Annotated in this window: 35 protein-coding genes, 3 pseudogenes and 1 riboswitch (2 of these 39 only partly in view); of the genes and pseudogenes, 24 read left to right on the top strand and 14 right to left on the bottom strand. The window is 72.2% G+C overall.

The window, feature by feature from the left end:
• From C4J65_RS02745 to C4J65_RS36475, 3 genes and pseudogenes are all read right to left on the bottom strand, one after another.
• Positions 1-2,863 carry the 5' portion of a M28 family peptidase gene (locus tag C4J65_RS02745; protein ID WP_115740919.1) on the bottom strand. 338 nt of this gene lie to the left of the window's left edge, so only the first 2,863 of its 3,201 coding nucleotides appear in the window; the start codon lies at positions 2,861-2,863; its stop codon lies beyond the left edge, outside the window.
• A gap of 268 nt (positions 2,864-3,131) precedes the next feature.
• Positions 3,132-4,211 carry an XRE family transcriptional regulator gene (locus tag C4J65_RS02750; protein ID WP_240330671.1) on the bottom strand — a complete coding sequence of 360 codons (1,080 nt, stop codon included), beginning with the start codon at positions 4,209-4,211 and terminating at the stop codon, positions 3,132-3,134.
• A gap of 179 nt (positions 4,212-4,390) precedes the next feature.
• Positions 4,391-4,573: pseudogene (locus tag C4J65_RS36475) on the bottom strand (helix-turn-helix transcriptional regulator); the annotation flags it as partial.
• Positions 4,574-4,788: 215 nt separating this feature from the next.
• On the opposite strand from C4J65_RS36475, the gene C4J65_RS02755 reads away from it, so the two are divergent.
• The gene (locus C4J65_RS02755; protein WP_115740920.1) at positions 4,789-5,511 is read left to right on the top strand and encodes a lysophospholipid acyltransferase family protein; all 723 of its coding nucleotides are present in this window, start codon (positions 4,789-4,791) and stop codon (positions 5,509-5,511) included.
• Between the two features lie 71 nt (positions 5,512-5,582).
• Positions 5,583-6,608, top strand: a complete 1,026-nt coding sequence (locus tag C4J65_RS02760) for an NAD(P)-dependent oxidoreductase (protein WP_162832987.1) — start codon at positions 5,583-5,585, stop codon at positions 6,606-6,608.
• Between the two features lie 64 nt (positions 6,609-6,672).
• On the opposite strand, the gene C4J65_RS02765 is transcribed toward C4J65_RS02760, so the two are convergent.
• From C4J65_RS02765 to C4J65_RS02775, 3 genes and pseudogenes are all read right to left on the bottom strand, one after another.
• Positions 6,673-8,286 (bottom strand): alpha/beta hydrolase, encoded by a 1,614-nt coding sequence (locus C4J65_RS02765; protein WP_115740922.1) that lies wholly within the window; start codon positions 8,284-8,286, stop codon positions 6,673-6,675.
• A gap of 160 nt (positions 8,287-8,446) precedes the next feature.
• Positions 8,447-8,614: pseudogene (locus C4J65_RS02770) on the bottom strand (urease accessory protein UreD); the annotation flags it as partial.
• 135 nt (positions 8,615-8,749) lie between these two features.
• Positions 8,750-9,034: a type II toxin-antitoxin system Phd/YefM family antitoxin gene (locus C4J65_RS02775; protein WP_115740923.1), complete on the bottom strand. Its 285-nt coding sequence runs from the start codon at positions 9,032-9,034 to the stop codon at positions 8,750-8,752.
• A gap of 111 nt (positions 9,035-9,145) precedes the next feature.
• Here C4J65_RS02775 and C4J65_RS02780 point away from each other — a divergent pair, with 111 nt between their 5' ends.
• The 3 genes from C4J65_RS02780 to C4J65_RS02795 all read left to right on the top strand — a co-directional run bounded on the left by C4J65_RS02780 (position 9,146) and on the right by C4J65_RS02795 (position 11,212).
• A complete protein-coding gene (locus C4J65_RS02780; protein ID WP_115740924.1) occupies positions 9,146-9,781 on the top strand; it encodes an ATP-dependent Clp protease proteolytic subunit in 636 nt (211 codons plus the stop codon).
• A 7-nt stretch (positions 9,782-9,788) separates the two neighbouring features.
• A complete protein-coding gene (locus C4J65_RS02785; RefSeq protein WP_115740925.1) occupies positions 9,789-10,097 on the top strand; it encodes a hypothetical protein in 309 nt (102 codons plus the stop codon).
• A 542-nt stretch (positions 10,098-10,639) separates the two neighbouring features.
• Positions 10,640-10,703, top strand: a riboswitch (cyclic di-AMP (ydaO/yuaA leader).
• Positions 10,704-10,738: 35 nt separating this feature from the next.
• Positions 10,739-11,212 carry a C40 family peptidase gene (locus C4J65_RS02795; RefSeq protein WP_115740927.1) on the top strand — a complete coding sequence of 158 codons (474 nt, stop codon included), beginning with the start codon at positions 10,739-10,741 and terminating at the stop codon, positions 11,210-11,212.
• On the opposite strand, the gene C4J65_RS02800 is transcribed toward C4J65_RS02795, so the two are convergent.
• The gene (locus C4J65_RS02800) at positions 11,183-11,695 is read right to left on the bottom strand and encodes an ATP-binding protein (protein WP_115740928.1); all 513 of its coding nucleotides are present in this window, start codon (positions 11,693-11,695) and stop codon (positions 11,183-11,185) included. The two genes, C4J65_RS02795 and C4J65_RS02800, sit on opposite strands and share 30 nt — an antisense overlap.
• A 216-nt stretch (positions 11,696-11,911) precedes the next feature.
• On the opposite strand from C4J65_RS02800, the gene C4J65_RS02805 reads away from it, so the two are divergent.
• Positions 11,912-12,772, top strand: coding sequence for a helix-turn-helix transcriptional regulator (locus C4J65_RS02805; RefSeq protein ID WP_115740929.1), 861 nt, complete (start codon positions 11,912-11,914; stop codon positions 12,770-12,772).
• A gap of 21 nt (positions 12,773-12,793) precedes the next feature.
• Entirely contained in the window at positions 12,794-13,024 is a 231-nt protein-coding gene (locus C4J65_RS02810; protein ID WP_115740930.1) for a DUF397 domain-containing protein, read from the top strand.
• Between the two features lie 42 nt (positions 13,025-13,066).
• On the opposite strand, the gene C4J65_RS02815 is transcribed toward C4J65_RS02810, so the two are convergent.
• Entirely contained in the window at positions 13,067-14,194 is a 1,128-nt protein-coding gene (locus C4J65_RS02815; protein ID WP_115740931.1) for an 8-amino-7-oxononanoate synthase, read from the bottom strand.
• Positions 14,195-14,344: 150 nt separating this feature from the next.
• On the opposite strand from C4J65_RS02815, the gene bioB reads away from it, so the two are divergent.
• The 4 genes from bioB to C4J65_RS02835 all read left to right on the top strand — a co-directional run bounded on the left by bioB (position 14,345) and on the right by C4J65_RS02835 (position 18,618).
• Positions 14,345-15,574 (top strand): biotin synthase BioB, encoded by a 1,230-nt coding sequence (bioB, locus tag C4J65_RS02820; RefSeq protein WP_115740932.1) that lies wholly within the window; start codon positions 14,345-14,347, stop codon positions 15,572-15,574.
• Entirely contained in the window at positions 15,567-16,853 is a 1,287-nt protein-coding gene (locus C4J65_RS02825) for an adenosylmethionine--8-amino-7-oxononanoate transaminase (protein ID WP_115740933.1), read from the top strand. The genes bioB and C4J65_RS02825 overlap by 8 nt, the downstream gene beginning before the upstream one ends.
• A gap of 1 nt (position 16,854) precedes the next feature.
• Positions 16,855-17,571, top strand: a complete 717-nt coding sequence (bioD, locus tag C4J65_RS02830) for a dethiobiotin synthase (RefSeq protein ID WP_115740934.1) — start codon at positions 16,855-16,857, stop codon at positions 17,569-17,571.
• 369 nt (positions 17,572-17,940) lie between these two features.
• A complete protein-coding gene (locus C4J65_RS02835; RefSeq protein WP_115740935.1) occupies positions 17,941-18,618 on the top strand; it encodes a class I SAM-dependent methyltransferase in 678 nt (225 codons plus the stop codon).
• A 31-nt stretch (positions 18,619-18,649) separates the two neighbouring features.
• Here the strand turns inward: C4J65_RS02835 and C4J65_RS02840 are convergent, their stop codons facing one another.
• On the bottom strand, positions 18,650-19,024 hold the full coding sequence (locus C4J65_RS02840) for a fic family toxin-antitoxin system, toxin component (RefSeq protein ID WP_115740936.1): 375 nt from the start codon (positions 19,022-19,024) through the stop codon (positions 18,650-18,652).
• Positions 19,025-19,043: 19 nt separating this feature from the next.
• Positions 19,044-19,271, bottom strand: a complete 228-nt coding sequence (locus tag C4J65_RS02845; RefSeq protein ID WP_115740937.1) for a toxin-antitoxin system HicB family antitoxin — start codon at positions 19,269-19,271, stop codon at positions 19,044-19,046.
• A gap of 120 nt (positions 19,272-19,391) precedes the next feature.
• Here C4J65_RS02845 and C4J65_RS02850 point away from each other — a divergent pair, with 120 nt between their 5' ends.
• From C4J65_RS02850 to C4J65_RS02905, 12 genes and pseudogenes are all read left to right on the top strand, one after another.
• Positions 19,392-19,817, top strand: a complete 426-nt coding sequence (locus C4J65_RS02850; RefSeq protein ID WP_115740938.1) for a GNAT family N-acetyltransferase — start codon at positions 19,392-19,394, stop codon at positions 19,815-19,817.
• An 82-nt stretch (positions 19,818-19,899) separates the two neighbouring features.
• Entirely contained in the window at positions 19,900-21,288 is a 1,389-nt protein-coding gene (locus C4J65_RS02855; protein WP_115740939.1) for a hemolysin family protein, read from the top strand.
• Positions 21,285-22,298 carry a hemolysin family protein gene (locus C4J65_RS02860; RefSeq protein WP_115740940.1) on the top strand — a complete coding sequence of 338 codons (1,014 nt, stop codon included), beginning with the start codon at positions 21,285-21,287 and terminating at the stop codon, positions 22,296-22,298. Before C4J65_RS02855 ends, C4J65_RS02860 begins: the two co-directional genes overlap by 4 nt.
• A gap of 94 nt (positions 22,299-22,392) precedes the next feature.
• Positions 22,393-23,175 carry an SGNH/GDSL hydrolase family protein gene (locus C4J65_RS02865; RefSeq protein WP_115740941.1) on the top strand — a complete coding sequence of 261 codons (783 nt, stop codon included), beginning with the start codon at positions 22,393-22,395 and terminating at the stop codon, positions 23,173-23,175.
• 85 nt (positions 23,176-23,260) lie between these two features.
• A complete protein-coding gene (purB, locus tag C4J65_RS02870) occupies positions 23,261-24,703 on the top strand; it encodes an adenylosuccinate lyase (protein ID WP_115740942.1) in 1,443 nt (480 codons plus the stop codon).
• Between the two features lie 786 nt (positions 24,704-25,489).
• Positions 25,490-26,587, top strand: a complete 1,098-nt coding sequence (locus tag C4J65_RS02875; protein ID WP_115740943.1) for a pyridoxal phosphate-dependent aminotransferase — start codon at positions 25,490-25,492, stop codon at positions 26,585-26,587.
• Between the two features lie 28 nt (positions 26,588-26,615).
• Positions 26,616-27,782 carry a cytochrome P450 gene (locus C4J65_RS02880; RefSeq protein WP_115740944.1) on the top strand — a complete coding sequence of 389 codons (1,167 nt, stop codon included), beginning with the start codon at positions 26,616-26,618 and terminating at the stop codon, positions 27,780-27,782.
• Positions 27,783-27,988: 206 nt separating this feature from the next.
• A complete protein-coding gene (locus C4J65_RS02885; RefSeq protein WP_162832988.1) occupies positions 27,989-40,441 on the top strand; it encodes a type I polyketide synthase in 12,453 nt (4,150 codons plus the stop codon).
• 33 nt (positions 40,442-40,474) lie between these two features.
• A complete protein-coding gene (locus C4J65_RS02890) occupies positions 40,475-47,035 on the top strand; it encodes a type I polyketide synthase (RefSeq protein ID WP_115740946.1) in 6,561 nt (2,186 codons plus the stop codon).
• A 16-nt stretch (positions 47,036-47,051) separates the two neighbouring features.
• Positions 47,052-47,762: pseudogene (locus C4J65_RS36480) on the top strand (alpha/beta fold hydrolase); the annotation flags it as partial.
• Between the two features lie 156 nt (positions 47,763-47,918).
• The gene (locus tag C4J65_RS36485; RefSeq protein ID WP_240330615.1) at positions 47,919-49,082 is read left to right on the top strand and encodes an alpha-hydroxy-acid oxidizing protein; all 1,164 of its coding nucleotides are present in this window, start codon (positions 47,919-47,921) and stop codon (positions 49,080-49,082) included.
• Between the two features lie 294 nt (positions 49,083-49,376).
• Complete coding sequence (locus tag C4J65_RS02905) at positions 49,377-50,486, top strand: M20/M25/M40 family metallo-hydrolase (protein ID WP_115740948.1); 1,110 nt, start codon at positions 49,377-49,379, stop codon at positions 50,484-50,486.
• Positions 50,487-50,517: 31 nt separating this feature from the next.
• Here the strand turns inward: C4J65_RS02905 and C4J65_RS02910 are convergent, their stop codons facing one another.
• The 4 genes from C4J65_RS02910 to C4J65_RS02925 all read right to left on the bottom strand — a co-directional run bounded on the left by C4J65_RS02910 (position 50,518) and on the right by C4J65_RS02925 (position 56,818).
• Complete coding sequence (locus C4J65_RS02910) at positions 50,518-51,342, bottom strand: alpha/beta fold hydrolase (protein ID WP_115740949.1); 825 nt, start codon at positions 51,340-51,342, stop codon at positions 50,518-50,520.
• A gap of 170 nt (positions 51,343-51,512) precedes the next feature.
• Entirely contained in the window at positions 51,513-52,121 is a 609-nt protein-coding gene (locus C4J65_RS02915; RefSeq protein WP_115740950.1) for a TIGR00730 family Rossman fold protein, read from the bottom strand.
• Positions 52,122-52,549: 428 nt separating this feature from the next.
• A complete protein-coding gene (locus tag C4J65_RS02920; RefSeq protein WP_162832990.1) occupies positions 52,550-55,342 on the bottom strand; it encodes a BTAD domain-containing putative transcriptional regulator in 2,793 nt (930 codons plus the stop codon).
• Between the two features lie 507 nt (positions 55,343-55,849).
• Entirely contained in the window at positions 55,850-56,818 is a 969-nt protein-coding gene (locus C4J65_RS02925; protein ID WP_115740952.1) for a helix-turn-helix domain-containing protein, read from the bottom strand.
• A 550-nt stretch (positions 56,819-57,368) separates the two neighbouring features.
• Here C4J65_RS02925 and C4J65_RS02930 point away from each other — a divergent pair.
• A protein-coding gene (locus tag C4J65_RS02930) for an ATP-binding protein (RefSeq protein WP_240330366.1) crosses the window boundary here: on the top strand, positions 57,369-57,671 show its start. The gene runs 1,836 nt beyond the window's last position; 303 of the gene's 2,139 nt are visible here — the first part of the coding sequence; its start codon is at positions 57,369-57,371; its stop codon lies beyond the right edge, outside the window.

A 57,671-nucleotide genomic window follows, 5' to 3' on the forward strand; every position in this document is an offset into this window, starting at 1 on the left:
ACAGCCGCACGTTCTGCGCGTCGCCGCCGGTCGTGGCGGTGTTCACGGTGACGGACGCGGAGCTGCCCGGGTCGATGGTGCCCGAGGACGGGTTCGCGGAGATCGAGAAGTCGTCCTGCGGGTTGGGCGCGTCCCCGACGGCGGTCTTCCAGATCGTGTAGGCGATGCCGTCGGCGCTGCGGTTCAGCGCGGTGGCGCTGATGTTGGCGGTGGTGTCGCAGGCGGAGTGGTAGCACGGGTCGTAGGACCGGCCCGCGGTACCGCCCCACTTGGCGGCCTCCGAGGACGACTTGATGGCGGAGGCGCCGGTGGCGTAGCCGGAGGTGGGGATGCCGGCCTGCTGGAAGGAGTAGTCGTCGGAGCGGCCCTGGCCCTCGACGTTCTCCTGCGGGGCGAGGCCGAGGGAGGTCCAGTACTCCCGCATCGGGGCGGACGCCGAGGAGGACAGGTTGTTGATGAAGTAGCCGCCGTTGACGGAGGCGACCATGTCGAAGTTGTAGTAGGCCTTGATCCGGGAGCGGTCGGTCGTGGAGAGGTTCCGGGCGTAGAAGTCGGAGCCGTTCAGGCCCTGCTCCTCGTCGGTCCACCAGGCGAAGCGGACGCGGTTCTCCATGGTCGGGTTCTGCTCGGCCAGGGTCAGCGCCGTCTCGAGGAGCGCGGCGGAGCCGGAGCCGTTGTCGTTGATGCCGGGTCCGGCCGAGACGCCGTCGAGGTGGGCGCCGAACATGTAGACGCTGTTCGCGTCGCCCTTCGGCCACTCGGCGATCAGGTTGTTGCCGACGCCGGCGGAGCAGCCGGAGGTGCAGGTCTGCTCGGTGACGGTGTAGCCGGCCGCCTGGAGCTTGCCCTTCACGTACGCGAGGGAGGCGTCGTACCCGGTGCCGGTGGACCGGCGGTTGCCGCCGTTCTGCGCGGCGATCGAGCCGAACTGCGCCAGGTGGGCCTGCACCTGGGCGACGTCGACGTCGGGCGGCGTGCCCGGGTTGTTCCCGCCGCCCACGGTGAGGGTGTACTGGGCGGTGTGGCTCTTGCTGCCCGCCGTGCCCTTGACCGTGAGCGAGTAGGTACCGGCGGCGGCGCCTGCCGTGGTGGACACGCGCATCGTCGACCTGGAGCCCGAGGTGACCGTCGACGGGCTGAAGGTGACGCTCACGCCGGGCGGGGTGCCGGTGGCGGTCAGCGACACCTGCTGGGCGCTGCCGGTGACGGTGGTGGTGTTGACGGTGGCGTCGACCGCGGAACCGGCCTCGGCGTTGCCGCTCGCCGGGCTGAGGGCCAGCGAGAAGTCGGTCTCCTGCCGGGTGCAGGTGGGGTCGCCGCTCTGGGCCGGGATGTCGATCGCGTTCCAGGCCGCCCTGGTGGCGTCGAACAGGCCGCAGGACGCGTCCAGGTTCTTGGCCGCGGTGAGGGTGGCGGAGCGGTACCGCTTGTAGGTCATGCCGCTGGTCTTGAGCAGCATCCCGCCGTAGAAGATCTTTCCGGCGTTCTGGATGCCGATGCCGGTCACCTGGCTGCCGTCGCAGGTGGGACTGGAGGGCTTGCCGCCACCGGGGTTGGAGCCCTCGGCGAGGAGGTAGAACCAGTGGTTCATCGGCCCGGCGGCCGCGTGCTCCTCGGTCCTCGGGATGGCGGAGGAGTAGCAGTTGGGGTCGTTGTTGACCAGCTGCGGGTTGTACATGTTGCGGATCGGGCCGCGGCCCTGGAGGTTGATCTCCTCGCCGACGGTGTAGTCGGGGGTGTCGTACCCGGAGGGCTGGTTGGCGTAGGCCTCGGTGAGGGCGCCCATGATGTCGCCGGTGGCCTCGCCCAGGCCGCTCTCGTGGTTGGCGCCGCCGGGGGTGAAGCTGTCCAGGCCGTGGCCGTACTCGTGGCCGACCACGTCCATGCCGGCGATCCACTTGTTGGCGCTGTTGTGGCCGATGGTGACCCGGGAGCCGTCCCAGTAGGCGTTGAGCTGATTGAGCCCGACGGAGGTGGGCCAGCTGCCGCCGTTGCCGTTGTGGCCGTTGCGGCCGAGCCAGTCGCGGAGCATGTCCGACTCCTTCTGCGCCGCGTACATGACGTCGACGCAGCCGGTCTCACGGCTGGAGGCGTTGCCGGTGCCCCAGTCGTCGTCCGGTCCGGTGAACAGGCCGCCGTTGTAGTCCGAGCACTGCAGGCCGGGGCGGGTGGTGTCGCGCAGGGCGTACTGGCTGCCGGAGCGGGAGGTGTCGATGGTCAGCGGGTCGGGGCCGTTCCATTCGCTGTGGCCGGTGCCGGCCTTCACGTCGTCGTAGCTGTCGACGACCTTGCCGGTGCGGGCGTCGACGAAGACGTGCAGCTTGCTCGGCGCATGGTCCTTGGTGGTGCCGACGAGCACGGTCTCCCAGGCGAGGGTCTGGACGTCGTCCTTGACGCGGACCACCAGGCGCCTGGAGTCGACCTTGTCGACGTTCGCGAGCCGTTCGCGGCTGATCCTCACCGCCTGCTCGGACTTGATCCGGGCCTCGGTGGGCACGGCTGTCGCGCCCTCGGTGGCGGACCGGACGGCGCGGACCCTGCCCTCGCCGTCGGCGAGGACGACGGCGTCGCCGCCGACCACCGGCAGACCGTTGTAGGTGCGCTCGTAGGCGACGGAGAACAGGTTCTTGTCCCAGGGGGTGACCTGGTGGCGGTCGTACTGCTCGTCGGGGCCGCCGGCGACGAGGGCGTCCAGGCCGCTGCGTACGGCCTGGTCGGCCGCGGCGACGGCCCTCTCGACGGGGCTGGGTTCCGCCGCGGAGGGCGCGGACCGCTCCGACGCCGAGGCGAGGGAGGCCGGTACCACCACCCCTGCGAGTGTCATGGCCAGGACTGTCCCGGCCACCGCGGTCTGTCTGAGCATCGTGGCTCCTTGTGAGAGTGGGGGGCTCCTTGCGGGCCGGCCCGGGCCGTGACATGCCGGACGCGCACCCTGGGGTGCGGGGACGCGTCCATCAGGTGTCATTTGCATGTCATGTCGCGGGCTGGCGGAACCCTCACACCCCGCCACACCGGAATCAACGACTCCGCGAGCTTGGTCCAGACCTGTCAAAATCCGGCAAGTTCGTGTGCGCGGCGCAGAGGTGCCGCGCGCCTCGCTGCCCCGAGCGCCACCGGAGCGCTCCGCCGCCTCACTCCCCCGCGTCCCGCAGCCGCTCCCGGTAGGCCCTGACCTCGGGCAGGTCGGCCCACCGCCCGGTGAGCCGGCTGTGCAGGCCGCGCAGTTCGGCGGTGACCATCGACTCGCGCGAGCGCACCGCCTCCGGCAGGACCTCCGAGGCGAGGGCGACGGCGGCGCCGGGATCGCCCGCACACGCCCAGCTGTCCGCCAGCCGCAGGGTGAGCAGCAGCCGGGCGCCGCGCATCTGGGGCGGCACCTGGGCGCGCGAGCGTGCGGTGGCGTCGACCGCGCGTCGGGCCGCCGCCCGGTCCCCGGTCGCCACGGCGAGGTCCCGCAGGGCGCCGCCGATCGCCGAGTCCACCCGCATCGCGCCTTCGGCCCCGGCCATCCAGGGCGCTTCCAGGTGGTCCTGCGGGCCGAGGCGGGCGAACCCCCGCCGGGCCAGGGAGATGTGCCGCCGGCACGCGGCCGCGTCGCCCGCCAGGGCGTGACCGCGCGCCTGGTAGAGGTCCGACAGGGTGGCCATCCACCGGCGCCGGGCGTCCACCGCCCCGATGCCCTGCGCGTACCCGAGCATCAGGGAAGGGTCCCCGTCGAGCCGGACCAGGGTGCACATGTCGCTGAGCAGGGTCGCGCGGGCCGAGGCGTCCTGGACCGCGTCCGCCCAGCGCAGTCCGTGCCCGAACCAGGCCATGGCGACGCCGATCTGCCCCCGCTCCATCCGCAGCCGGCCGGCGACCTGGGCGTACTGGGCGCCGAGCCGCAACTGCCCGTACGGCAGCCGCCCGGCTGAGTTGACCTCGCCCGCCCAGCGGGCCAGGGCCCGCAGCAGCCCCTCGACGGCCGTCACCCGGCCCTCGTGCCGGAACGCCTCCCGGATCAGGCAGGCCAGCACCGCGGTGAGGCCGTGCAGCACCTCCGCCTCGGCGGCCGCCGCTCCGGTGCCGGAGCCCCACGCCGGGGCCGGACCGCCTGCCGGACCCGGCCCGTGGAGCAGCGCCGGTAACTCATCCGGTTCGGGCACCGCGCACCCCGCGGTGCCGTGCAGCGGGCAGGCCAGCCCCTCGGCGGGCAGCCGCGCGGGCCACATCCGGGAGTCCGGCGCGTCCTGCCCGCGGGGGCGTCCGCGCCGGGCAGCGGCGCGAACAGCGCAGGGTCGGCCGGGAAGCGGCCCGGTCTCCGCGGCACCTCGCGCGGCGCGGCGACGACCGCGGCCAGTTCGCCGCCCGTCTCCAGCACCGCGTCGAGCCGCCGCACCAGCCCCACGGGCGGTTCGCGCAGGCCCGCCTCGAGTTTGCTCACCGCGGAGTGGTGATAGCCCACGCGCAGGCCGAGTTGCAGCTGGGTGAGTCCGGCCGCCCTGCGCAGGGAGCGCAACTGCCGCCCGAACTCGGCCCACGGAGCCCCGGCCGCCCCCGCCGGTCCGGCCGTCCGTGCCGATCCACCGGTCATCCGCCCTCCCCCGGTCGCGCCCCCGCCGCGGGCCGTGCGCCGCCCGGGCTTCGCGCCTCCACTGCTGGACAGCACAGAGGAGGGGCGGTGCCGCGTCAATCGAGTTGACCGAAGAGCGGCCGAACCGGTCCCGGTCGGTTTCGGCGAGGTCGGGCTACGATCGATCAACGGCCGCGGACGACCGGCCGGGAGCCCGGAGAACTGGGAGACACACCGTGTTCTACTACGTGCTCAAGTACGTACTGCTGGGCCCGCTGCTGAGGGTCGTCTTCCGCCCCCGGATCGAAGGGCTCGACCATGTGCCGGGATCGGGGGCGGCCATCGTCGCGGGCAACCACCTCTCCTTCTCGGACCACTTCCTCATGCCCGCGGTGCTCAAGCGCCGCATCACCTTCCTGGCCAAGGCCGAGTACTTCACCGGGCCTGGCCTGAAGGGCAGGCTGACCGCGTTCTTCTTCCGCAGCGCGGGGCAGATCCCCGTGGACCGCTCGGGCAAGGAGGCGGGACAGGCGGCGATCCGCGAGGGGCTCGGGGTGCTGGGCAGGGGCGAGTTGCTCGGCATCTATCCGGAGGGCACCCGCTCGCACGACGGCCGGCTGTACAAGGGCAAGGTCGGCGTGGCGGTGATGGCGCTCAGGGCCGGGGTACCGGTCGTGCCCTGCGCGATGATCGGCACCTTCGAGGCGCAGCCGCCGGGCCGGAAGATCCCGAAGCTGCACCCGGTGGTCATCCGCTTCGGCGAACCCCTCGACTTCTCCCGCTACGCGGGCATGGAGGGCGAGAAGGCCGTGCTGCGCGCCGTCACCGACGAGATCGTCTACGCGATCCTCTCCCTGTCCGGTCAGGAGTACGTCGACCGGTACGCGGCGGACGTGAAGGCCGAGGAGGCCCAGAAGGCGGCGCAGGGCCGGAAGTTCCCCCGGCTGCCGCACCGCTAGCAGGCACGCCCCCCATCTGCCGTCGGCAGAAGGGCGTGCCCGTCGGGCGGCCGGACGCCTACCGTCGCCGTATGACACGTGCAGTGGTGATCGGGGCGACGGGACAGATCGGGCGGGCGTCGGTCGACGCGCTGGCCCGGGACGGCTGGGAGGTGACGGCCGTCTCGCGGGGCGGAGACCGGGACGGGCGGTGGCCCAAGGACGTACAAGTGGTCCGGGCCGACCGGGAGGACGACGCGGCGCTGTCGGCGGCGGTGGGCGAGGGCTGCGACGTCCTGGTGGACGTGGTGGCCTACGGGGAGCGGGAGGCACGGCAGTTGGTCTCGCTCGCCGGGCGGGTCGGCTCGGCGGTGGTGATCTCCAGTGTCTCGGTCTACGAGGACGACAGGGGCCGCAACTTCGACACGCAGGCCGAGCCCGACGGCTTCCCCGAGTACCCGGTGCCGATCACTGAGGCGCAGCGCACCGTCCGCCCGGGGGACGGCTCGTACAGCACCGGCAAGGCGGCGCTGGAGCGGGAACTCCTCGCGGCCGGCGACCGGTTGCCGGTGACACTGCTGCGGGCGGGCGCGATCCACGGCCCGTACTGCCGGACTCCGCGCGAGCTGTACTTCGTCAAGCGCAACCTCGACGGCAGGCGCCGGCGCGTACTCGCGTACGGCGGTGCGAGCCGCTTCCACCCGGCGAGCGTGCGCAACATCGCCGAGCTGATCCGGCTGGCCGCCCCGCGACCGGGCACGCGCGTCCTGAACGCGGTGGATCCGGACGCCCCGACGGTGACGGAGATCGCGGCGGCGATCGACGCGGTGATGGGCGTCCGGACGCGGGACGTGCTGTTGGACGGCCCGCCGGCGGACGGCGTCGGGGACACCCCGTGGAGCGTGCCCGCGCCGGTGGTGTGCGACATGAGCGCGGCCCGGGAGCAACTGGGCTATCGCCCGGTGGTCCGGTACGCCGACGCCCTGCCGGAGACGGTGGCCTTCATCGAGGAGCGGCTGGCCGGGCGGGACTGGCGGGAGGCCTATCCGAAGATGTTCAAGGCGTACGGCGACCTCTTCGACTACGCGGCGGAGGACGCCTTCGCCGCGGAACGGTAGCGGCACAGGAGCAAGGGGGCGACCGGTCGGACCGGTCGCCCCCTTGCCGCTCGCCCCGTGCGGGTTACGGCTTGGGCGTGGCGTGCGGCGCGCAGGTCACGTCGCGGGCGTCCGTCCTGCCGGTGAGCAGGTAGGTGTCGACCCGGTCGTTGACGCACGGGTTGACCAGGCCGGTGACGCCGTGCGAGCCGGCGTCCCGCTCGGTGATCAGGCGGGAGCCCCTGAACCGCTGGTGCAGTTCGACGGCGCCCTCGTACGGGGTGGCCGCGTCGCGCTCGGACTGGACGATCAGCACCGGGGGAAGTCCCTTGCCGGTCTTCACGTTCAGCGGGGTCTGCTGCTTGACCGGCCAGGTGGCGCAGGGCAGGTTCATCCAGGCGTTGGCCCAGGTCATGAACGGGTGGTCGCGGTGGAGCCGGGTGTTGTCCCGGTCCCAGGTGCGCCAGTTGGCGGGCCACTTGGCGTCGGTGCACTCCACGGCCGTGTAGACGGCGTTGCCGTTCTCCGCGGAGGCGTTGCCCGCGGTGTCGGACAGGTCGGGTGCGGCGGCGTCGACGAGCGCCTGGGTGTCACCGGCGACGTACTGGCTGAAGATCTCCGCGGTCGGCGCCCAGGCCGAGTCGTAGTACGGGGCGCTCTGGAAGAAGGAGATCAGCTCGGCCGGTCCGACGACGCCGCCCAGCGGCTCCTTCGCGGCCCTGGCGCGCAGCTTCAGCCACTGGTCCTGGACCTCGGCGCGGGTGTCGCCGAGGTGGTAGGCGGCGTCGTTCTCGGCGACCCAGTCCTGCCAGTCCTTCCAGCGGCTCTCGAAGGCGACGTCCTGGTCCAGGTTGGCCTGGTACCAGATCTTGTCGCGGGACGGGTTGACGACGCTGTCGACGACCATGCGGCGGACGTGGTCCGGGAAGAGGGTGCCGTAGACCGCGCCGAGGTAGGTGCCGTAGGAGACGCCGAGGTAGTTGAGCTTCTTCTCGCCGAGGGCGGCGCGGATGACGTCGAGGTCGCGCGCGGTGTTCGGCGTGGTCATGTGCGGGAGCATCTCGCCGCTGCGCTCGAGGCAGCCCTCGGCGTACTCGCGGGCGAGCTTGCGCTGGGCGAGCTTGTCGGCCTCCGACCCGGGCACGGGGTCGGCCTTGGGCGCCTTGACGAACTCCTGCGGGTCGACGCAGGAGATGGGCGCGGAGTGGCCGACGCCGCGCGGGTCGAAGCCGACGAAGTCGTAGGCCTTGGCGGTGTTGGCCCACACCGCGCTCTTGCTCGTCACGCGGGCCGGGAAGCGCAGGCCGGAGCCGCCGGGGCCGCCGGGGTTGTAGATGAGCGCGCCCTGGCGCTCGCTCCTGGTGCCGGTGTTGCCGATGCGGTCGACGGCGAGCTTGATCTGCTTGCCGTACGGCTTGGCGTAGTCCATCGGCACCGTGACGTAGCCGCACTGGATGGGCTTGGGCAGGTTCCAGTCGGCGGCGCAGTCCTCCCAGTCGATGCCCGCCCGGGCGGCGCGGGCGGCGGCGACGGCGGCACCGCGCGCCTCCCGGTCCCAGCCCCGCCCGTGCCCGTGGCCGTCGGCCGGGGTGGCGCTCGCGGCAGGTGCCGAGACGGCGCCGGCGATCAGCGTGGCGGTGACCAGCGCTCCGGCCGTGCCGAACGCGGTCGCCCTCCGCCGTATGCTGCTCTTCCTCAAGTGGCCCTCCCCGTACGTGTTCTCGCGACAAGTACGGGGATCCTCGCCGCTGTGGGTTTCCTGAGAACAGAGCCAGTACTACTTCTTTGCCAATCCGATAAACGGAGAAGGGCGTTCGATCGGCGGAGCCGTTCGGCCGACCGTCGACGGAGACTGAGTCCAGCGCGGCGGGCCCCGCGAGCGGCATGACGGCCGCACCCTCCTCGAACACGCGCGCAGCCGGTGGCTCGGTGGCGAAGCCGGGCCGTACGACGACCAGCAGTCCGACCGCGCGGTGTCCCGCCAGCCCGGCCGGTCCGTCCCAACCGCCCGGTGCACCGGGCCCGCACGGTCCGAGAAACCGCGGGTGGATCGGGGTGCGGACCAGGGCTACAGCGTTAGGGCCACGTCACCCGGTTTTGACCGATTGATCACCGATGCCACGGGCGCTTCCCGCGTGCCGCCGCCCGGACGCACGGCCGCGTCAGGACGGGTTCGGCCCCCGGTGCTCGGCGGCGATGCCGAAGCGGTGATGCTCGCGGGGTGCCGAGGCGGCGGCCGCGTCGTGGACCGCGGCGACCGAGGTGATCACCTGGGCGTCCGAGGACTCCTGGACCTCCTCCAGCCGCTCCAGGTCGGTGGCGGAGACGAGGGCGACGAGAGGCTTGCCGTGCCGCGTCACGACGACGCGCTCGCCGCCGTACACCACCCGGTTGATCAGGTCGGCCAGCTCGGCCCTGGCTTGCGTCACCGGAATCTCGTAGGCCATGAGCCCAGCTTACGGTTCCGCCCGAATCCACTCCCAGCCAGCGTACATCCTGTACATTTTTTACAGAGACAGCGCAGTCGAAGTCGGTTCTGCCACGAGGAGGGGTTCGTCATGACCCGGCCGTCCGCCCGCCATGTCCTGCCGGAGTTCACCGAGCACGCGAGTACCGGAGCCCGGACGACGGACCCGTACTCCAAGCTGCTCCAGGAGCGGATCGTCTTCCTCGGGACACCGATCGACGAGACCACCGCGAACGACGTGATGGCGCAGTTCATGTACCTGGAGCACCAGGCAGCGGACCGGGACATCGAGCTGTACGTCAACTCGCCCGGCGGCTCCTTCACCGCCATGACCGCGATCTACGACACGATGCGCTACGTCGCCTGCGACGTAGCCACGACCTGCCTCGGGCAGGCCGGTTCGTCCGCCGCGGTGCTGCTGGCGGCGGGCACGCCCGGCAAGCGCGCCGTCCTGCCGGGCGCCCGGGTGGTGCTCCACCAGCCGGCGCTCACCGAACCGGTGCGGGGGCAGGCGAGCGACCTGGCCGTCCACGCGGAGGAACTGGTCCGCGTCCGCGCCCGCCTGGAGGAGATCCTCGTACGGCACACCGGCCGCACTCCCGAGCAGGTGACCGCGGACATCGAACGGGACACGGTCCTGGACGCCCGACAGGCGCTGGAGTACGGGCTGGTGGACCGGATCGTGCCGGGCCGCAGGACCCCGCCCGCCCCGTCCGGCGCCAGGTGATCCGCCCGTGCTGCCACCCGAGTTGCCGCCGCTGCCCGCCCTGACCCGGGCCGAGGCCGAGGTCATCGATCGCTATCTGGACGTCGTCGACCTGCTCGGACGCATCAACCCGGGGCGGGACGGCGACACCTACCGCGGGCTGCGGGCCGCCCAGGCACTGGTCGGCAAGGCGGCGGCGCTGCGTGACGCGCTGGCGCTGATGCACCGGCGGGGCGAGACGGAGGTGCACGCCGCCACCCTGGCCCGGGCGCTGCGCGTACTCGACGGCGAGCGGCGGACGGCGCGGCTCGGCCTCCCGCCCGCTTCCGAGAGTTGAGCACCTCGAACCCAGACCCGTCACATCCAGACCCATCACATCCAGACCCATCACATCCGGACCCATCACATCCGGACCCATCACATCCGGACCCATCACATCCGGACCCATCACATCCGGACGCATCCGGACCGGGACGAAACGGACCAAACGACGTACCCCCTTTCGGCGTAGGAACACCTCCGATTCGCGACCGGTCGAAGTTGCGGCACCCGTGCGCTCCGCCCGTGCCGCACACCACTGCGCCGCTGGTCCCGGGGCCGTCACCGCTCGCGGCGGCACTTCGAACAGGAGGCGTCGACCCGAACGGGCGAGTGGCACGTAACAACACAAAGGGCACGTTCCGTTGGGAATTCCCTTCAGGACGGGACAAGATCCGTGACTGACGACAAGCCCCCGCCGCAGCGGCGGGGCGGTCCGGGCGGACGCCGAGTCCTGCCGCCGTCCGGACGACCGGTCGCAAGGGAAGTGGATCGGCAGGAGTGGAGGACCCGAGCACGACGGGTCGCCGGCACGGCCGCCTCCGCGGGAGGCGCCGGGCTCAGCGGTCCTTGGGGTGAAGCCGCACACCGCGGCCGGGCAACTTCGCCAGCCCGAATCCGACAGGTCATCCTTCACAGGCGGCTGACGAAGGGTTGCGCATGTCCGCGCTCAATCGTGTCCCGTCGCTGATGGCCCGTGCCGGTACGGCCTCGGCTCTCACCCTCGCCGCCGTGGGCGGCTCCGTCGTGGTCCCCGGTGTCGCCTCCGAGGCGGCCGCGGCGAGCCATGCGACGAAAGCCCTCAAGATCGCGGCCTCCAAGAAGGGCGCCCCGTACCGCTGGGGTGCCACGGGTCCTCACCGGTTCGACTGTTCCGGCCTGACCCTGTACTCGTTCAAGAAGGCCGGCAAGAAGCTGCCCCGCACCGCGGCCCAGCAGTACAACAGGACCAGCCGTGTCTCCGTGCGGAACCGCAAGGCCGGAGACCTCGTGTTCTTCCACTCCGGCAGCAGCGTCTACCACGTCGGCATCTACGCCGGGAAGGGCAGGATCTGGCACGCGCCGAAGACCGGCGCCGTGGTGCGCCTGGAGAGGATCTGGACGTCAAGCGTCTGGTACGGCCGGGTCAAGTAGCCCGCCCGCGGGGGTGGTGGCGTTCTGTCCCGCCGTCACCCCCGCGGGCGCGGCCGGTCCGCCCGGGGGCGCCCAGGGCAGTTCGATGGAGACGGTCTTGCCGCCCTCGCGGGTGGGCCTGACCCTCAGCCTGCCGCCGCACTCGGCGGTCAGCCAGCGAATGATCACCATGCCCCGCCCGTTGTCCTGCTGGACGGCGGCGGGCAGACGCTTGGGGAAGCGCGGGTGGCTGTCGGTGACACCGAGACGCAGCCGCTCGTCGCGGTCGAGAACGAGGTCCACCGTGAAGGTGGGCGACTGCCCGAACGTGTGCTGGACCGCGTTGGTCGCCAGTTCGGAGACGATGAGCCGCACCGTGTCCGCCAGATCGGCGTCGCCCGGCAAGCCCCACTCCGCCAGGGTGCCGACCACGTAGGTCCGCGCGGCGGCCACCGAGGCGGGATCGCTCGGCAGAGTGACGGATGCTTCCAGATGGTCTGCCATGGCGACGTCGTCCCTTTCTCACGGGACCGCAGGCCCGACACGGAGCGGATGGTTCGAGTACGGTCCCGGACTGGTGCTTCACCGCCAGACTGCCATCACCAGGCCCATGAAGGGCGGCGATCCACCAAGATATGCATATATCTGTCGCTCGAAGCGGTGAACTCTGCGACGGCAGAGCGTATTTGGGCGGCTCATAAGGAGTAAGGGAGTTGTCCCATGCAGCACGGTCCCGTGGTGCGCCGCCGCAAGCTGGGCGCGGAACTGCGCGCCCTGCGCACGTCGGCGGGCATCACCAGCGGCGAGGCGGCCCGGCTCGTGGGCTGGCACCAGTCGAAGGTCAGCCGGATCGAGACCGGGACGAGCGGGGCCAAACCGGCCGACGTGCGGTTACTGCTGGACGTCTACGGCGTGGCCGACGAGCAGCTGCGGGGGCTGCTGGTGATGCTGGCGCGGTCCGAGGACGCCGGGGGGCGCCACCACTGGTGGCACGCCTACCGCGGGGTGCTGCCCCCGACGTACCGCGACTTCATCAGCCTGGAGTCGCAGGCCAGCGCGATGCGCACGCTGGAGACCACGGTGGTGCCCGGCCTGCTCCAGACGCCGGAGTACGCCCGCGCGGTGACGCGGGCCGCCGTGGACGGGATGCCGGCGGAACGGCTGGACACGCTGGTGGAGGTCCGGCTGGCCCGGCAGGACGTGCTGCGGGGCGAGCCGCCGCTGGAGCTGAGCGCGGTCCTGGACGAGGCGGTGCTGCGCCGGGAGGTGGGCGGGCCCGGGGTGATGGCCCGTCAACTGGCCAGACTGGTCGAGGCGGCGCAGCTCCCCCATGTCCGGCTCCAGGTTCTGCCGTTTGCCGCCGGGGCGCACATCGGTGTCACCGGCCCTTTCGTAATCTTCTCCTTTTCGAGCACTTCTGATCTGGACGTGGTTGTTCTCGACCACTTGACGAGTAGCCTGCACCTCGAACGGAAAGAAGACCTAGAGGCCTATACCGAGGCCTTCAACGCCCTTCTGATCCATGCCCTTTCGCCCGAGGACTCGTTGGACTTCATCGCCGCGACCGCGGCAGGCGCGTAAGGAGGCACCATGTCAGGCTCCATGTCCGAAGATCCCCGGAACATCCCTGTCAGCACCGATATGACCGGTGTGCGGTGGCTGCGCAGCAGCTACAGCACCGGAGCGAACAACTGCGTGGAGACCGCCCGCCCGTCGGCCGGCCCCCGCGCCGGACTGCTCGCCGTGCGCGACTCCAAGAACCCGGCCGGACCCGCCCTGCTCTTCTCCCCCGGGAGCTGGACGGCGTTCACCGCCGGCGTCGGCCGCGGCTGACCGCGCCGGACACCGGACGACGCACGGCCGTGTCCCGCCGACTCATGGCCGCGTTTCGCCGATCACCCGTACAGCGCGCTCGATCTGTTCCCCGGAGAGGTCCCCGCGAGCGGTCAGCCTGAGCCGTGAGATGCCGTCGGGCACGGAAGGAGGGCGGAAGCAGCCCACGGACAGGCCGGCCGCCCGGCAGTCGGCCGCCCACCGCACGGCCTCCTCCGGGGAGGGTGCGCGCACCGAGACGACCGCGGCGTCCGGACGTACCGCGTCCAGACCCGCGGCGGTCAGGCGTGCGTGCAGTTCGGCGGCGACGGCTCTGGCCCGCGCCGCCCGTCCCGGCTCGCGGCCGAGCAGTCTGAGCGCCGCGAGGGCCGCCCCCGCGGCGGCGGGGGCGAGCCCGGTGTCGAAGATGAACGTGCGGGCCGCGTTGACCAGGTGGTCGACGACCCGGGCGGGGCCCAGCACGGCGCCGCCCTGGGCGCCGAGCGACTTGGACAGCGTGACGGTCACGACGACGTCGTCACGGCCCGCCAGTCCCGCCCCCTGCGGGGCACCCCGGCCTCCCTCACCGAGGACGCCGAGACCGTGGGCGTCGTCGACGACCAGTCCGGCGCCGTGTTCCCGGCACGCTTCGGCGAGCGCGCTCAGGGGCGCGGCGTCGCCGTCGACCGAGAAGACCGTGTCGGAGACGGCCACCGCGGGCCCCTCGTGCGTCGCCAGCGCCTTGCGCACGGCGTCCGGGTCGGCGTGCCCCACGACCTGCGTGGTGCCGCGGGCGAGCCGGCAACCGTCGATCAGCGAGGCGTGGTTGCCCGCGTCGGAGACGACGAGGCTGCCGTGCGGTGCCAGCGCGGTGACCGCGGCGAGGTTGGCCGCGTAACCGGAGGAGAAGACGAGCGCGGCCTCGAAACCGCAGAGCTCGGCGAGTTCGCGCTCGAGTTCGGCGTGCAGTGCGGTGGTGCCGGTCACCAGCCGGGAGCCGGTCGCGCCGCCGCCCCAGGTCCGCGCGGCCGAGGCCGCCCCTTCGACGACCTCCGGGTGCCGGGCGAGGCCCAGGTAGTCGTTGCTCGCCAGGTCCAGCAGCGCCGACGCCGCCGGGCGGGGGCGCAGAACCCGCACGAGTCCGGCCTCGCGGCGCGCCCGGTCCTGCTCGTCGATCCAGCCGAACGCCATGAGGCGGCCCTCCGGTGTTTTGTAGGCAGTGAACAGACATTAGCGGTCCGGCCACCCCCGCGAGGTGTGGCAATACCCACACGTCGATCTGTCAGTGTTGTGCAAAGTCTCCTTGGCCGCGGACGGCCCCTTAGGACAGGATCGGCTCTCATGGACCTGCTGAACACGCTGGTGGACAAGGGGCTTCGGCGCGAGTCGCCGACCCGCGAGGAGGCGCTGGCCGTCCTCGCCACTTCCGACGACGACCTGCTCGACGTGGTGGCCGCGGCCGGAAAGGTGCGCCGCCACTGGTTCGGCCGACGGGTGAAACTCAACTATCTCGTCAACCTCAAGTCGGGCCTGTGCCCCGAGGACTGCTCCTACTGCTCGCAGCGGCTGGGCTCCAAGGCGGAGATCCTCAAGTACACCTGGCTCAAGCCCGACCAGGCCTCGGCGGCCGCCGCGGCCGGTGTGTCCGGGGGCGCCAAGCGCGTGTGCCTGGTGGCCAGCGGCCGCGGTCCGACCGACCGGGACGTGGACCGCGTCTCGGACACCATCAGGGCCATCAAGGACCAGAACGAGTCCGTGGAGGTCTGCGCCTGCCTCGGGCTGCTCTCCGACGGCCAGGCGGAGCGGCTGCGCGAGGCCGGGGCCGACGCCTACAACCACAACCTCAACACCTCCGAGTCGACGTACGGCGACATCACCACCACGCACACGTACGCCGACCGGGTGGACACGGTGCACAAGGCCCACGCGGCCGGGCTGTCCGCCTGCTCGGGGCTCATCGCGGGCATGGGCGAGAGCGACGCGGACCTGGTCGACGTGGTCTTCTCGCTGCGCGAGCTGGACCCGGACTCGGTGCCGGTCAACTTCCTGATCCCGATGGAGGGCACGCCGCTGGCCAAGGAGTGGCACCTCACCCCGCAGCGGTGTCTGCGCATCCTGGCGATGACGCGGTTCGTCTGCCCGGACGTCGAGGTGCGCATCGCCGGCGGGCGCGAGGTCCATCTGCGCACGATGCAGCCGCTCGCGCTGCACCTGGCCAACTCGATCTTCCTCGGCGACTACCTCACCAGCGAGGGCCAGGCGGGCCACGCCGACCTGGAGATGATCGCGGACGCCGGATTCGAGGTGGAGGGCACGGGCGAGGTCACCCTGCCGGAACACCGTGCCTCCGTCCGGGACGGCGGCTGCGGCGCACCCGAGGACGGTGGCGGCTGCGGGTCCCACGGGGGCTCCGACGCCGCCGGGGGGTGCGGCTCGCACGCGGGCGGCGGCGTGTGCGCCCCGGCCTCCGCGCCCGCGTCGGCGCCGCCGCGCCTCGCCGAGGAGCCCCGCACGGACCTGGTGGCGGTACGCCGCCGCGGCGCCGGGACGGACCTCGCGCCCAATGCCTGAGCCCGCGCTGAACGTCGCCGAGCTGCTGGCGCTGGACCGGCGGCACGTCTGGCACCCGTACGGGCCCATGCCCGGCCGGCAGGATCCGCTGGTCGTGGAGTCGGCCAGCGGGGTCCGGCTGCGGCCGGCCGACGGCTCCGGGGAACTGGTCGACGGGATGTCGTCCTGGTGGTCGGCGATCCACGGCTACAACCACCCGGTGCTGAACGCGGCCGCGCGCGAGCAGCTGGAGCGGATGAGCCACGTGATGTTCGGCGGGCTCACCCACGAGCCCGCCGTACGGCTGGCGAAGCTCCTTGTCGACATGTCTCCCGAAGGCCTGGAGCACGTGTTCCTCGCCGACTCCGGGTCGGTGTCGGTCGAGGTCGCCGTGAAGATGTGCCTGCAGTACTGGCGCTCGCTCGGCCGCCCCGGCAAGCGCCGTCTGCTCACCTGGCGCGGCGGCTACCACGGTGACACCTGGCAGCCCATGTCGGTGTGCGACCCCGAGGGCGGCATGCACGAGCTGTGGTCCGGCGTCCTGCCGCGCCAGGTCTTCGCGGACGCGCCGCCGGCGGAGTACGAGGAGACGTACGCCGACCGCCTGCGGTCACTGATCGAGCGGCACGCCGACGAACTGGCCGCGGTGATCGTGGAGCCGGTGGTGCAGGGCGCGGGCGGGATGCGGTTCCACTCCCCCGCGTACCTGCGGGTGCTGCGCGAGGCCTGCGACGCGCACGGCGTGCTGCTGGTGTTCGACGAGATCGCCACCGGGTTCGGGCGCACGGGCGCGTTGTTCGCCGCGGAACACGCGGCGGTGACGCCGGACGTGATGTGCGTGGGCAAGGCGCTGACCGGCGGTTACCTGACGATGGCGGCCACGCTGTGCACGTCGCGGGTGGCCGAGGGCATCTCGCGGGGCGAGGTGCCGGTGCTGGCCCACGGGCCGACGTTCATGGGCAATCCGCTGGCCGCGGCCGTGGCGTGCGCGTCGATCGGGCTGCTGCTCGGCCAGGACTGGCGCGCGGAGGTCAAGCGCATCGAGGCGGGCCTCACCGAAGGGCTCGCGCCCGCCGCCGAGCTGCCCGGCGTACGGGACGTGCGGGTGCTCGGCGCGATCGGGGTGGTGCAGCTCGACCGTGCCGTCGACATGCGGGCCGCGACGGCGGCGGCCGTGCGCGAGGGCGTGTGGCTGCGCCCGTTCCGCGACCTGGTTTACACCATGCCGCCGTACGTCACGGGCGACGCGGACGTGGCACGGATCGCCCGCGCGGTGTGCGCGGCGGCACGGGAGGGATGACATGCCGGTACTGGTGATCACGGGTACGGGCACGGAGGTCGGCAAGACGGTCGTGACCGCCGCCGTGGCCGCGGCGGCCCTGGCTCGGGGCCGGACGGTGGCCGTGCTGAAGGCGGCGCAGACGGGCGTCGGGCCGGACGAGGCCGGGGACGCCCGGGAAGTGGCGCGGCTGGCGGGGAACGTGACGGTCGCCGAAGTGGCCCGGTTCCCCGAGCCGTTGGCGCCGGGCACGGCCGCGCGCCGGGCCGGCCGGGCACCGGTGCGTCCCTGGGAGGTGGCGGAGGCCGCGGCCAAACTCGCCACGGAGCACGATCTGGTGCTGGTCGAGGGCGCGGGCGGACTGCTCGTCCGCTTCGACGCGGAGGGCGGGACGCTGGCGGACGCCGCCGCTCTGCTGGGCGCACCGGTGCTGCTGGTGACGTCGGCGGGGCTGGGCACGCTGAACACCACGGAGCTGACGGCGCGCGAGCTGCGGTTCCGAGGGCTGGAGCTGCCCGGGCTGGTGATCGGCAGCTGGCCCGGGACCCCGGACCTCGCCGCCCGCTGCAACCTCGCGGACCTCCCGGACGTGTCCGGCGCCCCCCTCCTCGGCGCGGTACCGGCCGGGGCGGGGTCCCTCACCCCCGTCGGCTTCCGGTCGGCGGCACCGCGCTGGCTGGCGCCGCCCTTGGACGGCTCCTGGGACGCGGCCGCGTTCGGCGACCGGCACGGCCCGTGACCGGCGGGGTGCCCGGGGCGGGCGGCACGGGAGCGCGCGGCGACGGACCACGCGCCGCCGAGGCGATCCGGGCGCGGGACCCGTTCGGCGTCACGCAGCCAACCTGACCATGGCGGCTTCCCGCCCGCGACGGCCGGCGCGGGACGGTCGGCGCGGGACGGTGCGGGATCGCGCCACTGTGCGGCACCCAACGGGCGGAGTCGCGGCGCGGACACGTTCGCCCTGATCAAGTGGTCCCGGCTGCCGCCGCAGGGGGCCGGGGCCGCGCGGTCGGCCGAGCGCGCTCCGGGCGAGTCGCTCGCGCGGCGGGTGCACCGGGCCTGCGCGGGGGACAATCGCGGTAAGGCGCCGCCTCGTGAGGGAGGTCCCATGCCGCTGCGATCCGCCCGTGCCCGCGGGGTGCCGCGGGACACCGTGCACCATCCGCTGTTCGCCCGCTACTACGCCCGCGTCAGTGTGGGCGCCGAGACCCGGATGGGCATGGCCCGGGTGCGCGAGCGGCTGCTCGCCGGACTGTCCGGGCGGGTGATCGAGGTCGGCGCGGGCAACGGGCTGAACTTCTCGCACTATCCGGGCACCGTGTCAGAGGTTGTCGCCATCGAACCGGAGCGGTCGCTGCGGCAGTTGGCGGTCGAGGCGGCGCTGCGCGCCGAGGTTCCGGTGGACGTGGCACCGGGCGCGGCCGAGGCCCTGCCGGTCAAGAGCGAGGCCTTCGACGCGGCCGTGGTCTCGCTGGTGCTGTGCAGCGTCCGGGACGTGCCGCGCGCGCTCGCGGAGCTGCGGCGCGTCCTGCGACCGGGCGGACAGGTGCGGTTCTTCGAGCACGGCCGGGGCGGCGGGCGGGCGATGGCCTTCACCCAGCGGGCGCTGGACCGGACGCTGTGGCCTCCGCTGTCCGGCGGCTGCCACCTCTCCCGTGAACCGGTGGCCGCGCTGCGGGAGGCGGGGTTCACCCTCGGGCCCTACCGGCAGGTGATGATGCCGGAGCACGGGCCGGCCCTGCCGAGTTCCTACTGCGTCCTGGGCACGGCTTGGCGACCGTCCTGAACAGCGGTGCGACCGGCTGCGGACGGCGCGGTCACCCGCTCCAGCCGCGCAGTTCGTCCGCGATCTCCTCGACCGACGCCTCGCCCTTCTTCACGAGCAGCGCGAGGTCCCGCACCCGTTCGGGCGTGGTGACGACCTCGGCCCCGCTGGCGACCAGGTAGGCGTAGGCGACCGCGGAGGCGAACAGGGCGTTGGAGCGCTCCAGCGCCGGGACGTGGATCAGCAGCTGGAGCAGCGCGGCGGCGCGGGCGTGCGGGGTGTCGTAGACGGGGGTGTCGAATATCTCGGCCCGGTGGCGGGCGACGGCCGCGACGAGCGCTCCCCAGTCGGTGACCTGCGGGTCACCGGGAGTGCGCCGCTCGGCGAGCATCAGCAGCCAGGCGAGGTCGATGGTGAGGTCGTTCATCCGGGACGCGTACGACGGCTCAGCGACGGCCCTCGCCGGCTTCCTCGGCGAACACCTTCTCGTACTCCCGCATGAAGTCGGCGGCGGCCTCCACGAAGGTGTGGCCCGCCTCGCCGGTGTCCTGCCGGACCAGTTCCTCGATGTAGCGGTTCACGCTCATCCCGCGGGCCAGGGCCTTCTCGCGGGCAGCCCGGGCGGTGCCCTCGTCCACCCGCACGTTCAGCTGGGCCTTCTGGGTCTTCGCCATACCTAGAAGCTAGCGCCGGAACGCTAGCAGCGGCAAGGGCCTGCCGCGCCCGTCCACATCCCGGATCCCGAATCCCGGAACAACCGCACGGGTGTCCGGCGCGCGTGGTGGGATCGCGGCATGACGGATCTGCGCATACGGCCCGCCGCGCCCGAGGACCTGGACGCCGTGCTGGCCTTCTGGAAGACGGCCGCCGAGGGGACGAGCATCAGCGACGACCGGGACGGTGTGGAGCGTCTGGTGGCGCGCGACCCCGAGGCACTGCTCCTCGCCGAGCGCGAGGGGGAACTGGTGGGCACGGTGATCGCGGGCTTCGACGGCTGGCGCTGCCACCTGTACCGGCTGGCGGTGCACCCGGACCACCGGCGCCGGGGCATCGGCTCCGCCCTGCTCGCCGCGGCCGACGAGCGCTTCGTCCGGCTCGGCGGGCGCCGCGGGGACGCGATGGTGCTGGTGCGCAACGAACGGGCCCAGCATGCCTGGCGCGCCGCCGGGTACGAGCCGCAGGAGCAGTGGCGGCGCTGGGTGAAGCACCTCACCGACTGAGCGACCGCGAGGCGAAAGGTTGAAGGCTTGAACATCGGGCGAACCTGCGGGTCCTGGCCGATCATGGTTCCGAGGTGACCCGATGACCGAAGTGCTCCTGCTGCTGGTGGCGATCCTGCTCTCGCTGGCGTGCGGCGCCTTCGTCGCGGCCGAGTTCTCGCTGACCACCGTCGAGCGCGGGGAGCTGGAGCGAGCGGCGGAGCGGGGCGAGCGGGGCGCGGCGAGCGCCCTCAAGGGCGTACGGAACCTGACCTTCCAGCTCTCCGGCGCCCAGCTCGGCATCACGGTCACCAACCTGGTGGTCGGCATGCTCGCCGAACCCTCGGTCGCGGCGCTGATCGCGGGCCCGCTGGAGGACCTTGGGGTGTCGCGCTCGACGGCGTCCTCCCTGGCGCTGGTACTGGGCACCGCCCTGTCGACGGTCTTCCTGATGATCGTCGGGGAGCTGGTGCCGAAGAACTGGGCGATCTCCTCGCCGCTGGCCGTGGCCAAGCGGGTGGGCGGCCCGCAACGCTGGTTCAGCGCGGCCTTCCGGCCCTTCATCACCCATCTGAACAACACCGCCAACCGCATCGTGCGGCGCTTCGGCGTGGAGCCCGCCGAGGAACTGGCGTCCGCGCGCGGCCCGCAGGAGCTGGCGGCGCTCGCCCGGCACTCCGCCAAGGAGGGCGCGCTGGAGGCCGACACCGCCGAGTTGTTCGTGCGCACGCTGAACCTGGCCGACCTGACGGCGCAGCAGGTGATGACCCCGCGCGTCCAGGTCGTCGCCCTCGATGCCCGGGCGACGTGCGAGGACGTGGCGAACGCGACGCGGGCGACCGGGTTGTCCCGGTTCCCGGTCTATCAGGACAGCCTCGACGCCGTGGTCGGGACGGCGCACGTCAAGGACGTCCTGGCGGTGCCGGCCGAGCGGCGGCCCGGGATGCCGGTCGCGGACCTGATGCGCGAGCCGCTGCTGGTCCCCGAGTCGCTGACCGTGGACCGGCTCCTGGACCGGCTCTCCGGGCGGCGCACGATGGCCGTGGTGATCGACGAGTACGGCGGTACGGCCGGGGTGGCCACGCTGGAGGACATCGTCGAGGAGGTGGTCGGCCAGGTGCGGGACGAGCACGATCCGCACGAGACGCCCGACCTGGATCCGGCCGGCACGGACGAAGCGGGGCACGCGCTGTACTGGGCCGACGGCTCCGCCCGCGTGGACCGGCTCGAACGGCTGGGCCTGCGGGTGCCCGAGGGCCCGTACGAGACGGTCGCGGGGCTGGTCGCGGCCGGTCTCGGGCACATTCCCGTCGTCGGCGACAGTCTCGATGTCGCCGGCTGGCGGCTGGAGGTCGTGGACGCCACGGGGCGCAGGGCCGCCCGGGTGCTGATGCACGCCCCCCTGGTCGACGGAGCGGACAGAACCGACGCCGCCGACACCGCCGAGCCCGGCCCGGGCGGCGGGGAGGACGAAGGGGAGGCCGGCCGGTGACCGCCGTACAGCTGCTGATCGGTCTGGCGACCCTGGTCGTCAACGCGTTCTTCGTGGGCGCCGAGTTCGCGCTGATCTCCGTGCGCCGCAGCCAGGTGGAGCCGTACGCCGAGGAGGGCGACGCCCGGGCGAAGCGTGTGCTGTGGGGGCTCGAGCACGTGTCGGCGCTGCTGGCGGCGGCGCAGCTCGGCATCACACTGTGCACGCTGGTCCTCGGCATCGTCGCGGAACCGGCGATCGCGCACCTGCTGGAGCCGGTGTTCCACGCGGTGGGCGTGCCGTCGGGCGCCGGGCACGCGGTGTCGTTCGTGATCGCCCTCGGGCTGGCGACGTATCTGCACATGCTGCTCGGCGAGATGGTGCCGAAGAACATCGCGCTGGCCGAGCCGGTGCGCAGCGCGCTGATCCTCGGGCCGCCGCTGGTGGCGCTGTCCCGGGCCCTGCGTCCGGTGATCTTCACGGTCAACGCCTTCGCGAACGGGCTGCTCAAGCTGCTCCGGGTCGAGGCCAGGAACGAGGTGGCGGCGACCTTCACGGACGCGGAACTGGCGGAGATCGTCAAGGACGCGGGCGAGGCGGGGCTGATCGACGACCGGGCACGGGAGCGGCTGCACGACGCCCTGGAGCTGGGCCGCCGGCCGGTGCGGGACGTGGTGCTGCCGCTGGAGCGCGTCGTCCACGCGCGCGTGGGCATCACCCCGGAGCAGTTGGAGCGGCTTTCGGCGCAGTCGGGGTTCTCCCGCTTCCCGGTGGTGGACGACGGGCGGCGGATCGTCGGCTACCTGCACGTGAAGGACGCGCTGGACGCCTCGCCGCGGGACCTGCCGTTCCGGCTGCGGGACATGCGCCCGATCGCCCGGGTGCGCGAGCGGACCCCGCTGGACGACGTGCTCACCGCCATGCGGCGCAGCCGGACGCACCTCGCGGCGGTGCTCGGCTCCGACGGACGGCTGGCGGGCCTGGTGACCATGGAGGACGTCCTGCGGGAGCTGTTCGGGCAACGGACGTGAGGCCGGCGTCCGGCGGGCCCACGGGCCGTCGGGGACCGCGCCGCGGAGGGCGACCGACCGGCGGGTATGTGCAGGGGATACCATTTCCGTCGCCATGCAGACGAACCCCACGTACACCAGTCTCGTCGCCGTCGGCGACTCCTTCACCGAGGGCATGTCGGACCTGCTGCCCGACGGCTCCTACCGGGGCTGGGCCGACCTCCTCGCCGCGCGGATGGCGGCCCGCTCCCCCGGCTTCCGGTACGCCAACCTCGCCGTGCGCGGGAAGCTGATCGGGCAGATCGTCGACGAGCAGGTGGATGTGGCCGCGGCCATGGGGGCCGACGTGATCACGCTGGTCGGCGGGCTCAACGACACGCTGCGGCCCAAGTGCGACATGGCCCGGGTGCGGGACCTGCTGACCCAGGCCGTGGAGCGGCTCGCACCGCACTGCGAGCAGCTGGTGCTGATGCGCAGTCCCGGCCGCCAGGGCCCGGTGCTGGAGCGCTTCCGGCCCCGCATGGAGGCCCTGTTCGCCGCGATCGACGACCTGGCCGGGCAGCACGGCGCCGTGGTCGTCGACCTGTACGGGGCCCGGTCGCTGGCCGATCCGCGGATGTGGGACGTGGACCGGCTGCACCTGACCGCCGACGGCCACCGCCGGGTCGCGGAGGCGGTGTGGCAGTCGCTCGGCCACGAGCCCGAGGACCCCGACTGGCACGCGCCGGTCCCGGCGACGCCGCCGCCGGGGTGGGTGACGCGCAGGACCGCCGACGTCCGGTTCGCCCGGCAGTACCTGCTGCCCTGGATAGGCCGCAGGCTGACCGGCCGCTCGTCCGGGGACGGCCTGCCGCCCAAGCGCCCGGACCTGCTCCCCTACGAGGACGCCGCGCGGTGATCCCGGGCCCTCGGGGCCCTTCGTAGGTTCCGACGAACCGCCCCGCGGCGCCGACCTGCACGAATCGCCAGTAGAATCCGTCTACGTGACTTCCGCTCCCGCCAAGCCCCGCATCCCGAACGTCCTCGCCGGACGCTACGCCTCCGCCGAGCTCGCCACCCTCTGGTCGCCCGAGCAGAAGGTGAGGCTCGAGCGGCAGCTCTGGCTCGCCGTGCTGCGGGCCCAGAAGGACCTGGGCATCGAGGTGCCCGACGCCGCGATCGCCGACTACGAGCGCGTCCTCGACCAGGTCGACCTGGCCTCGATCGCCGAGCGCGAGAAGGTCACGCGGCACGACGTGAAGGCGCGGATCGAGGAGTTCAACGACCTCGCCGGGCACGAGCACGTCCACAAGGGCATGACCTCCCGCGACCTGACGGAGAACGTCGAGCAGCTCCAGATCCGGCTCTCGCTGGAGCTGGTCCGGGACCGTTCCGTGGCCGTCCTGGCCCGCCTCGGCAAGCTGGCCGGCGAGTACGGCGAGCTGGTCATGGCCGGCCGCTCGCACAACGTGGCGGCACAGGCGACGACGCTGGGCAAGCGGTTCGCCACCGCCGCCGACGAGCTGCTCGTGGCGTACGGCCGGGTGGAGGAGCTGCTCGGCCGCTACCCGCTGCGCGGCATCAAGGGCCCGGTCGGCACCGCCCAGGACATGCTGGACCTGCTCGGCGGGGACGCGGGCAGGCTCGCCGAGCTGGAGCAGCGGATCGCCGGGCACCTCGGCTTCTCGCAGGCGTTCACCTCGGTCGGCCAGGTCTACCCGCGCTCCCTGGACTACGAGGTGGTCACCGCGCTGGTGCAGCTCGCCGCCGCGCCGTCCTCGCTGGCCAAGACGATCCGGCTGATGGCCGGGCACGAGCTGGTCACCGAGGGCTTCAAGCCCGGCCAGGTCGGCTCGTCCGCGATGCCGCACAAGATGAACACTCGTTCCTGCGAGCGGGTCAACGGCCTGACGGTGATCCTGCGCGGCTACGCCTCGATGACCGGCGAGCTGGCGGGCGACCAGTGGAACGAGGGCGACGTGTCCTGCTCGGTGGTGCGCCGGGTGGCGCTCCCCGACGCGTTCTTCGCGCTGGACGGCCTCCTGGAGACGTTCCTGACCGTGCTCGACGAGTTCGGTGCCTTCCCGGCCGTCGTGGCCCGGGAGCTGGACCGCTACCTGCCGTTCCTGGCGACCACCAAGGTGCTGATGGGCGCGGTGCGGGGCGGGGTGGGCCGCGAGGTCGCGCACGAGGCGATCAAGGAGAACGCGGTCGCCTCCGCGCTGGCCATGCGCGAGCAGGGCGCCGAGCGCAACGAACTCCTCGACAAGCTGGCCGCCGACGACCGCATCCCGCTGGACCGTGCCGCCCTGGACGCCCTGATGGCCGACAAGCTCTCCTTCACCGGCGCCGCGGCCGGCCAGGTCGGTGTCGTCGTCGGCCGGATCGAGGACATCGTCAAGCGGCACCCGGAGGCCGCCGGTTACACCCCCGGAGCGATCCTCTGACCCGCTTCACCCGGGCCGAGCCGGAGGCCGCCCGCGACCGTCTCGTACCGGACGTCGTCGCGGACGGCCTCCGCGTGCTGTTCCGCGGCGGTGCCGGAACGCCGGCTCAGCCGGGATCGGGGGCGGTTCGCCCCGGGTGACCGGGTGTTGCTGCCGTGGCGGTCTGACTCTTGCTTGCGACCGACCCCACGGGTGTCCTGGTGTTGATCTGTCGACCGTCCGGCCGGGCACGCAACAAGCGCTGCCGCATCGACGGCACCGGCTCCTACGGCGCCACCCCGGCCTCGTTCCTTCGACGGGCCGGGCACACAGCCACAGCCTGAGATCTCCACGGAACCCGGGGCGGTTCGTTTCGATCCGTCGCCCCTCCTCGTGCGGGCCTGCGCCGTGTGCCGCTGGGGAACCGACTCCGAGCCGGCTCCCGACGAGTTGGCGGCGGCCGGCAAGGCCGTCCCGCTGTTTTGTGGCTCGTCGCAGTCCGGTGCGACCGGGACCTCGGACTTCGGCGACCGATCGCGCGGCATTCGGGGTTGCGCGGCGGCCGTTCCTTGTGGGGCAAACGACCGGCACACCCTTGGACGGGGCCGGACTACTGTGCCCGTCGTGAGGGCTGAGAGCCGACCGAGGCGGCCCGTCACCTCACGTTCTTCAGCCCGCTCAGAAGCCAGGCAGTAGGCACGTGCTGCCCGCGAGCAGATCGAGAGAAGAGGACGACCCGACGTGGCGCACGCCCCCGCCCACCACTCCAATGTCTCGGCGCGAGTCTCAGGTCTGCCACAGAGCAACATGATCGAGGTGTTCAAGCTCGCGCGGTCGCGGGACACGATCGACCTGGCCATCGGCACTCCCCGCTTCCCGGACCTCTCCCCTCAGCTCGTCGAGGCGGCATCCCGCGCCCTGCGAGGCGGGCACAACCAGTACGAGGACCCGGCGGGCCACTCGCTGTTCCGGCTACGGATCGCGGAGGCAATGACCGCCGCCACCGACCCCGACACCGAGATCACCGTCACCGCCGGAGCCACCGAGGCTCTCCTCGTCGCGCTGCTGGCGACCGTGGATCCCGGTGACGAGGTCATCGTCCTCACTCCTGGTTTCGAGCAGTTCACCACCACGATCGACATCGTCGGCGCCACACCCCGGTTCGTACGTCTGCACGCGCCCGACTGGCGCTACGACTCGGCCGACCTGGCGGCCGCCTTCAATACCAGGACTCGCGCCATCCTGCTCAACAGCCCCAGCAACCCCACGGGGCGTGTCCTCGACCGCCAGGAACTGGACGACATCGCCGTACTCTGCGAACGCTGGAACACCACCGTGATCTGCGACGAGGTCTACGCCGCGTACGTCTTCGACGGCACCCCTCACCTCTCCGTCGCGGACGTACCCGGGCTGGCCGAGCGCAGCGTCGTCATCGGATCCTGGTCGAAGAGCCATGCGGTCAGCGGCTGGCGCCTGGGCTTCCTGCGGGCGGACCCCGAACGCACCGAGGCGTTCCGGCGGGTGCACCAGCTGACCACCCTGGGCACAGCGGCTCCGCTCCAGGTCGCGGCCGCGCAGGCGGCCGGTTCCGTCGATGTCGACGCGGCACGCGAAGGCATGGCCGCACGGCGCGACCTCGCGCAGGACATCTTCTCGCAGATGGGCATGAAGTTCGCCACCGCGGAAGGCGGCTGCTATCTCTTCGCGGATTTCAGCTCCCTGGTGGAGGGCCCGCCGGACAGCCTTGCCTACGTCCGCGGGCTGATGGAGCGTACGGGTGTCCTGCTCACCCCCGGCACGGCCTTCTTCGCCGACCCCGCACTCGGCGAACCCTACGTCCGGATCGCATTCAACCGGCCCATGGAGACGCTCCACGCCGCCGCGCGCAGCCTGCTGGCCGCCTGATCCACGGACCATCACGGGGAGTCGACACATGAGCCACTTCAGCGACCGGCTACTCGGTCCCGTTCCGTACTTCCTGGAGCAACCCGGAGGCGAGGACGTCGTTCCGTTCGTGACACCCGCCGGAGACCGCATGTGGCTCGTGTGCGACTACTCCCTGGCACGCCGGGTCCTGACGGACGAGAGGTTCAGCCGGGCCGAGGCCGTCAAGCCACACGCTCCCCAGCTCATCGACGCGCAGCCGGTACCGGCATCCATGGCAAGCATGGACGGCACGGACCACACACGGCTTCGCCGGCTGGTGGCCGGAGCCTTCTCGACGCGCCGGACAGCCGCGCTGCGCCCCGGCATCGAACGACTGGCCGACCAGCACCTCGACGCCCTTGCCGCGGCAGGCCTCGGCGCCGACCTCGTCCACGAGCTGGCCGCGCCGCTTCCGGTGGCGGTCCTCTGCTCCTTGCTCGGAATCCCACCGGAGGACGTCCCACAGTTCCGCGGCTGGGTCGAGGTGTTGTTCGACCTCTCGCTCGGCACCCCGGAGAAGAAGGCCCGCCACCGCCTGGAGCTCGCCGACTACATGGCCGACCTGATCGAGCGCAAGCGCCGGACCCCTTCCGTCGACCTGCTCAGCAGCATGATCGAGGCCCACGACCGGGGCGAGGTCTCGATGGACGAGCTGCTCACCATGGGCCTCGCACTGCTGATGGCAGGTTACGAGACGACCGTCGGCCAGCTGGGCCTGTCCGTACTGTCGCTGCTCGCCGACCCCGTGGCGTACGCCGACCTGAGCGAGCGGCCCGGAGACTTGGTTCCCACGGTGGAGGAACTGCTGCGCCTCAACCCGTCGACCCCGCTGAGCTTTTCCAGGGTCGCGTTGGTGACCATGCCCCTGGGCAGTATCACCGTCCGGGCCGGCGAGGCCGTCATGGTGTCACTGCTGCACGGCAACCGGGACAGTGGCACGTTCCCCGAACCCCACGGACTACGTCCGAGCCGACGCGATGCCGCTCACCTGACGTTCGGTCACGGGATCCACCGCTGCGTCGGCGCACCACTGGCCCGGCTGCAACTACAGGTCGTCCTGGGGCGACTGACGCAGCGCTTTCCCACTCTGCGCCTCGCATCCCACCCCGAGCCGGTGATCTGGAAGGACGGCCTGGGCACCCGGGGACTGGCCCGGCTGCTCGTGGAGTGGTGAACACCACCGCCGCCCGCGCTCCTGTGGAACGGCCCGACGGCCCCGAGTACGCCTCTCACGAAGCGAGGAACCGCGTGTCTGTTGAGAACATCCGCACCGACGGAGACCCGGACGCCGGAGAGGCACGGGCGCACGACGGCCGGGCGGCATTCCGGGGTGGCGTGATGCCTTGGGTCCTCTCCGGCCGGACGGCAACTTCCCTGCGTATGCAGAGCCGTCGTCTGCTGCAGCACCTCACCGACCAGCGGGGCGTTCCGGGCGGGGCAGCCGCCATCGGTCTGTCACTCGCCGTGTCCGGTACCGCCGGGCGCAACCGCGCGGTCCTCCTGGCCGGATCACAGGACGAGTTCGCCGCCGAACTGACCGCCCTGGCGGCACAGCGGCGTACGTCCGCGCAGGTCACCGGCGCCGCCGGGCGATGCGAGCGCGTGGTGTTCGTCTTCCCTGGGCAGGGATCGCAATGGACCGGCATGGCAGCCGATCTGCTGGAGCACTCGGATGTGTTCCGGGCCTCCATCGCCGCCTGTTCCCGCGCGCTCGCTCCCCATGTCGACTGGTCCGGCCGGTCTCTGGAGGATGTGCTCCGCGCGGCGCCCGGTGCTCCCACGCTGGATCGTGACGACGTCACCCAGCCTGCCCTGTTCGCGGTCATGGTGGCCCTGGCCGACCTCTGGCAGTCCTTCGGCGTCAGGCCCTCGGCTGTGATCGGGCACAGCAACGGTGAGATCTCCGCGGCCGTCGTCGCGGGCGCGCTGTCTCTCGACGACGGGGCCCGCGCGGTGTCGCTGTGGAGCAGGGCGCAGGCACGGCTCGCCGGCGAGGGTGCGATGATCGCCGTCCCGCTGTCCGCGGCCGAACTGGAGCCGCGTGTGGCCCGTTCGGGCGGGCAGGTATCGATGGCGGCGGTCAACGGTCCGCGATCGGTCGTCCTGTCGGGCGATCGGGACGCCGTCGAAACCCTGCTGGCGGATCTTGCCGCCGAGGGCATCGCGGCCAGGCGCATACCGGTCCAAGTAGCCGCCCACTCCCCGCACATCGAGCAGCTGCGCGACACAGTCCTCGCCGACCTGGCCCCCTTGCGGCCGCGCCCGTCGCGGGTGCCGTTCCACTCGACCGTGACCGGCGAGCGCACCGACACCCGTTCGCTGGACGCCGGTTACTGGTACCGCAATCTGCGCGGCTCCGTCGCTTTCGAAGGGACCGTCCGCTCGCTCGCGGACCACGACGCCTTCATCGAGGTCAGCGCGCATCCGGTGCTGACCATGGCGCTCCAGCAGACACTCGACGAGGCCGGCTCGGACGCGGTGGTCTCGGGCACGCTGCGCCGTCACCAGGACGGACCGCGGCGCTTCCTGACCTCGTTGGCGGAGCTGTACATCGCCGGCGCGGCGGTGGACTGGCGGCCGGCCTTCCCCGCAGACACTGCGGCCGTCGAGCTTTCCTGGCCGGAAGAGACGGAAGAGACGGAAGAGCCGGAAGAGACGGAAGAGACGGAAGGGCCGGGCGTACCCGCCTCCGAGGAACGTGATCACCTGAGCCTTCGCGACCGGAGCGAGCAGGAGATCACCGAATTCCTCATGGCCCTGGTCCGCTCCGAAACCTGCCTGCTCCTCGGCAGGGACTCACCGGATGCCGTGTCCCCCGTCGAGTCGTTCCGGGACATCGGGCTCGAATCCGCCACTGCCGTGGAATTGCGCAACCGGCTGGCCGCCGCCACGGGGCTGCGGCTCCCGGTGACACTGGTCTTCGACCATCCGACCCCCGAGCAGGTCGTCACCCGTATCCGCGGCGAACTCCTCGGTGCCGTGCCCCAGCCCGCGGTGCCCCGGCGGCGGGCGTCCGCGAGCCCTGACGAACCCGTCGCGATCGTCTCCATGGCGTGCCGCTTCGCCGGAGGTGTCGAATCCCCCGGCGACCTGTGGAAGCTTCTGATGCAGGAGCGGGACGCCGTCTCCGACTTCCCCGGCAATCGCGGCTGGGCCCTGGACGCGCTCTTCGACGGCGGCGAGGAACGCTCCGGTCGTTCGTACACCCGTCAAGGCGCGTTCCTCGACGACGCCGATCAGTTCGATGCCGAGTTCTTCGGGATCAGCCCGCGTGAGGCGACCGCCATGGATCCCCAGCAGCGTCTGCTGCTGGAAACCGGCTGGGAGGCCGTCGAACGCGCCGGCATCGACCCGGCGACGCTCCGCGGCAGCGGCACCGGGGTGTACGTCGGTGCCATGGCGCAGGACTACGGACCGCGGCTGCACGAGGCGGACGACGCAGCCGGCGGCTACCTGCTCACCGGCACCTACACGTGCGTGGCCTCGGGCCGCGTGTCGTACACGCTCGGTCTCGAAGGTCCGGCCATCACGGTGGACACCGGGTGCTCGTCGTCGTTGGTGGCTGTGCATCTGGCGGCGCAGGCACTGCGGCAGGGCGAATGCGACCTCGCCCTCGCCGGCGGCGCGACCGTCATGGCAAGCCCAGGACTCTTCGTCGAATTCAGCCGACAACGCGGACTCTCCCAGGACGGCCGCTGCAAAGCCTTCGCCGACTCCGCCGACGGCACCGGCTGGGGCGAAGGCGCCGGCATACTCCTCCTCGAACGCCTCTCCGACGCACACCGCAACAACCACCCCGTACTCGCCGTCATCCGCGGCTCCGCACTCAACCAGGACGGCGCGAGCAACGGACTCTCCGCACCCAGCGGACCCGCACAAGAACGCGTCATCCACGACGCCCTCACCGCCGCCCACCTCACACCGACCGACATCGACGCACTCGAAGCACACGGCACCGGCACCACACTCGGCGACCCCATCGAAGCCCAGGCCATCCTCGCCACCTACGGCCGCGCCCACACCCCCCAACAACCCCTCTACCTCGGATCCGTCAAATCCAACATCGGCCACACCCAAGCCGCCGCCGGAATCGCCGGCATCATCAAAATGATCCACGCCATGCGGCACGGCATCCTCCCCCGCACCCTCCACATCGACCGCCCCTCCACCCACGTCGACTGGACCACCGGCGCAGTCACCCTCCTCACCCGAACCACACCCTGGCCCGACACCGGCCACCCCCGCCGCGCCGCAATCTCCTCCTTCGGCATCAGCGGCACCAACGCCCACCTCATCCTCGAAGAATTCGCCCCGGACCGGGCGGCCGAGCCGGACGGAATCGACCCACGGCAGGTCAGGGCGAAGGGCGGCGCCTTCCCGGGGTCGTCCGCGACTCCCGTCGTCCTCTCCGCCAAGACCGAGCAGGCGTTGCGTGCGCAGGCCGCTCGGCTGTTGGACCACCTCCGCGAGCATCCGGGCATGAACGCGCGGGACGTCGGTCTCTCCCTCGCGCTGGAGCGTCGTCACTTCGGCCGCAGGGCCGGTCTGGTTGCGCGCGACCGCGCCGAACTCGAGGCAGGCCTGAGCGCGCTGGCGGAGGGCGACGGCACCACCGGTCCCACGCTGGTCGCGGGGCAGGCCAAGGAGTCCGTGCGCCCGGTGTTCGTCTTCCCCGGCCAGGGCGCGCAATGGGCGGGCATGGCGGCGGGGCTGCTGGAGTCCTGCCCGGTGTTCGCCCGGCGGATCGCCGAATGCGCGACGGCCCTGGAACCGCTGGTGGACTGGTCGCTGACGGACGTCCTGCGGGGTGCGGACACCGCACCGGACTTCGACCGGGTGGACGTCGTCCAGCCCGCGCTCTGGGCCGTCATGGTGTCGCTGGCCGAGGTCTGGCGCTCGCTCGGTGTACGGCCGGCCGCCGTGCTGGGTCACTCGCAGGGGGAGATCGCCGCAGCCTGTGTCGCGGGCGTCCTCTCCCTCGCTGAGGGCGCACGGGTCGTGGCACTGCGCAGCCGGGCGCTCACCGCGCTGTCGGGGCTCGGCGGGATGATGTCGGTACCACGTCCCGCCGAGTGGGTCCTGGAGGAGATCCGCGCCTGGCAGGGGCGTATCTCGGTGGCCGCGATCAACGGTCCGGCGCAGGTCGTGGTCTCCGGCGACGCCGATGCGCTGGACGAGTTCCTCGCCCGGTGCGAGAGCAAGGAGGTACGGGCCCGCCGTATCGGCGTCGACTACGCGTCCCACTCGTCCCACGTGGAGAAGATCGAGGGCGAGATCGCGCGCGTCCTGACCGGTATCGCTCCGCGCTCGGGCGACATCGCCGTCTTCTCTTCCCTCACGGGACGGGCCCTGGCCGACGGCGAGGAGATGGACGCCGGGTACTGGTACCGGAACCTGCGCGGGACCGTGGAGTTCGAGCAGGCCACTCGCGCACTGCTGGACACGGGGCACACCATGTTCATCGAGGTGAGCCCGCACCCCGTTCTCGCCGTCGGGCTCGAGGCGACGATCGAGGCGGCGGGCGCGGACGCCGTGGCTCTGGGCACTCTGCGCCGGGGCGAGGACCAGACCGGCCGGCTGCTCACCTCGCTGGCCGAGGCCCATTGCCACGGAGCAGCCGTCGCCTGGACAGCCGTCTTCGAGGGCACCGGCGCACGGCGGGTGGACCTGCCGACCTACGCGTTCCAGCGCCGCCGGCACTGGCTCGACACCCCGGACCCGGCGGCTGACGCCGCCGGCCTCGGCCTGCAGCGTGCGGGGCACCCCCTGTTGGCGGGCATGACCGGCATCGCGGGCACCGACGGCAACGGGGACGACGGCGGCCTGCTGCTCACCGGTCGTCTGACTCCGCGCACGCACCCGTGGCTCGCCGACCACGCCGTCCGCGACACCGTGCTCCTGCCCGGGGCCGCCGTCGTGGAGTTGGCCGTGGCCGCGGGCGATCGTCTCGGCTGCGGGCTGCTCCACGAGGTCGTCCTCGAGGAGCCGCTCGTCGTGCCCACGGACAGCGCGGTGCATCTGCAGGTGAAGGCCGGCCCCGCCGACGGCGCCGGTCAGCGGCGCCTGTCCGTGCATTCCCGTCCCGAGCAGGGCGGGCATCTGCCCTGGACCCGCCACGCCACCGGCGTCCTCACGACGGAAGAGGAACCCACGTTCGAGGCCCCGCGGTCGTGGCCCCCCAGTGGCGCGGAGGAGCTCTCGCTCGACGGACTCTACGACCGCCTCGGCGAGCTCGGTTACGCGTACGGACCCGCCTTCCGGGGGCTGATGCGAGCCTGGCGGCTGGGCGGTGACCGCTACGCCGAGGTGGCTCTCCCGGAGGACGTGAACGGCCAGGCCGCCGACTACGGCATCCACCCCGCCCTCCTGGACTCCGCCCTGCACCTCGCGCTCCTCGACGACAGCACGGACCTTCGCCTTCCCTTCTCCTTCGGCAAGGTCACGCTCCACGCGTCGGGCGCCTCCGCCCTGCGCGTACACCTCACCCGGGACGGCTCCGGCAACGCGGCCCTCACAGCCACCGACCGGAGCGGCACACCGGTGCTGACCATCGGCTCCGTCACGTTCCGGCCTCTGCCCGCGGGCGGACTCTCCTCCGCCTCCCCCTCCGATGGCCTCTACCACCCCGTCTGGCAGCCGGTTCCGCTCCCGGCCGCACCGTCCGCGAAACGGTGGGCCCTCCTGGGCACCGACCCGCTGGAGGTCCCGCACGCCCTGCGGCACGCGGACTTCGACGAGCTCCGCGCCGCCCTCGACAGCGGTGAGCGGGCCCCCGACGTCCTGGTCCTCCCCTGTGTCTCCGGCGACCGGGACCGCACCGGCCCTGAGGCCGCACACAGTGCCGCGGTCCGGGTACTGAACCGAGTCCAACGCTTCCTCGCCGACGAACGCCTCGAGGACACCCGCTTGCTGGTGCTGACCCGCGAGGCCGTCGCCGTCACCGCCGACCGGGAACTGCAGGACCTGCCCGCCGCCGCGGTGCGCGGCCTGGCGTACACCGCCGCCAATGAGTACCCCGGCCGCGTCGCCCTGGTCGACCTGGGGCAGAGCGACAGCGGCGGTGTGCTTCCTGCGGCACTCGCAGCCGTCACCGACGACCTCCCTCTCGCCGTACGCGGCGGGCAGCTGTACGCCCCTCGCCTGGTCCGCACCCCTGCACCGGCCGGCGCGCAGGACGTCGCCCCTGCGGGCATCGACCCGGACGGCACCGTACTGATCACCGGCGGCACCGGCAGCCTCGGCCGAACGCTCACCCGGCACCTCGTCGAGCACCATGGCGCCCGCCACCTGCTCCTTGCCAGCCGCCAGGGCGACACCGCTCCCGGAGCACGCGAACTCGTCGCGGAGCTGGCCGAGCGGAACGTCCACATCACCATCACCGCCTGCGACGTCACCGACCGGCAAGCGCTCGTCGAGCTGCTCGCCGGCGTTCCCGAACACCACCCCCTCACCGCCGTCATCCACACGGCGGGAGCCCTCGCCGACGCCACCGTCGCCAACCTCGCCCCGGAAAGCCTCGGCAAGGTGCTGCTGCCGAAGGCGTACGCGGCCTGGCACCTGCACGAACTCACCAAGGACGCGGGGCTGTCGGCGTTCGTGCTGTTCTCCTCCATCGCCGGTCTGACCGGCAATCCCGGTCAGGGCAACTACGCAGCCGCCAACACCTTCCTTGATGCCCTGGCACACCACCGACGCGCTCGGGGGCTGCCCGCCACCTCCCTCGCCTGGGGGCTGTGGGAGTCCCCCGTCGGCAGCCTGGCCGCCAGGCTCAGCGACGCCGACAGGGCACGGTGGGCGCGCCGGGGTGTCCTGCCGCTGTCGCACGACCGCGGCATGCGGCTCTTCGACGAGGCTCTCGCGTCGGGCGAACCGCTTCTGCTGCCCGCCGAGCTGAACCTGGCGGCACTCCGCAATCCCAGCCCATCCGCGTCCCCGCCCGCTCTTCTGCGGACCTTGGTCCCCGCACCGCGCCGCCGCCGCGCCGTCACGGCGGCGTCCGGCGCCGTCGGCACGCGCTCCTGGGGTGAGCGCACCGCCGCGCTCCCGGAGGCCGAACGCCTTCGTTCGGCCGGCGACCTGGTACGCGCTGCCGTGGCCGCGGTCCTCGGCCTGCCCGGCGCCGGGGACGTCCCCGGAAGCAGCGCGTTCAAGGACCTGGGCATGGACTCGCTCACGGGCCTGGAACTGCGTGGCCGCCTGACCGCGGCCACCGGGGTCCCGCTGCCCGCGACCACGGTCTTCGACCACCCGACGCCCTCCGCCCTCGCCGCCCACCTCATCGCCGAACTGCGCGGCACCGAAGCGGGTCCGGCCGTCCCACCCGCATCCTCGCTCGGCACGAGCCCGCCGCGCACGGACGAGGATCCGGTCGTGGTCGTGGGGATGGCCTGCCGCTACCCCGGCGAGGTCAGTACCCCGGAGGAGCTGTGGCGTCTGGCGGCCGACGGCGTGGACGCCATCGGCCAATTCCCCCGCAACCGGGGCTGGAACCTCGACGAGCTCTACCACCCGGACCCCGATCATCCGGGCACCACGCACACCCGCTCCGGCGGCTTTCTGTACGACGCCGACCAGTTCGATGCCGAGTTCTTCGGAATCAGCCCGCGTGAAGCGACCGCCATGGATCCCCAGCAGCGTCTGCTGCTGGAAACCGGCTGGGAGGCCGTGGAACACGCCGGCATCGACCCGACGGTCCTGCACGGCACCCGCACCGGTGTCTTCACGGGTGTCATGCGCAGTGAGTACGCCACGGGCGCCCACTCCGTGCCCGACACCTCTGAGGCCTACCGCACCACCGGGCTGGCGTCGAGCGTCGCCTCGGGCCGCCTGTCGTACACACTCGGGCTGCAGGGCCCCGCCATCACCGTCGACACGGCCTGCTCGTCGTCGTTGGTGGCTGTGCATCTGGCGGCGCAGGCACTGCGGCAGGGCGAATGCGACCTCGCCCTCGCCGGCGGCGCGACCGTCATGGCAAGCCCAGGACTCTTCGTCGAATTCAGCCGACAACGCGGACTCTCCCAGGACGGCCGCTGCAAAGCCTTCGCCGACTCCGCCGACGGCACCGGCTGGGGCGAAGGCGCCGGCATACTCCTCCTCGAACGCCTCTCCGACGCACACCGCAACAACCACCCCGTACTCGCCGTCATCCGCGGCTCCGCACTCAACCAGGACGGCGCGAGCAACGGACTCTCCGCACCCAGCGGACCCGCACAAGAACGCGTCATCCACGACGCCCTCACCGCCGCCCACCTCACACCGACCGACATCGACGCACTCGAAGCACACGGCACCGGCACCACACTCGGCGACCCCATCGAAGCCCAGGCCATCCTCGCCACCTACGGCCGCGCCCACACCCCCCAACAACCCCTCTACCTCGGATCCGTCAAATCCAACATCGGCCACACCCAAGCCGCCGCCGGAATCGCCGGCATCATCAAAATGATCCACGCCATGCGGCACGGCATCCTCCCCCGCACCCTCCACATCGACCGCCCCTCCACCCACGTCGACTGGACCACCGGCGCAGTCACCCTCCTCACCCGAACCACACCCTGGCCCGACACCGGCCACCCCCGCCGCGCCGCCATCTCCTCCTTCGGCATCAGCGGCACCAACGCCCACCTCATCCTCGAGCAGCCCCCGGTACCGGACTCGGGTGAGGACAGGGAGCCCGCGGTCCCCAGCGTGCTGCCTTGGGTGCTCTCCGCCCGCGGGACGGAGGGTCTGCGGGCGCGGGCTGCGCAGTTGCGGCCGCTCACCGAGGACGGGGGCGGCATCGGTCCCGCTCATCTCGACATCGCCCGTTCATTGGCGGCCAGCCGGGCCACGCTCCCGGACCGCGCCGTCGTACTGGCCACCGGTCCCGGAGAACTCGCCTCCGGCCTCACCGCACTGGCCGCGGGTCAGGACATGCCGCACGTGGTGACCAGGCGCGCCGCCGATCGCGGTGGGGTGGCGTTCCTGTTCACCGGGCAGGGCAGCCAACGCCCGGGGGCGGGCGCCGGGCTGTACGCGGCGCAGCCCGTGTTCGCCGCCGCGATGGATGCCGTGTGCGCGGAGCTCGACCGACATCTGGACCTCGAGATCCCGCTCAAGGACCTCATCCTCGACACCGGCGCCGACGGCCACGGCCACGGCCACGGCCACGAGGACCTGCTGGACCAGACGCGCTACACCCAACCCGCCCTCTTCGCCCTGGAGACTGCCCTCTTCCGGCTCACCGAGCACCACGGCCTCGTCCCCGACCATCTCCTCGGCCACTCCATCGGCGAGCTCGCCGCCGCCCACGCCGCCGGTGTCCTCACCCTTCCCGACGCCTGCGCTCTCGTCGCCGCCCGCGGCCGTCTCATGCACGCCGCACCCGCGCACGGCGCGATGGCCGCCGTCCGGGCCACGGTGGAAGAGGTCCGCGCCGCGCTCGACACCCTGGGGCTCGGCGGCGGACAGGCTGTCGTCGCCGCTGTCAACGCACCCGACGCCGTGGTGGTGTCCGGCGACGAGTCCGCCGTCCGACAGGTCGAGTCCCATTGGCGAAACGCCGGTCGGCAGACGAGACTTCTGCGGGTCAGCCACGCCTTCCACTCCCCCCACATGGACGGCGTCCTCGAAGAGATGCGCCAGGTCGCCGCCGGAATCACCTACTCTCCCCCGCGCATCCCGATCGTCTCCAACCTCACGGGACGGATCGCAACCACCGAGCAGCTGACGGACCCCGGCTACTGGGTCCGTCAGCTCCGCGAGACCGTCCGCTTCCACGACGGTCTCGAGACGCTCTTCGCCAGCGGCGCCGCCACATTCCTCGAACTCGGTCCCGACCCCGTACTGGCCGCCCTGGTCCGTTCGGCCGCCGCCACCCGGGGCACGGGGGCGGACGCGGTGGCCGCGGCATCACTGATCCGCCGCGGTCACGACGAGGTTCACACCTTTGTGACGGGCCTGGCACAGGCGTACGCAGGTGGCGCCGCCGTCGACTGGAGCGGCCTCCTCCGCGACGGCCGTACGGTGTCCCTGCCCACCTACCCGTACCGGCGCAAGCGCTTTTGGGCAAGCCCCACGCCCGCGGCCGCCCCCACCGCGGCTTCCGGCATCCACCCGCTGCTCGGTGCGGGCGTGGAGCTGGCCGGCGGCCTGGGGTGGCTGGCCACCGGACGCCTCGATCCACAGGCCCGGCCCTGGCTGGCCGAGCACGTCGTCCAGGGGCGCCCCCTGCTGCCTGGGGCGGCCGTTGCGGAGCTGGCCCTCGACGCGGCACGAAGGACGGCCACCAGCCGGGTCGCCGACCTGACCCTGGAACTACCCCTGGTGCTCGACACGGCCATGGACATCCAGCTCCGGGTGAACGCCCCCGGGAGCGGCGGCTCCCGCGCCTTCACCCTCTGGGCACGGCTCGCGGGGGCGGACGGCACGGAGTGGACGCGGCACGCCTCTGGCGTACTGGACAAGGCCGGCTCCTTGCCTCCCGCCGACGACGCCTGGCCGGCCGTGTGGCCGCCTCCGGAGGCGACAGCGATCCCCGTCGACGGCCTCTACCATCGGCTGGCCGAGCGCGGCTACGCCTACGGCTCCGCCTTCCGGGGGTTGCGTGCCGCCTGGCGCCATGGTGACGACCTGTACGTGGAAGTCACGTTGCCGGACGCCGCCCGAGCCGACGACGACCGCTTCCTGCTGCACCCCGCCGCGCTGGACGCGGCGCTGCACGCCGCCTTCTGCGGAATCCGGGACGAGGACGGGGGCGACCGGTTCGTCGTGCCGTTCGCGTGGAGCGGTCTTTCTCTGCACACCTCTGGTGCGACCGAGCTGCGTGTTCTCCTGCGCCGCGGCGACGGCGACACCTATTCCCTGCTCCTCGCGGACGGAACCGGTGCTCCGGTGTGCACCGTCGACGCACTCGCCGTCCGGAACCTCCGGGCCGTCGCGGAATCACCGGACGGGCCCACACTGCTCACCGTGCGGTGGGGGGACGCGCCGCGGACACCGGAGAGCACCACGGCGGTCCCCTGGGCCGTCGTGGGCCGCGACGGCACGGGAGTGACCGAAACGGTGCGTGCCACCGGCGTTCGCGTCCGGCACTACCCCGATCTGGGCGGCCTGCGACGGGCCCTGGACGAGGGTGCCCCCGCGCCGGCCGTCGTCCTCGTCCCCGAGCCCGGTCGGCCCTCCGACACCGGCGAGCCCACCTCGTCCGACCCGCTCGCAGCACCCGGTGGGCCCTCCGGCACCGGGGAACCCGCAGGAGCGTCCATGGGCGCGGTCCTCGCGAGCCACGCGGTCCTGGATCTCTCCCGGCAATGGCTCGCCGACGAGCGGCTCGCCGGCTCCCGCCTCGTCCTGATCACCGACGGCGCCGTCACCACCGGCAGCGGCGACGGCCGGCCGGACCCCGCCGGAGCCGCGGTGTGGGGACTGATCCGGTCGGCGCAGACCGAGCACCCCGGGCGCTTCGTCCTGCTCGACACCGACGGCCGGGCGGAGTCGACGGGCCACCTCGTTGCGGCCCTGGCGTCGGACGAGTCCCAGCTCGCCCTCCGCGCCGGACGGATGTCGGTACCGACGCTGCAGGCGCACCGGGCCAAACCGGCCGGCGAGGGGCGCGGGAACCTCTTCGACCGCCACAGCCATGTGCTGATCACCGGCGGGCTCGGCACCCTGGGCCGCCTGGTGGCCCGGCACCTGGTGGAACGGTACGGCGTACGGCGGCTGCTGCTGACGGGCCGACGCGGTGGGGCCACCCCGGGCGCCGGCGCGTTCCTGGAAGAACTGGCCGTGCTGGCACCGCAGGTGTCGGTGACCTTGGCCGCCTGTGACATCACCGACAGCGCCGCGCTGGCCGAGGTCCTCGCCGCCGTACCCGAGGAGCACCCGCTCACCGGCGTGGTGCACGCGGCGGGTGTCCTGGACGACGCGGTCGTCGAAGGGCTCGACCCGGACCGCCTCGACCGGGTGCTCCTGCCCAAGGCCGCGGCGGCCGTACACCTCCACGACCTCACCGCGAACCTGAACCTGTCGGCGTTCGTGCTGTTCTCCTCGCTCGCAGGCGTGCTGGGTTCCGCCGGACAGGCCAACTACGCGGCGGCCAACGCCGTTCTGGACGGCATCGCCCGACTGCGGCACGCCGAGGGGCGACCCGCGCTCTCCATCGCCTGGGGCCTGTGGGCGGACGAGAGCTCCATGACCGGCCCTCTGGGCGAGACGGACCGGCTTCGGATGGCACGTTCCGGCGTCGCTGCCATGTCTGCCGCGGAAGGTCTGGCGCTGTTCGACGCGGCCGTCGCCGCCGGAGCCCCGGACCTCGTAGCCGCCCGCCTCGACCTGTCCGCCCTGGATCCGGAGACGGCCCCAGCCCTGCTGCGCGCCCTGGTACCGAACTCCGGGCCGCCCGCGAACCCGGCCGCCGGGCGGCGCGCCGTGCCCACCGCCGGACTGAGGAGCCGGTTGAACCGAGCCCCCCGCCACGAGCGCGGCCACCTCCTCCTGGAGACGGTACGGGCCGAGGTGGCCGGAGTCCTCGGACACACCGACACGGAGCAAGTGACGGCCGACCGCCGGTTCCAGGACCTGGGCTTCGACTCACTGATGGCGGTCGAACTGCGCAACCGGCTGAGCATCACCGCCGAGATCACGCTGCCGCCCACGCTGGCCTTCGACCACCCCACACCGAACGCGCTCGCCAAGCGGCTGCAGGCCGAACTTCTGCCTGATTCCGTGACGCCGGGCGGCGACGGGGCGGCCGACGGGCAACCGGTGGACGGCCTCCCGATCGGCGGCAGTGCCCTGGACACGATGAACACCGACGACCTGGTGCGCCTCGCACTCGGCGACAGCAAGTCATGACCACCCTCTGCAGGGGAAGGTATGGAGAGTTCGATGGCGTCCACCGCACCAGAGCAAGTCGTCGACGCGCTGCGGGCCGCGCTCAAGGAGAAGGAGCGGCTCCAGGCCATCAACGACCGCCTCACGGAACGCGAGGCCGAACCGATCGCGATCGTCGCGATGGCGTGCCGCTACCCCGGCGGCGTCACGTCCCCGCAGGACCTGTGGCGGCTGGTCATCGACGAGGTGGACGCGGTCGGCCCGTTCCCCGTCGACCGGGGCTGGGACCTGGCACGGCTGTACGACCCGGATCCCGGGACCCCGCACACGTCGTACACCAGGGAAGGCGGATTCCTGTACGAAGCAACGGAGTTCGACGCCACGTTCTTCGGCATCACACCACGTGAGGCACGGGCGATCGACCCGCAGCAGCGGCTGCTGCTCGAAACCTCGTGGGAGGCGGTCGAACGGGCGGGGATCGACCCGGCAACGCTGCGCGGCACACCCACCGGCGTCTTCGTGGGCACCATGTACGACGACTACATGACCCGGTTCTCCCCGGCGCCGCAGGAGTACGAGGGATACCTGGGCACCGGCAGCGCGGGCAGCGTGGCTTCCGGGCGCATCGCCTACACCTTCGGCTTCGAGGGGCCGGCCATCACCGTGGACACGGCGTGTTCCTCCTCGCTGGTCACGCTGCACCTGGCCGCCGCCGCGCTGCGTCGCGGTGAATGCTCACTGGCCCTGGCGGGCGGCGCGACCGTGATGGCGACACCGACGCCGTTCATCGAGTTCAGCAGGCAACGCGGCCTGGCCCCGGACGGCCGGTGCAAGGCGTTCTCCGCCTCGGCCGACGGGACCGGCTGGTCCGAGGGAGTGGGGCTGCTGCTCGTCGAACGGCTCTCCGACGCACGGCGCAACGGCCACCCGGTACTGGCGGTGGTGCGGGGCTCCGCCGTCAACCAGGACGGCGCCAGCAACGGACTCACGGCGCCGAACGGGCCGGCGCAGGAGCAGGTCGTCCGACAGGCCCTCGCCGGCGCGCGCCTGTCCGCGGCCGAGGTGGACGCCGTGGAGGCGCACGGCACCGGCACGGCCCTCGGTGACCCGATCGAAGCCCACGCGCTGCAAGCCACCTACGGCAGCGCACGCACCGCGGACCAACCCCTGTATCTGGGCTCCCTCAAATCGAATCTCGGGCACACCCAGGCCGCTGCCGGCGTCGGTGGAATCATCAAGATGACCATGGCCCTGCAGCACGGTGTCCTGCCCAGAACGCTGCACGCCGACGTGCCCACCGGGCATGTCGCATGGTCCGCCGGCACGCTGGCGCTCCTCGACAAGTCGATCCCCTGGCCCGAGCGCGACCACCCGCGACGGGCCGCCGTGTCCTCCTTCGGCATCAGCGGAACCAACGCCCACGTCATCCTGGAACAGGCGCCCGAACCGCGGCAGGCGCCGGAGCGGCAGGCGCCGCCGCTGCCCACCGTGCCCTGCCCGCTCTCCGCGGTCGACGAAGCCGCGCTCCGGGCGCAGGCCCGGCGTCTGCACACACACCTCACCTCCGGCCCGGACACCGGGAAGGAGGCCGGGAGCCTGCTCGACATCGGCTTCTCGCTGGCAACCGGCCGCAGCAGTCTGCCCCATCGCACGGTGCTGCTCGCCAGAGACCGGGACGAGCTCCTCGGCCTGCTGCGGGACGTGGCCGTCGGCGACCCGGTCCCGGAGGTGATCCGCGGCCGCGCCGCCGAGGGCAGGACGGCGTTCCTCTTCGCCGGGCAGGGATCCCAGCGGGCCGGCATGGGCCGGACGCTGTACCAGACGTTTCCCGCCTACGCGGCGGCCTTCGACGACGTGTGCGCCGCGGTGGACCCCCATCTGGAACGTCCACTGCGAGACGTGGCCTTCGCGACGGAGGACTCCCCCGGCGCCGGAGCGCTGCACCGCACCGAATACACCCAGCCGGCGCTCTTCGCCTTCGAAGTGGCCCTGTACCGGCTGTTGACGTCCTGGGGCGTGCGGCCGGACGCGGTCCTCGGCCACTCCGTGGGCGCGCTCGCCGCCGTACACGCCGCAGGGGTGCTCTCTCTCGAAGATGCCGCCGAACTCGCCGCCGCACGAGGCCGCATCATGCAGCGGCTGCCGTCGGGCGGGGCGATGGTGGCGCTGCGTGCCTCCGAGCAGGAGGCCAACGCCCTGGTAGCCGGGCGGGAGGAGCTCGTCTCCCTGGCAGCCGTCAACGGCCCCGACGCCACCGTGCTCTCGGGCGACCGCGACGCCCTCGAAGCCGCCGTCGCGACGTTCGAGGCGGCCGGCGGCAAGGCCACCTGGCTACGCGTCAGCCACGGCTTCCACTCGCCCTTGATGGAACCGGGCCTGGACGAGATCCGGGCCGTCGCCTCGCGCCTGGACTTCCGGGAGCCGCAGTGCGCCATCGTCTCGGACCTGACGGGGCGCGCCGAGGACGTGACCGCACTGGCCGACCCCGAGTACTGGGTACGGCACGCGCGGCACGCGGTCCGCTTCGCGGACGGCCTCGACAGCCTCACCGAGCTCGGCTGCACGCGGCTGCTGGAGCTCGGCCCTTCCGGCGACCTCGTGTCGATGGCCACCGACTGTCTCACCGGCGACGGAGCCGGTTCGGCACGCACCGGACACGAACTGATACCGGTCCTTCGCCGGCGGCCTCCGGAGCCCGCCGCCGCGTTGACCGCGCTCTCCCGGCTGCACGCCTGCGGCGGGGCCGTCGACTGGGTCTCGGTCTTCGCCGGCCAGGGCGCCCGCCGGGTCGAGCTGCCGACGTACGCCTTCCAACGCCGCCCGTACTGGCTGGACGGCTCACCGGACATCGGTGCCCCGCGCTCCGACGGGCTCACCGCCGCGGATCATCCGATGCTCAAAGACGTCGACGAACTGCCCGAGGGAGCACGGCTGTTGAGAGGACGCCTTTCCCTCGCGGAGCATCCGTGGCTGGCCGACCACCGGGTCGCGGGCGAGGTTCTGGTGCCCGGCACCGTACTGCTCGACCTGGTGCTGCGTGCTGCGGGCGAGGCGGGCCTGGAAGCGGTGGAAGAACTCGTCCTGCGGGCCCCGCTGGTCGTGCCGGACGACGTGGAGATCCATCTGCAGGTGTTCCTCGCGGCCGACGACGGCTCGGGTCGGCGGGACGTCGTCGTCCGCTCCCGGCCGGCGGGCGCGAGCGGAGCGGAAGCCTGGACGCCGCATGCCCACGGCACGGTCACGGGCCAGGCGGACGAGGCCGACACCGACCTGGTGACCGCCCCCGAGGTGTGGCCGCCCCCTGGCGCCGAACCGGCCGCTGTGCACACGGCGCCGTTCTATGCCCGGATGGCCGAGCGGGGCCTGGAATACGGGCCCGCGTTCCGCGGCGTACAAGCGATGTGGCGGCGCGGGAGTGAGGTCTTCGCCGAGGTGGCACTGTCCGGCGAGCGGCAACCCGGCCACGAACGTTTCACCGTGCACCCGGCCCTGTTCGACGCGGCCCTGCACCCGATCGCTCTCGGCGGCCTGGCCGACGGCGGAGCGGACGGCGGCACCTGGCTGCCGTACTCGTGGTCCGGGGTACGCGTGCTCCGGAGTGCCGACGCGAAGCTTCGCGTCAGGCTGGCACCGACGGGCCCGAACGCGGTCGGCATCACCGCGACGGACTCCTCGGGCAGGCTGGTCATGTCCGTCGACTCGTTGACGGTGCGTCCGTTCACGGCGGGCGTCGCCGCCGGTGAGCGCGACGGCCTGATGCTTCCGGCGTGGGAACCGTTGTCCGGCACCGCTGCCGCGCCGGACACGAGCCGCTGGGCGGTGCTCGCCCCGCCGTCGGCCCGAGGCGGCGTCGGGCCGTGTCCCGGCGTCGACCTCGCGTCCGCACTCAGCACCGGCGCGCCCGGTGACGCCCCGCAGGTCCACCACGACATCGCCGTACTCACCGCCGTGGACAAGCCCGCGCCCGCCCTCCTCCTGGTGCCCTGTCCGGCCTCGGCGCCGGGCAGCCGTGCGGACGCCGATGACATCCACGCGGCCGTGCGCCACGTAGTGGCCGCAGTGCAAGCGGTGCTCGCCGACGACCGGCTGGCCGGGACCCGTGTGGCGGTGCTCACCCGCGACGCCGTGGCCGTCGGCGGCGAGCAACGCGCGAGCGCGCTCGCCCACCGTGCCGTCTGGGGCCTGATCCGCTCCGCACAGGCCGAGCACCCTGACCGATTCCTCCTGCTCGACGAGGACTGCACACCCGGCTCCCGGCGCGCCCTGGCCGCGGTGCTCGCCTCCTCCCGGCCGCAGCTCGCCCTGCGTGGCGGCATCGCGCACCGGCCGGTCCTCGCCGCGTCGGACCTGGGCACGGCCCTGCGCCCGCCGGCCGGCAGCCCGCACTGGCACCTCGACTACGTGGCCAAGGAGACCTTCGCCGATCTGTCCCTGCGGCCCTGGCCCGAGGCGGACGCCCCGCTCACCGAGGGCCAGATCAGGGTGCGGATGCGGGCCGCGGGCCTGAACTTCCGTGACGTCCTGCTGTCACTGGGGGTGATCCCCGCTTCCGTGGACGGGACCGCCACCGGACCGGGCCAGGGCGGCGAGGGCGCCGGCGTCGTCCTGGAGACCGGCCCGGGTGTCACCGCCCTGCACCCCGGCGACCGGGTGACCGGGCTGTTCCACGGCATCGGGCCGGTCGCGGTGACCGACCACCGGCTGGTCTGCCGGATCCCCGACGACTGGTCCTTCCGCCAGGCAGCCGCGATCCCGGTGGCCTATCTCACCGCCTACTACGGCCTGGTGGACCTTGCGCGGCTGCGTGCGGGCGAGTCGCTGCTCGTGCACGCCGGCACCGGAGGCGTGGGTACCGCCGCCCTCCAGATCGGGCGACACCTCGGTGCGCGGACGTACGCCACCGCCGGCCCGGCCAAATGGGACGCGCTGCGCGCCGCGGGACTGCCCGAAGCGCACATCGCCTCCTCCCGTGACCTGGGATTCGAGCGTCGCCTGCTGGACGCCACCGGGGGCAGGGGGGTGGACGTGGTGCTCAACTCCCTCGCGGGGGAGTTCACCGATGCGTCGCTGCGTCTGCTTCCACGCGGCGGCCGGTTCCTGGACATGGGCAAGACCGACCGGCGCGACCGCGAGAGCGTGGCCGGGCAGCACCCGGGCGTCGATTACCTCGCCTACGACGTGCGCGATCCCGGCCCCGACCGCATCCACGAGATCCTCACCGCCCTCCAGGAGCTCTTCGCACAAGGCGCGCTCACCCCGCCCCCGGTGTCGACCTGGGACATCCGCAACGCGCCGGACGCGTTCCGGTACCTGAGCGAAGCACGACACATCGGCAAGGTCGTGCTGGAGTTCCCCGACGAGGACGGGCCGTGGGACACCGCCCGGGCCGTCCTCGTCACCGGCGGGCTCGGATGGCTGGGTCGGCTTGTCGCCCGGCACCTGGTGGACCGGCACGACGTGCGCGAGCTTGTACTGCTGGGCCGCAGCGCGCCCGGCGAGGCCGCGGCACGGGACCTGGCCGCGCTGCGCGAGACCGGGGCGCGGGTCCGCACAGTGGCCTGCGACGCGGCCGACCGCGACGCGTTGGCGGCCGTTCTCGGCGAACTCGCCGCGGACGGAGTGCGGATCGGCGGCGTCGTCCACGCGGCGGGGGCCCTGGACGACGGGCTCCTCGGCTCCCTGACCCCGGGCCGGCTCGACGCCGTACTGCGCCCCAAGGTCGACGCTGCCCTCAACCTCGCCGAACTCACCGAGGACCTGGACCTCTCCGCGTTCGTCGTCTTCTCGTCGCTCGCCGGAACGCTCGGTTCTCCGGGACAGGGCGCCTATGCGGCCGGCAACGCGTTCCTCGACGGCCTGACGGAGTACCGGCGTTCACAGGGGCGCCCAGGTGTCTCGCTGGTATGGGGCCTGTGGCAGGGGGATGGCGGCATGGGTGCCGCCCTGAGCGACATGGACCTCGCCCGGATGGCTCGCAGCGGAGTGGTGCCGCTGGACGCCGGGCAGGGCCTCGGACTGCTGGACGCCGGGCTCCGCCGGAACAGGCCGGTGGCCGTCGCCGCGCGGTGGGACGTCGAGGGCCTGCGTGCGCGGCGCGCCGCGGGCGGCACCGTGCCTCCGCTGCTGGAGTGCCTGCTCGGCAACACGTCCTCGCGCGCCGTCGCCCCCGCCCCCGGTGTGCCGGCCGCCGTGGCGGACGGCGGCGATCACCTTCTGAACACCGTGCTCCATGAGGTCGCAGCCGTTCTCGGTCACTCCTCGGCCTCGGCCGTCGAGCCCGACCGCACCTTCGACGAGGCGGGCTTCGACTCGCTCACCACCGTGGAACTGCGCAACCGGCTCGCCGCCGCCACCGGAATCAAGCTGCCCGCCACCTTCGTCTTCGACTTTCCGACACCGGCCGATCTGGTCGTCCACCTGCGCGCCCGACTCCCGGACACCGGTGGCGACGACGCACGCGGCGGCGTGGATGCCGACTCCGGGATATTCGACGGCCTCTCCCGGATCGAGACGCAAGTGACCGATCTTCCACCCGACGACGCCCGGCGTGCCGCGGTGATCGACCGGTTGCACAACCTGCTGACCAAGCTGAACCCGACGACGGAGGACGCGTAGCGTGCCAACGACCGACATGACACAGGCGACACCCCGGGCCTCGGCGCCGGCCGCATCCTCCCGTTGGCTGCGCACCTTCCGGAAGGCCGGGCCCGGCTCCGCGCTCCTGGTGTGCTTTCCGCACGCCGGCGGCGGCGCGAACGCCTTCTCCGCGATGGCGGCGGCGCTGCCCGAGGACATCGGGCTGGTCGCCGTCCAGTACCCCGGTCGGCAGGACCGGCGCGCCGAGCCGTGCGGCGAGGACATCGCCGGGCTCTCCGAGGGGGCGGCCGGGGAGCTTCTCGCGTACCCCGGCCGACGGCTCTTCCTCCTCGGCCACAGCATGGGCGCCCTGGTCGCCTTCGAGACGGCCCGCCTGCTGGCGGAACGGCACATCGTCGCACGGCTGTTCGTCTCGGCCGCCCGGCCGCCCTCCCACGACTGGCAGGAGCCCGACCTGGACGGACTCACCGACAGCGAGGTCGTCACGGGGGTACGGCGACTGGGCGGTGTGCCCGAACCGCTCCTCGACGATCCGGAGACGGTCGGCGAGCTGGTGAGGGTCCTGCGCGGTGACCACCGGGCGCTGCGCCGCTACCGCGCCCCGGCCGACGCCGTTCTGCCGATCCCGGTCACGGTGCTCCTGGCCGAGGAGGACCCCAAAAACTCGGCATCACAGGTACGGGACTGGGCGCGGCACAGCACCGCCGGGTGCGGGATCGAGCGGCTGCCCGGCGGCCATTTCTCCCTGACCGACGCGGAGTCCCCTGCCGTGCCGCTCCTCACCCGGTACATCCGCGAGGAAGCCGCGCTCTCCCAGGGCCCGGGGGGCGGCCGGGACGACGGAAGGGACAGGGACGGCAGCGTGCGAGCGGCCGAGGCCGGGGCCGCGGAACCCGCGGCCTTGATCAAGGAAATACTCCTGGCCGGCCTGCGGGGCGTTCGTCCGCCGCTCTCCACCGACCTGACCCGGCTGGAGGACGCGGCACGCGAAGTGCTGGAGCCGAACGCCTTCGGCTACGTCGCGGGCAATGCCGGCACCGGCGTGAGCACCCGCAACAACCGTGAGGCATTCGACCGCCTGCGGCTGGTGCCACGGATGATGCGCGGCACCGCTCGGCGCGACATGTCGGTGTCGCTGCTCGGCCATCGCCTGCCGTCGCCCGTACTGCTCGCCCCGGTGGCCGCCCAGGGTGCGGTGCACCCCGAGGGCGAGCTCGCCACCGTCCGCGGTGCGGCGGCGGTGGGCCTGCCGTTCGTTCTGTCCTCCTTCGCCTCCCGGACGCTGGAGGAGGTCGCCGCTGCGGCGGGTCCAGAGCCGCGGTGGTTCCAGCTCTACCTGCCCACGGAGCGAACCGTGGCGGAGTCCCTGGTACGCCGGGCGGAAGCGAGCGGCTACACGGCGCTGGTCGTCACCGTCGACGCCCCGAGCTTCGGCTACCGGCCGGTGGACCTCGACGCGGCCCATTCACCGTTCCTCCAGGGCATCGGCATCTCCAACTACACGGACGACCCCGCATTCCGCGCAGATCTTCCCCCGGAAGCCGACCGGCTCGCGGTCCTCGCGCACTGGGCGGGCACCGCCACCGACCCGGCACTCACCTGGGACGACCTGGCCTGGCTGCGCCGATGCACCGAGCTGCCCGTGCTGGTCAAGGGCGTCCTGCACCCCGACGACGCCCGGCTGGCGCTGGAGTACGGGGCGGACGGCGTGGTGGTCTCCAATCATGGCGGACGCCAGCTCGACGGCTGTGTGGCCAGCCTGGACGCGTTGCCGGCGGTACGCGCGGCAGTGGGCGACGCCGCTGCGGTACTGCTCGACTCCGGAGTCCGGACCGGCCCCGACGTCCTCAAGGCGCTCGCGCTGGGCGCGGACGCGGTGCTGCTGGGCAGGCCCTACGTCTACGGACTCGCCCTCGGCGGACAGCACGGGGTCGAGCATGTGCTGCGCTGCCTGCTGGCGGATCTCGACCTGGGCTTGGCGCTGGCGGGCTGCGCCTGCGTAGCCGATGTCACGGCAGAACTCCTCACACCGCCGGGAGGAATCCCCGGCGTGCACCACCCCTGATGACCACCGCAGGGCCTGTCCCTGCCGGGCAACTGCTGTGCTGAGGGCCGCTCGAGGCGTGGGCGGCGGGGCCCCGCGCAGCGCGGCGGCCGCGATCGCCACGCGATACGCGACCGATAGCCGGATCCGGAGACTCGGCTCACGAACCGACGGACCGATTCCTCTCCCCCGATCGCGGCCCGCAAGGGTGGACAGAAAGGCTGGAATGACGTGAGCATGCCAACAATATCGGGCCAGCGACTACTGGCTTGTCTGGACAGACTGGCCGCGTTCGGAGGTCGCCCCGACCGGGGCGTGGACCGCTTGGCCGGCTCCGCCGAGGATCTTCAGGCCCGCCTCTGGATGGCGGAGCACCTGCACGCTCAAGGGCTGGAGTCCTGGACCGACGAGACCGGCAATGTCTTCGGTCACGCTCCCGGAGTCGGCGACAGCCGACTGCTTCTCGGCTCGCACACCGACACCGTACCCGCCGGCGGCCGGCTCGACGGAGCGTACGGGGTCATGGCCGCCATGGAGGTGCTGACGACCCTCCACGAACACGGCCATCCCGCCGCCCGATGCCTGGAGATCGTGAGCTTCTGGGACGAGGAGGGCGCCCGGCCCGACTCCTCCGGCGGCATGGTCGGCTCCACCGCTCTGTGCCAGAGCCCTCATCTGGCCCTGATCGACTCCTTCGTCGAGCTGCACATCGAGCAGGGCCCTCGCATGGAAGAAGCGGGCCAGGAACTGTGTGTGGTCGAGGGGATCGTGGGTGTCGACCGACACCTCATCCGTACGGTGGGCGAACCCAATCATGCCGGGACCACTCCGTTTCCGCTCCGCAAGGACGCCGGGCGGGCTCTCATGCGTACGGCAGCCGTCGTCCAGGAGCTCCTCCGCTCGGTCCACGACACCGTCGTCGGAAACATAGGAACGGTGACCCTGGATCCGGGCGCCCCCAATGTGGTCCCGGGCGCCGCGCAGATGGTCGTCGAGATCCGGGCGCCGCACGAGGAGTCGCTCGCGCGGTGCGCCGACATGGTCCTGGAGCGGGCGAGGACGATCGCCCAGGAGGAGGGGTGCACGGTGGAGCACCAGCTGCTCTCGCACAAGCCGGTGGTCGACTTCGACGACGGCATGCGCGCGCTGCTGGAGAAGGTGACGCTCGGCACGGGCCGTGCCACCGGCTCCCTGTACAGCTATGCGGGCCACGACGCCGGCGTGATGAGCGCGCACGTCCCCACCGGGATGGTGTTCGTGCCCAGCGCGCGGGGGGTGAGCCACTCCCCGCGCGAATACACCCCCGAGCATCTGCTCGTGCAAGGTGCTCAGGTCCTGCTCGATGCCGTGATCGCCCACACCGAAGCCAGGACGGCTCCCGGCTCCTCAGGAAGCACCGGCGCCGCCTGGAACGCGAGAGCGTGACCCACACGATCCGCGCGAACGCGATCCGCCTTCACGGGTGTGCCTCCTCCTTCCCGGCCGGGAAGGGCCCCGAATCCAGGTGTCGTCCCGACCTGAAGCCGTCGAGATCCGTTCGCACCGCCGCCATCACCTCGGTCGGCCTCTGCTGGAGATAGAAGTGGCCGCCCGAGAAGACACGCGTGGCGAATGCGGACGCCGTGTGCTCACCCCACCGGATGAGGTCGTCGTACGACACCTGCGGGTCGACGTCCCCGCCGTAGGCGGTGATCGGGCACCGGAGCCTCGTACCCGGGTCGCATCGGTAGGTCTCGGCCGCCCGGAAGTCCGATCGCATGGGCGGGATCACGACGGCCAGCATCTCCGCGTCGTCCAGGAGCGCAGGGTCCGTCCCGGACAGCTCGGCCATCTCGGCGATGATGCCCGCGTCGTCCATGCGGTGCAGGCCCCGGTCCCGTCGGACCGAGGGCGCGGTCCTGCCGGAGGCGATCAGGCCGATGGGTGACGCGCCGTCCGGTTCGCTCTGCAGGCGCAGGCCGGTCTCGTACGCCACGACCGATCCCATACTGTGTCCGAACAGCGCCAACTCCCGTTCCTTCCATGGAAGCAGGGCCTCGCGGATCCGGTCCGCCAGTTCCCTGACGTCTTCGACGGCGGCCTCTGCCATGCGGTCCTGGCGGCCCGGGTACTGCACGACCAGCACTTCCGCCACCTGGGACAGTTCGGCGGAGAGCCGGAAGTACGCGGCGGCCGACCCCCCGGCGTGCGGGAAGCACACCAGGGTCGGTCCGCCGGCCGCGGGATCGTGGTACTGACGTATCCAACCGCTCTGGTCGTGCCTTCGTACAGCGCCGATCATTGTGGGCTCACCTCGTTCTGAGTTTCGCTTGAGGACATCGACAAGTGGCCCGAACTACCCGACGCATCACGTAAGTCCCGGGCGGCCGGGGCCGACCGAGTGGCCCCGCCCCGGCACGTGCCCCCGACACACGTTCCTGTCCGGGTATGCCGTCGGCGCCCCCGGCCCCGCTACCGCCTGCCGTGCAGTGTGGACATCTTCTCCACGGCCGCGACGGCCGCAGCCGGATCGTCGGCAATCTCGAACGGTGCCGGAATGGAATTGCGGGTGAATCCGCGGTCCTGGACTGCGGTGAGGGTGCGCAGCAACGGCGTCCAGAAGTCGTCGACGCCCAGCAGGACCAGGGGCCTGGGGTTCTGTCCGAGGTAGTTGAGGGAAACGACCTCGATGACCTCGTCCAAGGTGCCGTACCCTCCGGGCAGGGCGAGGAACGCGTCGGCCAAGTCGAACATGACCTTCTTGCGTTCGAACATGTCCTCGGTGACCACCAGTTCCTGCTCGGGGGCCATGTCGTCGCGTTCCAGCTCCCGCAGGAAGCGGGGTATCACTCCGGTGACCGGGGCACCGTGGCGCTGCGCCGAGCGTGCCACTGCCCCCATGACTCCGACCCCGCCGGCGCCGTACACCAGGCGGTGCCCGCGGGTGCCGAGGAGAGCACCGACCTCCTCGGCGTACTCGATCACGCGCGGTAGGTGTCCGGGCCTGGCGCCGCAGAAGACCGCCACCGCCAGGCCGCCACCCTGCCCGGTGACCGTGCCGGGTTCCCTGTCGCCTGCCATCCAAGACCTCCCGATTACCGAAGAGCGGTTGGACGACTCCGTCGAGACGGTCGTCCGAGTGCCGGATCTGCTTGCGGCGATATCCTCGTCGGAGCGCTATTCCTGGCCTATCGCAAGGCGATCGACTCCCCATCCCGCGGCCGTGGCGACGTGCGGACGCATCGGTTCGGCGGCCGATAGCGAGCCGATGGCGGGCAAAAGGCGGCATCCGCGACGTTGCCGGTGACCAGAACACGTCCGTCTCCCGGCCACGGGCCGGAATCCGGTAACCCGACATGGAGCACCTGATGAACAGCCGGCCTGGCGCACGACCGTCCGAGACCGCTCACGACACCCCCTGGGGGCCTGCTCCCAGCCCTGGTCTCCCCGGGCGGAAGAGGCTTGGAGCACCAGGCCCGCGGAGCGCCTTCCCTTAGCCGAAGAGTGGTTCAGGACAGTCGCTCCAACAGCTCGAGGAACCTCGCGCCCGCCGCATCGCGATGCTGCCGAAGCACTGGAACCGCCTGTTCCAGAAGGACCTTGGCTTCTTCGAACCGGCGCTGCGCGACGTACACCTCGCCCAGACCGCCCCTCGTCCGAGCCACTTCGAGAGGACTTCCCGTGTCATCCGCGATCGACAGCGCCTTCCGGAAACAGCGGGCCGACTCCGCGAGGTCGTCCCGTACGAGATGGGCGGCGCCCAGGCCTCGCTGAACGTGCCCTTCACCGACTTCGTCGGCCTGGATCCGAACGATGGACAGCGCCTCGCGGAAATGCGTCAGCGCCACCTCGGGCCGCCCCGCCCCCAGTCGCAGTTCACCGAGCCGGACCAGAACCTGAGAGGCCACCCGGGAGCTGCCGGCCTTCCGGCAGGTCTCCAATGCCGCCGTCAACTGCTGTTCCGCCAGGCCGAGGTCGCCCCTCGCCACGTGGATCTGCGCCACGTTGCACCAGACGTGAGCCTGCCCGACCGGATCCCCCGCGTCGCGGAACAGATCGGCCGCGCGGGCGTAGTCGAGCAGCGCAGTGTCCAGCAGTCCCTGAGCGTGTCTGCAGAGCGCGATATTGCGCGTGGCCAGGGCCACCCCTTCCGCGTCGCAGAGCTCTTCGAAGAGGGCCAGCGATTTCTCCAGGAACGGCAGTGCCCGCTCCGTGTGCCGCTGCGAGAGGTAGAGAGAGCCCAGCGAGCAGCGCGTCGCCGCCTCTCCACGCACGTTCCCGTTCTCCAGCACCACATCCAGGGCCGCCTCGTGGCTCCTCCTCCAGTCGTCGTGGTGTTGACGCACCTCGAACAGGGTCACCAGAGACACCGCCAAGTCCCAGCACGCCTCGTCGAGTCCGTACTCCTTGGCCGTGTCGACCACGGCCAGCAGTCCCGAGCGCTCCGTGTCCATCCATCGCAGCGGATCCTTCAGCACGTCGCAAACGACGCTCTCCGAGGGCTCCCACCTGGGTGAATCTCCCCGAACCAGGGCGAAGTCGCCTCCGTGGAGCCGGCGGTGCGCGCGATCGAGCAGCGCGAGCCAGGCTCCGGCGATCCGGCGAACCACCTCCTGACGCTCCGCCACGGTGAGCCGGCCGCCGGCTTCCCGCAGGAAGATGCGGATCAGATGGGGGAAGCGATAGCGGGGGATGTCGTTCGGTTCCGCTTCGAGCGGTGTGAGCAGTTGGGCGGCTGCCGCCTCGTCCAGCAGGTCGTGCGCCTCCTCCGTACCTCGACCGGTCACCACCGCGGCCATCCAGCCGGGGATCGTCTCCATGGCGAAAAGGCTCAGTCGGCTCAGGAGGCCCTGGAGTTCGGGGCGCAGTCCGTCGTAGGTCGAGGCGATGGTCGCGCGCACGGCCTGGTCACCACGTATGAGTTCGTCGAGACGCCGCCCCTCGTCCCGGAACCGATGTGCCATGGACGAGACCGACCGGTGCGGCGCGGCGGCGAGCCGGGCTCCGGCGATGCTGAGCGCCAGCGGCAGACCGTCGAGATGGCGCACCACCTCGGCAACGGCGGCGGGCTCCGCCCGGAGGCGCTTCTCGCCGACACTCCTCCCTATCAGCTCGATTGCCTCCGGAGGGGTCAACGTATCGAGCCGGACGTTGTCCAACGCGGGAATGCCCGTCTGCGACTTGCGGCTGGTCACGAGCACGGCGCAGTCCCGTCCGCCTGGAAGCAGAGGCTGTATCTGCGCCTCGTCGGCGGCATCGTCCAGAACCAGCAGCATGTCGCGACCGGCGACATGGCTGCGGAACATGGAGGCACGTTCGTCCATACCCTCCGGGATGTCCGCGGGCGGCACGCCCAAGGTACGCAGGAAGTGGTCCAGGACCCGACTCGGCGGGACCGCGGATGGCCCACTGCCGTGCAGGTCGTAGTAGAGCTGACCGTCGACGAAGTGCTCGTGCGCCAGCCGGGAGGCGACGTGGAGCGCGAGCGACGTCTTGCCCACCCCGCCCTGACCGTACACGTTGACCGCGCGGGTTCGGTGGTGGCCGGTCGGCGACGGGCGGTCCAGCAGGGCACCGAGCGAACGGGTGAGTTCCTCCCTTCCGACGAAATGATCCGTCAGCGGGGGGAGTTGCCTCGGAACGGAGACACCGGCCGGCTGCGTGTACGCGGGGGCGAGTTCCGGTGCGTCGTTGAGGATTCCGCGCTCGAGGCGGCGGAGTTCGTCGGAGGGTTCCAGGCCAAGGTCGTCGACCATTCGGTCACGGCCCTCGCGGTACACCTGAAGGGCGTCGGTGCGTCGCCCGGCCCGGTGCAGCGCAAGCATGAGCTGCCCTCGCAGCTTTTCGCGCAAGGGGTTCTCGGAGACATGCTTCACCAACTCGGGAAGCAGCTTCCGTTCGCGGCCCCGAATCAGCTCCACGTCGATGCATTCCTCCAGGACGGTGAGGCGCTCCTCGTTCAGAGCCACGGCCTTCCTGTGGAGCACCTCGCTGTCGAGGCCGCTCAGGGCCGGCCCTCGCCAAAGGTTCAGAGCGCCGCGGTAGCTGCGGACCGCCAGTTCGAAGTGGCGGGCGTCCCACGCCGTTCGTGCCTCGGCGACGAGGCGGGCGAAGTCGTCGAGGTCCCGCTGTCCCGGTGTGAGCACCAGCGAGTAGCCGAAGGGGTGTGTTCTGAGAGTGTCGCCCATCCCTACGTCGGCCAGGGCGCGGCGGGCGGCGGAGACACATATCTGGATCTGGCTGCGAACGGTCGCCGGGGGATCCTCGCCCCACACCACGTCGATGATGTCGTCGATGCTCATCGTCTCCCCGGCCCTGCACACGAGTGCTGCCAGTAGGAGTCTCGGTCTTCGCGCGTTGAGTTCCGCGACCACGCCTCCCCGTGTGACCTCGAATCGGCCGAGAAGCGCGAAGTACGCCATTTGGTCCGTGCTTTGCCCCCGCAGGTTCATGACGCTCCGTTGGTGTATCCCTGTCCTGTGACCACGGCCCGGCAGCGTCCGCGGCTCACGAGACCCCGTCGTGGCGCCGGGACGGATGTTGCTTCCTGTGAGGCGGCGGGATCGCCGGCATCGACTTCGATCCGGGCGGATCCTGGCAGCGTCGGCTGCCTGGGTCAGCCGGTACGACGGGCACAGTAGCCCGGGGGCGTCGCCGGGTGTGCCGGTCGTTCGCCCCACAAGGCGAAGCGGGCGCGGAGACCGGAATCGCTGCCAGGAGCCTGGGCGGGGGCCGACTGCTCGGACGCCGCGCTTCTGTCCCTTCAGTCCGAGGGTGGAGAAACGCGAAAGGTGGCCGCGCGGAGACCGTCACACCCAGGTGCGGGGGTGGTTCTGTTCGCGCCAGGCCCTCGGTGAGATTCCGTAGGCCCGTTTGAAGACCTTGCTGAAGTGGGTCGCGTCCACGAAGCCCCAACTCCGCCCTATCGACGCGACGGTCCGCAGCCGCCCGTTCGGGCCTGCCAGCTCCCGTTTGCATTCCGCCAGGCGGCGGGCGCGGATCCAGTCGCCGAGGCTGATTCCCGACCGGGACAGCACGGCGTAGAGCTGCCGTACGGAGATGTCGTGCGCGGCGGCGATCCGGGCCGCCGACAGATCCGGATCGGCCAGGTGCTTCTGGAGGTACTGGGTGATGCGCAGGGTGAGCGTCGCCTCCAAAGGCTCCCTGGCCAGAGCGGAGTTGCCCTGCTGGGTCGTCAGGACCGCACGCAGGAGCTCGACGCTGGGCTGAACGGCGGCCTCACCGTGCGCGCCGTGGTGCAGCTCGTCGGCGACGGCCAATTGGGAGAAGTAGGTGAAGGCGAGGCGTGCCAGGGGGTTGTCGGGCCCCAGGGGCACTGCGGTGACGTCCCGTAACAACCGGTCGGAAAGGGCGAGTGCGGCCCGGGGGAATCGGATGAAGCGGTGGTCGACTCCGTCGTCGAAGAGCAGAGTATAGGGAGTGATCGATTCGAAGACGGCACAGTCGCCGGCCCTCAGCAGGCACTGGCGGCCGTTCTGCACCACCATGCTGCTGCCCGCCATCTGAACGCCCAGGGTGACGGCCGGCTCCTCGTCCTCCCGGGCAAGCCGTGCGGTCCGACGAAGGGTGACCGCGGTCGCCCGCGCCGAACAGAGCCTGAGGGGCCCGACACCGTTGAGCCCGATACGGACGGAGATGTCCTCCGGCGGCGGGCCGTGGTCGATGTCGACCGCCACCATGGATTCCCACACCGCGTTGCGGACCACTTCCTCCCGGTCCCGCGGCGGTATGGACGCGGTGTCCAGGACCGGACTCATGAGGCCGACCCTCGTCGGCCTCGGTCATCGTACCGGTCCCTCGGCACCTCCACCTGTAGTCCCACAACACCCCTCTCACCGCGGCCGGTTCCCGTCACCAGTCTGGCGGGATTCCCTCTCGCCGCGCAACGACTCCGACCGCAGCACAACTCCCCTGTCGTGAGGCGGACTTGAGGACCATGCACCACTGACAAAGTTCCCTGCACGGACGACACAGTCCTGAGCCCACGAAGTTCCTACAGTCCATGGACGAACTCGGAGAAGGGGCGTCGCACACCTCATGTGGCATTGGGGGGACCGGTTGGAGCCGGACGGACCCGCTCAGCATGCGGACGGCCCCAGGTCGAGCGAGCGTCAGCTGACCCTCACCCTCGAGCGGTACGGAGTGGGGCTCCGGTCCACCGTCTTCTGCCTCTGCGGTGCGCTGGGAGTCGTCTCGGCGGACCCGGCGAATGTCCCCCTGGCCCTGACTCTGCTCGTACCCGCCCTTCTCGCGTGCTGCGTACACCTGCGCTCGTTGCGCCGCCCACTCCCTCCCGCTCTGCTGTGGATGACGGATGCCGCCGTGGTAGTGCTGACGGGGCTGTCCCAGCCCCTGCTCGGCGGTGACGTCGCGGATGTGATGGTGGAGGCGATCGTCGGGATCAGCGCCATCACTTTCCAGCACGAGTGGGCGACACGTCCGGTGGCCGGGTTCGCCCTGGCCGCGCTGGGGGCCGGCGTCTGCGCGCTGGGCGACGCGCTCTCATCGCCCACGCACGGCGTCGAGTCGGTCCCCCTGACGCGCATGCTTGTGGAGGTGGGTCTGTCCAGGGGTGCCTATCTCATCGTCCGGGCGCGGGCCAGGGCGGCC

It is taken from the genome of Streptomyces sp. CB09001, assembly GCF_003369795.1.
Taxonomy (GTDB): domain Bacteria; phylum Actinomycetota; class Actinomycetes; order Streptomycetales; family Streptomycetaceae; genus Streptomyces.

What these genes read in the sequence shown, in the direction of transcription:
- C4J65_RS02750 (WP_240330671.1), bottom strand. Translation starts at nt 4,211, where the DNA reads ATGTGGCCCGCGCGGCTGCCCGCCGAGGGGCTGGCCTGCCCGCTGCAC.
- C4J65_RS02760 (WP_162832987.1), top strand. Translation starts at nt 5,583, where the DNA reads ATGACACGTGCAGTGGTGATCGGGGCGACGGGACAGATCGGGCGGGCG.
- C4J65_RS02775 (WP_115740923.1), bottom strand. Translation starts at nt 9,034, where the DNA reads ATGGCCTACGAGATTCCGGTGACGCAAGCCAGGGCCGAGCTGGCCGAC.
- C4J65_RS02780 (WP_115740924.1), top strand. Translation starts at nt 9,146, where the DNA reads ATGACCCGGCCGTCCGCCCGCCATGTCCTGCCGGAGTTCACCGAGCAC.
- C4J65_RS02795 (WP_115740927.1), top strand. Translation starts at nt 10,739, where the DNA reads ATGTCCGCGCTCAATCGTGTCCCGTCGCTGATGGCCCGTGCCGGTACG.
- C4J65_RS02800 (WP_115740928.1), bottom strand. Translation starts at nt 11,695, where the DNA reads ATGGCAGACCATCTGGAAGCATCCGTCACTCTGCCGAGCGATCCCGCC.
- C4J65_RS02805 (WP_115740929.1), top strand. Translation starts at nt 11,912, where the DNA reads ATGCAGCACGGTCCCGTGGTGCGCCGCCGCAAGCTGGGCGCGGAACTG.
- C4J65_RS02810 (WP_115740930.1), top strand. Translation starts at nt 12,794, where the DNA reads ATGTCCGAAGATCCCCGGAACATCCCTGTCAGCACCGATATGACCGGT.
- C4J65_RS02815 (WP_115740931.1), bottom strand. Translation starts at nt 14,194, where the DNA reads ATGGCGTTCGGCTGGATCGACGAGCAGGACCGGGCGCGCCGCGAGGCC.
- bioB (WP_115740932.1), top strand. Translation starts at nt 14,345, where the DNA reads ATGGACCTGCTGAACACGCTGGTGGACAAGGGGCTTCGGCGCGAGTCG.
- C4J65_RS02825 (WP_115740933.1), top strand. Translation starts at nt 15,567, where the DNA reads ATGCCTGAGCCCGCGCTGAACGTCGCCGAGCTGCTGGCGCTGGACCGG.
- bioD (WP_115740934.1), top strand. Translation starts at nt 16,855, where the DNA reads ATGCCGGTACTGGTGATCACGGGTACGGGCACGGAGGTCGGCAAGACG.
- C4J65_RS02835 (WP_115740935.1), top strand. Translation starts at nt 17,941, where the DNA reads ATGCCGCTGCGATCCGCCCGTGCCCGCGGGGTGCCGCGGGACACCGTG.
- C4J65_RS02840 (WP_115740936.1), bottom strand. Translation starts at nt 19,024, where the DNA reads ATGAACGACCTCACCATCGACCTCGCCTGGCTGCTGATGCTCGCCGAG.
- C4J65_RS02845 (WP_115740937.1), bottom strand. Translation starts at nt 19,271, where the DNA reads ATGGCGAAGACCCAGAAGGCCCAGCTGAACGTGCGGGTGGACGAGGGC.
- C4J65_RS02850 (WP_115740938.1), top strand. Translation starts at nt 19,392, where the DNA reads ATGACGGATCTGCGCATACGGCCCGCCGCGCCCGAGGACCTGGACGCC.
- C4J65_RS02855 (WP_115740939.1), top strand. Translation starts at nt 19,900, where the DNA reads ATGACCGAAGTGCTCCTGCTGCTGGTGGCGATCCTGCTCTCGCTGGCG.
- C4J65_RS02865 (WP_115740941.1), top strand. Translation starts at nt 22,393, where the DNA reads ATGCAGACGAACCCCACGTACACCAGTCTCGTCGCCGTCGGCGACTCC.
- C4J65_RS02875 (WP_115740943.1), top strand. Translation starts at nt 25,490, where the DNA reads ATGATCGAGGTGTTCAAGCTCGCGCGGTCGCGGGACACGATCGACCTG.
- C4J65_RS02880 (WP_115740944.1), top strand. Translation starts at nt 26,616, where the DNA reads ATGAGCCACTTCAGCGACCGGCTACTCGGTCCCGTTCCGTACTTCCTG.
- C4J65_RS02885 (WP_162832988.1), top strand. Translation starts at nt 27,989, where the DNA reads ATGCAGAGCCGTCGTCTGCTGCAGCACCTCACCGACCAGCGGGGCGTT.
- C4J65_RS02890 (WP_115740946.1), top strand. Translation starts at nt 40,475, where the DNA reads ATGGCGTCCACCGCACCAGAGCAAGTCGTCGACGCGCTGCGGGCCGCG.
- C4J65_RS02910 (WP_115740949.1), bottom strand. Translation starts at nt 51,342, where the DNA reads ATGATCGGCGCTGTACGAAGGCACGACCAGAGCGGTTGGATACGTCAG.
- C4J65_RS02915 (WP_115740950.1), bottom strand. Translation starts at nt 52,121, where the DNA reads ATGGCAGGCGACAGGGAACCCGGCACGGTCACCGGGCAGGGTGGCGGC.
- C4J65_RS02920 (WP_162832990.1), bottom strand. Translation starts at nt 55,342, where the DNA reads ATGAGCATCGACGACATCATCGACGTGGTGTGGGGCGAGGATCCCCCG.
- C4J65_RS02925 (WP_115740952.1), bottom strand. Translation starts at nt 56,818, where the DNA reads ATGAGTCCGGTCCTGGACACCGCGTCCATACCGCCGCGGGACCGGGAG.